We start from the raw sequence: 57,671 nt of genomic DNA, 5'->3' as shown, positions 1-57,671 counted from the left end.
GCGTGGTGCGGTCGCGACCGCTCTGGTCGGCAAGCGTGGTACGGATCACCAGCCGCGCGCCAGGGGCCACGCGTGTGGCGGCAGCGTGGAGCAACTGCGTCTGTGCGGCTGCGGGCAGGTACTGCAGCACGTCGAGCAGGGCGACGTTGCCATGGTGGGCGGGCAGGGTGGCGCTGGCATCCAGGCAGGAGAAGGTAGCCTGCGGCAACCCGGCGCGTGTGCTGGCGCGCTCGGCCCGCGCGATCTTGTCGGCGTCGATGTCCAGCCCGTGGTAGGCCAGTGCGCTGCCGTGCTGGCGCAGCACGTGGGCCAGCAGGCCCAGGCCGCAGCCGATATCCAGCAACGGGAGGGCAGGCGCCTCGTCCAGCGCGGCGAGCACGCCGGGATACAGCGGATCGCTGCCGAGTTTGCCGCGGCTGTAGTAATAGTCGCGACGGTTGCCGAGCCGCTGCGCCGGCAGGAACGCCGTGGCGATCCGGCGGGCCTGCTCCCTGGCCAGCGGCAGCGTGGCCTCGCTCAGCGGGTCGGCTCCGCCCACAGCACGCGCGTCACTTCGAACGCGCGCTGGTGCCACAGCGTGTACATCGCCGCGGACGGATGCAGGCCATCCTCGGCCAGCATGACGGTCTCACCGCCCCATTGGCGGCTCAGGTCGGTGATGTCGACGAAGGCCACGTCATGCTCGGCGCAGATTGCCGCGGCGGCGGCATTGTAGGCATCCAGCTCATGACCGATCTGCACGCGGTCGCGGCCGGACGCCACGGCGTACGGGGTCACGCCCCAATCCGGGATCGACAGCACCAGCACGCGTGGTGCACGGTCGCCGGCGAAGGCCAGCGCGCGCTGCAGCAGGGCGGTGAAGCGCGGGCGGTACTCGTCCACGCTGCGCCCACGGTATTGATCGTTGACCCCGATCAGCAGGCTCACCAGGTCGAACGGACCCTGTGGTGCGTCCGCATCGATGCCGGCCTCGAGCTCATCGGTGGTCCAGCCGGTGGTGGCGATGATCGTTGGATCGTCCAGCGCCACGCCGATATCGCGCAGGGCCGCGGCCAGCTGCATCGGCCAGCGCCCGGCGGGGTCAACGCCTTCGCCGATCGTGTAGGAATCGCCCAGGGCCAGATACGGCAGGCCCATCAGGCCACCGCGCTGCGCGGCTTGATCGGGACCACCTTGGTATTGGCTTCGGCGCGGCGTGCCAGGGCACGGTCGATGCGCGCGAACACATCGCGCATGACCTCCGGCTCGGGCAGCAGGGTCACGCGGAAGTGGTGGCGGTAAGGCACGTTGAAGCTCGAGCCCGGCACGACCAGCACGCCTTCCTCGTTCATCAGCTCCAGCGCGAAATCATGGTCATCGAAGCTGCGCGCAGCGGCCCCGACCACCGCCGGGAACGCGTACAGCGCGCCGGCCGGTGCCACCAGCGACAGATGCTCGCTGGCGTTGCAGGCCTCGATCACCGCGCGGCGGGTTTCATACAGGCGGCCACCGGGTGCGCACAGCGGCGAGATGGTGTCCGGCCCGTTCACGGCGGCATCGATGGCGTACTGGCCCGGCACGTTGGCGCACAGGCGCAGCGCGCTGAGCAGGTCCATCGCCGCGCGGAACTCGCCCAGCCGCTCGCCCGCGCCGGACAGCATCGCCCAGCCCACGCGCCAGCCGCAGGCGCGATGCACCTTGCTCAGGCCGCTGAAGGTGATGCACGGATGCTCGCCGGCCAGCGGCGCGACGGCATGGAACTGCGCGTCGTCGTAGAGGATCTGGTCGTAGATCTCATCGACCATCAGCAGCAGGTTGTGCTTGGCCGCGATGGCGACGATCCGCTCCAGCAGCTCGCGCGAGTAGCTGGCGCCGCTGGGATTGTTCGGGTTGATCAGCACGATCGCGCGGGTGCGCGAGGAGACCAGGGCCTCGATCTCGACCGGGTCGGGCTGGAAGCCGTTTTCCGGTGCGCAGCGGTAATACACCGGGCGACCGTCGTTGAGGATGGTCGCGGCGGACCACAGCGGGTAGTCCGGCGAAGGCACCAGCACTTCGTCGCCCGGGTTGAGCAGGGCACGCAGCGACAGGTCGATCAGCTCGCTCACGCCATTGCCGATGAATACCCGGTCCGGGTGCGCATCGGGTGCGCCGCGCCGGGCGTAGGCGGCGGCGATGGCTTCGCGCGCCTCCGGCAGGCCCTGCTGGTGGGTATAGGGATCGGTGCGGCCCATGTCGTCGGCGATCGCGCGCTGCAGGTGCTCGGGCGCACGGAACCCGAAGTTGCCCGGGTTGCCGATGTTGAGCTTGATCAGCTTGCGGCCCTGGGCCTCCAGCTCCCGCGCTCGTCGCGCCAGTTCGCCCCGGATCTCGTAGCGGACTTCGGACAGGCGCTCACGGGTGGCGAGCGGCTTCAGCGGGGGCGTGGACATGAACGGGCCGTCATTCAGGCATGGAAACCGCATGGTAGCGGAATTGTTGCGTTGCAGGGCAAGCGTTTCCGGCCCCATGCCCGGCCCTGCAAGGCAGTTGCAGATGAAAGGATTTCCGCGGGTCCCGGCCCGTGCCGCGCCCTTGCGGCGACGGCCGGTCGCCACACCCTTTAGAATGGGCACGATGAGCGAACCCACTGATTACCTTGCCCTGCAGACCATTGGCTGGCCCTGGCCGGGCGGCCCGGAGCTGCCGGCGTGGCAGGCCCTGTTCGAACAGTTCCCGCAGGCGCGCCCCGGCCGGGTGATCGAGCAGCATCGCACCGGGTACATCGTCTCCGATGCGCCGGAAGCGGCGATCAAGACCGAATCCCCGCCGGAGTGGCAGCGCCCGCGCTTCCCCAGCCACGAGCGCGCGGCGGTCGGCGACTGGGTGCTGCTGGACGGCATCAAGATCGTCGCCCTGCTGCCGCGGCGCACCGCGATCAAACGCGGCGCCGCCGGCGAGCATTACCACCAGCAGGTGATCGCGGCCAACATCGATACGGTGTTCATCGTGTGTGGCCTGGACGCCGACTTCAATCCGCGCCGGATCGAGCGCTACCTGCTGCTGGTCGGCGGGGGCGGTGCACAGCCGGTGGTGGTGCTGACCAAGGCCGACCAGACCGAGTACAGCCAGGATGCCCTGGATGTGCTGGAAGAGCTGGCCGCGCAGAACATCCCGCTGCTGGCCATCAACGGCAAGGACCCGGCCAGCGCCTCGGCCCTGCTGCCGTGGCTCGCCGCCGGCCAGACCGTGGTGCTGGTCGGCTCGTCCGGTGCCGGCAAGTCGACCCTGACCAATACGCTGCTCGGCCACGAGCGCATGAAGACCGCCGATGTGCGCGTCAACGACTCGCGCGGCCGCCACACCACCACCCATCGTGCCTTGATTCCGCTGCCGGCCGGCGCCTGCCTGATCGACACCCCCGGCATGCGCGAGCTGAAGCCGACCGGTGAAGAGGCCCTGAGCGAAGGCGGCTTCTCCGACGTGGAGGCGCTGTCGGCGCAATGCCGTTTCCGCGACTGCGCCCACCAGCGTGAGCCGGGCTGTGCGATCCGCGCAGCCATCGACGACGGCACGCTGGATGAAGAGCGCCTGCTCAACTACTTCAAGCTGAAGGAAGAAGTCGCCGCCGCCGCCGCCAAGCTGGCCGTGCGCCAGGCGCAGCAGGCGATCGAGCGCAAGCACGTCGGCAAGGGCGCCCAGTGGCGCCCGGGCGGCAAGGGCGGCCGGCGCTAGTCCGTTAATGGGGACCGTTAATGGGGACGGAGGTAGTTAATCGGGGCGATTAACCACCTCCGTCCCTGTTAACTTTTGCTACTGTCCGTCCATGGACACGCCGATGACCGTGGATCGTGACGTTGCCCACCACACCGCGCTCGATGCCCAACTGGTCGAGGCGGTGGGCGGGATCAAGCTGCTGGGGCTGACCAGTTGGCCGGCCGCGTTGCAGGCGCCGTTCCTGGCCAGCGTCGCCCGGGGCCAGCCGGTCCTGCCGCAGGTCGACTACCCCCGGCTCGATTTCGCCGATACCCGCCATCGACTGGCCGCGATCAGCGCCCAATGCGATCCGGACCATCCCATCGGCCTGTATGTGCAGCGCTCGGCGCACAGCTGGGACCAGGCCGCCGGTCTGCTCGAATCGCTGGGAACGGCCGACGTGGACCGCTACTCGGTGGAGCTGTTCGGCGCGCCCGAGCAGCCGCTGCCCGGCAATGGCCCCAGCACCCGCGATGCGGCCCGCCACTTCATCCAGATCGCGCAGGAGCTGGACCACGAACTGCTCGCGCCCGAAGAACAGGTGCCGGTCTCGGCCACGGCCCTGCAGCTGCAGCTGCAGAGCGATCTGGATGCCTTCTTCGAGTCGCGCATCATCACCGTGCAGCTGGATCCGGAGCTGATCTCCAAGGCCGCTGCCGGCCCCAACCGGATCCGCCTGCGCACCAGCGCCCGCTTCAGCGCCTACGATCGCGCGCAGCTGTTCCACCACGAGGCGCTGGTCCACTCACTGACCGCACTCAACGGCCGCGAACAGCCCCACCTGCCCAGCCTGGCGCTGTCGTCGCCGCGGGTCACCGCGACCCAGGAAGGGCTGGCCACGTTCGCCGAACAGATCACGGGCAGCATCGACATCGAGCGCCTCAAGCGCATCAGCCTGCGCACCGAAGCGATCGCGATGGCACGCGAGGGTGCCGATTTCATCGCGGTGTTCCGCTATTTCTGCGAAGCCGGGCAGAACAACGAAGAGAGCTTCGCCTCCACCCAGCGCGTGTTCCGCGGCGTACCCCCGAGCGGCGGCGCCGCCTTCACCAAGGACACCGTGTATCTGCGCGGGCTGGTCTCGGTGCACACCTTCTTCCGGCACATGCTGGCCGAAGACCGCCTGCAGGTCTGCCGCTGGCTGTTCGCCGGCAAGATGTCGTTGACCGATGCGATCGCCTTCGCGCCCCTGTTCGAAGAGGGCATCCTGCGGCCACCGCGCTGGCTGCCGCACTGGGTCAGCCGCGCGAATGGGTTGGCCGGCATGCTGGCGTTCTCGCTGTTCGCCAACCGCATCCGCATGGATCAGCTCGCCCCCGAGTAGCGCCGGCCGCTGGCCGGCTGCCTCGCGCACCTTCCGCGCGCATCCCACGCGTTCGTGAGCCCTGCATCGCAATTCATCTGCGATCACTCTTACCGTCAACATCCTTTCATGTTCCGCTCGCATGCTGGTCATGCACCTGCATTGCGCAGGTCATTTTCCCCCATGTAACGGACGACCATGCTTACCCGACCCCTGACGATCGCGGTGGCGCTCGCGCTGTGCGCCGCCAACGCCCACGCCGCCGATGTAGATGCCACCGCCGCTGCCAATGTCGCGCTCAGCGCGCAGACACTCGATACCGTTTCGGTGATCGGCCAGGGCGAGACCCGCCAGGTGCAGCGCATCACGGCAGTGGACAAGGAGGTGCTGCCGCCGGGTACCAGCGGCCAGAAGATTCTTGATCGCCTGCCCGGCGTCTCCGTGCAGTCCAACGATGCCTTCGGCGCCAATGAAGAATCGCAGACGATCAGCCTGCGCGGCTTCGACAAGAGCCGCCTGGGCTATACGCTGGACGGCATCCCGCTGGGCGACAACAGCTACGGCAACTACAACGGCCTGAGCATCGCCCGCGCGCTGATCGCCGAGAACCTGGCCGGTGCGGAACTGTCCCAGGGCATCGGCTCGCTCGGCGTGGCGTCCACCAGCAACCTCGGCGGCACCATCCAGTACTTTTCGCAGGACCCGTCCACCGAGTTCGGCGGCAAGGCCAGCGTCACCGTCGGCGATGACAACCAGCGCCGCGGCTACCTGCGGGTGGACACCGGCGACCTCAACGGCTTCTCGGCCTATGTCTCCGGCGTGCACCAGGATTCGGACATGTGGGCCGAGCCGAACCAGAACCAGACCACCCGCCAGTTCAATGCCAAAGCGATCTGGAACGTCGGCGACAATCGTTTCGGTGCCTTTGCCGCCACCTCGCGCGTGAGCCAGGCCAACTACGCCTATCTCTCCAAGAGCATGCTCGCACGTGGCCTGGGCTGGGACTGGAACATCTACGCGCCGGACTGGGACCGCGCGGTCGCCGCCGCCTACTGTGCACCAGGCACCTACAACGCGCAGAAGTGTGCGTTCACCGGTGGCGTCAACAGCATCGACGATGCGTACTACCAGAGCCGCGCACTGCGCGACGACAACCTCTACTCGCTGGATGCCGACCTCGCGCTGGGCGACAACGCCCGCCTGAAGCTGCTCGGCTACCATCACGAGAACCGTGGCCAGGGCCACTGGTGGGCACCGGGCCAGCCGTCCAACCCCGGCACCCCGGAGATGCTGCCGATCTCGATCCGCAGCACCAACTACACCATCAACCGCCAGGGCATCACCGCCGCGCTGAGCTGGCAGTGGGGCATCCATTCGCTGGAAGCCGGCCTGTGGTACGAGCGCAACGACCACAATGTCGAGCGCAACTTCTACTACATCACCGGCCCGTTCCTGGATGACGGCTACCTCAACCATCCGGACCGTCGCCTGTTCGATCAGGACTTCGACATCCGCACGCGCCAGTTCTACGTGCAGGACCGCATGCGCTTCCTGGACGACCGCCTGACCGTGGACGTGGGCATCAAGAGCCCGAACACCCGCATGACCGCCAACGCCAAGCCGGGTACCGAAGCCAGCTACGCCTCGGGCACGCTGACCGCCAAGGAATCGGTGCTGCCGCAGGCAGGCATCGGCTTCAAGCTGAGCCCGAACCAGGAAGTGTTCGCCTCGTACTCGGAGAACATCGCTGCCTTCGTCGGCGGCGGCAGCGGCGGCCCGCTGCAGGTCTCGCCGGAATCCTTCGCGGCCAGCGCCGGGCTGGAGCCGGAGAAGTCGAAGACGCTGGAAGCCGGCTTCCGCACCTTCGGCGAGAAATACCAGGCGTCCATCGCGGCCTACCATGTGACGTTCGACAACCGCCTGCTCTCGCTCAATCCCTGCACCAGCATTGAAGTGGGCACGCGCCCGGAGTGCATCACGCGCTTCATCAACGTGGGTTCGGTGAAGAGCCGTGGTGCAGAGCTGACCTTCATCCTCAAGCCGATCGATGGCCTGCAGTGGTACAACGCGCTCTCCTGGAACAAGACCACCTACGAGGACAACTACACCTCGGGCGGTGCGATCGTGCCGGTGGCCGGCAAGATCACGGTGGACACGCCCGAGCGCATGGCCTCCAGTGAGATCAGCTGGAACCGCGATGGCTTCTTCGCCAGCCTGCGCGCGAAGTACACGGGCAAGCGTTACTACACCTACACCAACGACCAGTCGGTGCCGGGCGTGACGACGTTCGATGCGGGCATGGCGTATTCGTTCGGGCCGGGCATGGGCCTGCGCGACATCAAGGTGTCGCTCAACGCGACCAACCTGACCAACAAGCGCTACGCCGGCCAGCTCAGTTCGTTCGCCCCGACCGATCCGACCGGCACCCGCTACGCGATCCACGCCAGCGCGCCGCGCCAGCTGTTCATGACGGTCGCTGCGGAGTTCTGATTTCCGCCTACTAGGGCAGGGTAGCCACCGACCGTTGGTCGGTGGCTTTGCCGTGTGCACTAGCGCACTGCCAAGAGCGCACTGCCAAGAGCGCACTGCCAAGAGCGCACTGCCAAGAGCGCAAGGCCTGAAGCGCAACGCCTCCCAGATGGCTTGGCCAGGCGCGGGGTGTGTGGGTTCGCGGGACGCGCCGTAAACCCATCCATGGGGGCTCGTGAGCCGCATCCATGCGGCACAACGGTCCCGCCAACCCACACACCCCACGCCTCTGACAGTTGGCTGGTGGCCATGGAAATGAAGAGCCGGTGCCGAGCGGAGCGGATCCCTGCTGGGCTGAACGCTCTAAGCCGAGCAAGCCACGCACGCCAAGCGAGCCTGGCGAAGCAGGCAAGGCACGCCAGAGCAGGCGAGGCAAGCAGGCAAGTCAAAGCAAGCGAAGCAAACCGGCAAACAAGCACGCTAAAGCACGCCAGAGCACGCCAAACCACCGGCTTCACCATGAGCCTGATCTTTCGTTGCGCACCCCCCCCCTTAAAAAGGGGGGGCAGGGGGGGGTTGGCGGGACCATGTGTTGCCATGGATGGCAACACATGAGCTTACATGGACGTACTTGCAGCGGGTCCCGCCAACCCACCCGTGCCTGCCCAGCGCGACACGAACCTGCCCACCAGCTTTTGACCTGCTGTCGCCGTTGCTGTTGCGCTAAAAAAGCCAAAAAAAAGCCGCGACGCCAACCAGCATCGCGGCTCACCCCGTGGGGGAGGTCACGCATCAAACGGGATGCGCAAAAACATCAGAACATGTGCAGACCCCCATTCACCGCATAATCCGCACCCGTCACATACGCCGCATCGTCCGACGCCAACCACGCACACAGACTCGCCACCTCCTCCGGCTTGCCCAGACGACGGATCGGCACCGACCCCGCCAGACGATCCAGCACATCCGGCGGAAAACTGCTGATCGACTGACTCGCGATATACCCCGGCGAAATCGTATTCACCGTCACGCCCCGCGTCGCCACCTCATTGGCCAACGCCCGGCTGAAGCCATGCATCGCCGCCTTCGCCGTCGCGAAGTTCACCTGGCCGATCTGGCCCTTGTGCGCACTGACCGAACCGATGTTCACGATCCGGCCCCAGCCGCGCGTGCTCATCCCATCGATCACCTGCTTGGTGATGTTGAACAGCGCATGCAGATTCGAGCCCATCACCGCGTTCCAGTCGTCCGGACTCATCTGCCGGAACAATACATCGCGGCTGCCGCCGGCATTGTTCACCAGCACATCGATCTCGCCGACCTCGGCCTTCACTTTGGCGAAGGCGGCCACCGTCGAGGACCAGTCCGCGGCATTGCCTTCCGATGCGATGAAATCAAAGCCGAGCTCGCGCTGCTCGCGCAGCCAGGCGGCCTTGCGCGGCGAATTCGGGGCGCAGCCGGCGACCACGGTATGGCCGTTGCGGGCCAGCTTCTGGCAGATGGCAGTGCCGACACTGCCCATGGCGCTGGTGACGTAAGCGATGCGAAGAGTCATGGCGGAAGGCTCCTTGGTAGGCGGATCAGGACGCAAGCGGATACAGGCCGAACAGCAGCCCACCGAACATCAGCAGCATCGAAATGGCGATGGCCCACTTCAGGGTGAACTTCTGGTGATCGGCGAACTCCACCTTGGCCAGGCCGACCAGCAGGTAGGTCGAGGGCACCAGCGGGCTGAGCAGATGCACCGGCTGGCCGGCCAGCGAGGCACGCGCCATCTCCACCGGCGTGATGCCGTAGTTGCCGGCCGCTTCGGACAGGATCGGCAGCACGCCGAAGTAGAAGGCGTCGTTGGACATGAAGAAGGTGAACGGCATCGAGGCCAGCGCGGTGATCACCGCCAGGTAGGGGCCCCAGCTGTCGGGAATGATCGCCAGGAAACTGTGCGACATCGCCTCGACCATGCCGGTGTTGTTGAGGATGCCGGTGAAGATGCCCGCCGCGAAGATCAGCGAGACCACCGACAGCACGTTGCCGGCATGGTTGACCACGCGGCGGCGCTGCTCGGCCAGGTTCGGGTAGTTGATCACCAGGGCGATCGCGAAGCCGACCATGAACAGGACCGGCATCGGCAGCACGCCCAGGATCAGCGCGGTCATCAGCGCGATGGTCAGGCCCAGATTGACCCACAGCAGCTTCGGGCGCTTGGTGTCCTCGGCGTCTTCCACCGTCGGCAGCGTGTTGCCATCATCGGAGACGCTGTTGTCCATCCAGCTCCCGCCCTGCGGCAGGGTCACCACGCCCAGGCGACGGCGTTCCTTCATGCCCAGGTACCAGGCCAGCACCAGCACGCCGGCGCAGGCGATCACCATCGAGGGAATCAGCGGCACAAAGACGTCGGCCGGGTCCACGTGCAGCGCGGTGGCGGCACGGGCGGTCGGCCCGCCCCACGGGGTCAGGTTCATCACGCCACCGGCGAGGATGGTCACGCAGGTCATGTTCAACGCGTTCATGCCCAGGCGCTGATACAACGGCAGCATCGCCGACACGGTGATCATGTAGGTGGTCGAGCCATCGCCGTCGAGCGAGATCAGCATCGCCAGGATGGCGGTGCCGAGCACGATCTTCATCGGGTCGCCCTTGACGAAGCGCAGGATGATCCGCACCAGCGGATCGAACAGGCCCGCATCGATCATCACCCCGAAGTACAGGATGGCGAACATCAGCATCACGCCGGTCGGCGCGATCTTCTTGATGCCTTCCAGCATCATGTCGTCGATGCCGGCCGCGAAGCCGCCGATCAGCGCGAACAGGATCGGAATGGTGATGAGGGCGACCAGCGGCGAGAGCCGCTTGCTCATGATCAAATACATGAATGTAATGACCATGCCAAAGCCGAGGATGCTCAGCATCATCTGCATTCTCCAGAAGAAACGGTGCGGAAAGTAGGCATCAGAAGTCGTACTGCAGGCGGCCGGTGACCGCGCGCGTGCGATCCACGGTGGCGTCGGCCAGACGGTCGCGGTTGCGGCTTTCGATCAGGTTGAGCATGAAGCGCAGGTTCGGGCGCATGTACCAGTTGCCGCCGAGCGTCCACGCCTCGGTCTGGCCATCGCGCAGATCGGGCTGGCCGATCAGGTGCTGGTCGCCGCGCATCTGGTCATAGCGCAGCGCCAGTTCGAACGCGCCGGCCCTGTGCTGGACATCCTTGACCCGGCCGAAGCGTCCGGTCTTGCGGTCGTACACGCGCGATTCGCCGGTGACGAACCAGCTGACCAGGCCGTAGCCGGCCAGCACCTTGCCGCGCTGGCTGCCGTCGTCGAACGTGGCGCCACTGAATTCACCCTGCCAGGACAGCGGGCCGCGCACCTGCGCGTACTCCAGCGACCACTTGTTGACGTCGGTATCGCGGCCGGCCGAGAAATCGACCAGGGTCAGGCGGCTGTTGTCGGAGAGGTGACCGGCCGGGCGCGGGCGGATGCGCAGGGCAGGCACGCCATCGGCGCCCGGGTTGTCGTAGCGCTCATGCGCCAGCGACAGGCCCAGGTGCAATACGTCGCCGGCGGTGGCGCCCGGGGCCCAGGTCGCGCGGCCACCGGCGGCGCGGCCCTTGACCTGCCACGCGTCGATGCTTTCCAGGCTGTAGGCGCTGGCCGCCCAGGTCATGTCACCGCGTGCAGCCTGCCAGGAGGCGCCGAGGCGGTACAGCGGAGCCAGGGTGGTGCCGGCGTTGCCGCGCTCCAGGAAGCTGCCGTAGTTGGAACTGGTGCGGTCATCCAGCGAGAAGAACTGCTTGAACTGGCCCACGGTCAGCTTGCCGGCCTCGCCGAAGCTGCGGCTGACGAAGACATCCTTGGCTTCGACGCGGTCACCGGAAAAATCCGCTTCCAGCTTGTAGTCGACCGCAAAGAACTTGCCGGACACGTCAAGCCACGCGCGGCGGATCTCGGTGTCGTCCTTGTTCGGGGTGCCACGGCTGTCGTTGTTGAAATCGGCGAAGTCCAGATGCAGGCGGCCGCCGAGGCTGGCCGTGACCGGGCGGTCGTCATCGCGGTCGTCGGCGGCCCAGGCCGGCGTGGCCAACAACAGGGTGCAGGCAGCGGGCATGCACCAGCGCAAGGCGTTCAATTCCATGGACCCTCCCAGGTACCGGATGTTCGGGGGTGATGCGATGGCGCAGCCTAGTGCCGGGATGCTGTCATCCACCTGTCAGCCATTGCTGCGCCGCAGCGAAACGCACGGATGCGGCTGCGCGCGCTAGCATTCCCCCCACCTTTCCCGATCCCGACCGATGCGCATCCTGCTGGTGGAAGACAACCCGGACCTGGCCGACGCGATCGTCCGTCGCATGCGCCGCAGCGGCCACGCCGTGGACTGGCAGAGCGACGGGCTGGCCGCGGCGAGCGTGCTGCGTTACCAGAGCTTCGATCTGGTCGTGCTCGATATCGGCCTGCCCAAACTGGATGGGCTGCGCGTGCTGGCCGGCATGCGCGAGCGCGGTGACAGCACCCCGGTACTGATGCTGACCGCGCGCGACGGGATCGAGGACCGCGTGCAGGCGCTGGACGTCGGCGCCGACGACTACCTGGGAAAACCATTCGATTTCCGCGAATTCGAAGCGCGCTGCCGCGTGCTGCTGCGGCGTACCCGGGGCCAGGCCAGCGAGGTGGTGCAGATCGGTGGCTTCCAGTTCGACAACGCCGCGCACCGGGTCAGCCTGGATGGCCAGCCGATCGAACTGCCCAACCGTGAGTACCGCCTGCTGGAGATCCTGATGGGACGGCTGGGGCAGGTGGTCGGCAAGGACGAGATCGGCAATGGCCTGTTCGGCTTCGATGACGAGGCCGGTCCCAACGCGATCGAACTCTATGTCGGCCGTCTGCGCCGCAAGCTGGCCGAGGCGCCGCTGCGGATCGTCACCGTGCGTGGCAGCGGCTATCTGCTCGAAGCGCATGACGCCACGCCCGACGGCGGCGCCGATGGCGGCTGAGGCCCGCGCGCCGACGTCGATCCGGCGCACGCTGTGGCTGTACCTGGGCGGCCTGATGGCGCTGTTCGCCGTGGCGTTGTTCTTCGGTGCGCGCGATTACGGCCAGCGCGCCGCCAACCGTTCCTACGATCACCTGCTGGTGTCCTCGGCACTGTCGATCATCGATTCGGTGGCACTGGTGGATGCGCAGTGGCAGGTCGATCTGCCGTACGCCTCGCTGGACCTGCTGGCGATGGCGCCGGAGGACCGCGTGTTCTATCGCGTCTCCGATGCACGCAACCAGACCGTGACCGGCTACGGCGATCTGCCCGCGCCGCCGCGCGCGCCGACCGATCGCCCGCAGTTGTTCGACGCGCCCTACAGCGGGGAGACGGTGCGCTTCGTGGTGGTGTCGCGCCGGGTCTCCTCGCCGTCTGCACAGGGCGAAGTACGCGTGCAGGTGGGGCAGACGCGACGGGCACGCGAGGCGCTGGCGCAGGATATGGTGACCCGCGCGCTGGTCGCGATCGTGGTGCTCTCTCTGTTGTCGCTGGCACTGGTCGCGCTCGGCGTGCACCGCGCGCTGCGGCCGCTGGTGCGGGTCGAACGCGAGCTGTCCCGGCGCGAACCGTCCGACCTGCGTCCACTGGACGCCGCCACGCCGCAGGAGATGGACCAGATGGTCGGCGCGCTGAACCACTTCATGGGCCGGCTTTCGAGCAGCAATGAAACCCTGCGTGCCTTCATGGCCGAGGCCGCGCACCAGATGCGCACTCCCCTGGCGGCACTGCGTGCGCAGGCACAGCTCGCGCTGGACGATGAAGATCCGGAGGACATGCGGCGCAGCCTGCAGGCGATCGAGCGCAATGCCACCCACATGAGCCGCCTGCTCAACCAGCTGCTCAGCGATGCCAGCGTGATCCATCGCGCCAACCTGCAGCGTTTCGCCCTGGTCGACCTGGCCGAGATCGTGCACCAGGCCCTGCACGAGGCCTTGCCGCAGGCATTGCCCGCACCTCGCGTGCAGCTGGCGGTGACCAGCGATCCGGCGTGGGTCAACGGCGATGCACTGCTGCTGCGCGAAGCGATCAAGAACCTGATCGACAATGCGCTGAAATATGGCGGCGACGGCGTACTGCAGCTGGCGCTGACCACCGATGACACCCACTGCGTGCTGACCATCGCCGACCACGGCCCGGGCATCGCACCGGCCGATGCCGAACGCGTGTTCGAACGCTTCGCTCGTGGCGAAGGCGCCGCGGCCGGCGGTGCCGGACTGGGTCTGGCGATCGTCAAGCGCGTGGTCGACAGTCATAGCGGCCACATCGATCTGGCCAACCGTGTGGGTGGCGGGCTGGTCGCCACCATCCGGCTGCCGAGGAGGCACGCATGAAACGCTGGCATGGCCTGTTGATGTTGCTGTTCACCACCACGGTCTTCGCTGATCCGGGCGATGTGCAGCGCTTCCCGGCGCAGGGCGCGCCCACCGCGCAGCTGCGCATCCACGGTTCGACCGATATCGAAGTCTTCGCTACCGTGATCGCCGATTACCAGCGGCTGCATCCGGGCACGGAGATCCTGTACGAGGACGTGATCACCCAGGATATCTACGCCCGCTACCTTGGTCAGCGCGAGGGCACGCAGGCACCGGACATGCTGATCAGCAGCGGCATGGACCTGCAGACCAAGCTGGTCAACGATGGCCACGCGCTGCCGCACCGCTCGGCGCAGACCGATGCGTTGCCGGCGTGGGCGCAGTGGCGGCATGAAGCCTTCGGGATCAGCTACGAGCCGGTCGCGATGGTCTACAACACGAATGCACTGCCGGCGGCGCGGGTGCCGCGCACGCGCCGCCAGCTGCTTGAACTGCTGCGTGCGCCGGACGCGCCGCTGCAGGGCAAGGTGGGCACCTACGATGTGGAGCGCAGCAGCGTCGGCTACCTGCTGGCCACCCAGGACGGCCAGCGCGGCAGCATGGCCGGTGCGTTGCTGGGCGCGCTGGGCGACAACGGCGTGCACCTGGAAGAGCGTACCGGCGTCCTGTTGGACCAGGTGAGCAGCGGCAAGCTGTCGCTGGTCTACAACGTGCTGGGCTCCTATGCGCAGGCCCGCATCGAGGCCGGCGCACCGCTGGGCATCGTGGAACCGGAGGACTACACACTGGTCGTGCTGCGCACCGCGGTGATTCCGCGCGGTGGCCGGCATCCGGAAGAAGCCCGCCGCTTCCTCGACTATCTGCTGTCACCGCGCGGGCAGCAGGTGCTCTCCCGCGAGGCGCGGCTGATGCCGATCCTGCCGGCGGCGGGCGAGCGCCGTGGCGCTTCGCCGGAGCGGAGCTACCGTCCGATCCAGCTCGGCCCGGGCCTGCTGGTGTACCTGGACGGACTCAAGCGCCGCCAGTTCCTGGAAGCGTGGCGCGGCAGCATGCAGCAGGAGCGGTGAGGCCGCCAGCGGGCGGCCCGCGCATTCCATCTGCGCGGGAAGCAGCAGTGACGGCCGCTGGCCGTCAACCTCATTACAATCGACCCCATGAGTGACATCACCGTTCTGGTCGCCGACGACCATCCCCTGCTGCGTGCCGCTGTCGTGCATTCGCTGCGCCAGGCGCTGCCGCAGGTCAATGTGATCGAAGTGGCCAGTGCCGCGACGCTGGAAAGCGCGCTGGGCCAGCACCCGGAGATCGAGCTGGTCCTGCTGGACCTGACCATGCCCGGCGCGCGCGGGTTTTCCTCGCTGCTGCATGTGCGCGGATCGCACCCGGACATCCCGGTCGTGATCGTCTCGTCCAACGACCACCCGCGCGTGATCCGCCGCGCGCAGCAGTTCGGCGCCGCCGGCTTCATCCCCAAATCGGCGCCCGCCGAGACCATCGGCCAGGCGGTGGCCGCCGTGCTTGACGGCGGCGTGTGGTTCCCGGCCATGGCCGCCGAACGCTCCGAGTCCGATGCCCTGCTGGCCGCGCGCCTGGCCCAGCTCACCCCGCAGCAGTTCCGCGTGCTGCTGAGCCTGGCCGACGGCCTGCTCAACAAGCAGATCGCCTACGAGCTGGGCCTGGCCGAGAACACGGTCAAGGTGCACGTCACCGCGATCCTGAAGAAGCTCGAGTGCCACAGCCGGACACAGGCGGCGGTGCTGGTGAAAGCGCTGGAGCCGGAAGGGGATGCCGGCGCCGGACTGTAGAGGCTCAACCTCAGCTGCGATGCCGCACCAGCAGTTGTGTCATCAGCGCCCGCAACGCCGGTGGGCGTACCGGCTTGGACAGGAAGCCCCAGCCATTCTCCATCGCCTGCGCCTTCAACGCATCGTCGCGCTCGGCGGTGACCAGGATCACCGGTGGGCGTGCCTGCCACAGCGTGCACAGTGCTTCGTACAGGTCCGGGCCGTGCCACTGGCCCATGCGCACGTCCAGCAGCAGCAACTGCGGCGGGTTGAAGGCCGAGGCGATCTCCAGCGCCGGCTGCGGGCCATCGGCCAGCGCCACCGTGCATCCCCAGCGTTCCAGCAGCGCGCGGGTAGCCGCGCATACGCGCGGGTCGTCGTCGATGCTCCAAACCCGGCAGCCGCGCAGCGGGCTGTCGTCGCCCGGCTCGGCGTTCGGCACCGGGGCGGCGGCGGGAAGGGGTACGTCGGCGGCGGCGCCCAGCGGTACGTCCACCGCGAACACGCTGCCGCTGCCCAGGGTGGAACGCAGGTGGATGCGGTGCCCCAGCAGGCGGCCGATGCGCTCGACAATCGCCAGGCCCAGCCCGGCGCCGCGCTCCTGGTCCACGCCGTCATCCAGGCGGCGGAACTCTTCGAAGATCTCGCGCTGCAGGCTCTCGGGAATGCCGGGGCCCTGATCGTGCACTTCGATACGCAGCTGATCGCCGGCGCGCCGGCAGCCAATGAGCACGCGGCCGCGCGGGGTATATCGCAGCGCGTTGGAGAGGAAGTTCTGCAGGATGCGGCGCAGCAGGGCTTCGTCGCTCACCACCACCGCGCAGGTGTCCACCCAGTCCAGCTGCAGACCACGGCCTTCGGCGGCAATGCCGAATTCGCGCGCCAGCGTTTCCAGCAGCGGCGACAGCGCGAAGGCATGCACGTGGGTCTGCAACGTGCCGGACTCCAGCCGCGAGATGTCCAGCAGGCTGTTGAGGATGGAATCCTGCGCGGCCAGTGCAGCGTCGACATGCTCGCTCAATTCCCGCGCATCGCCGCCCAGCTTGCCGCGCAACACCGAGACGAACATGCGCGCCGCGTTGAGCGGCTGCAGCAGATCGTGCACCGCCGAGGCCACGAATCGTGATTTGTAGCGGTTGGCGCGCTCGGCCTCGCGCCGTGCTTCGTCCAGATCGCGGGTGCGCTCGGCCACGCGATGCTCCAGGGCATCGGCCAGCGAGCGCAGCTCGCGCGCGGTGTTCTTGTAGCTGGTGATGTCTGCATAGCTGGTCACGAAGCCGCCGTCGGGCAGGGGATTACCGCGTATTTCCAGCACGGTGCCGTCGTCCTTCTCGCTCTCGCGCATGTGCGGGCGGCCGCTGCGCAGATGGTTGAGGCGACGCTCGATCGCTTCTTCGATCGGCCCGGGCCCGAGCAGGCCACGGCGTGCGTTGAAGCGGAAAATCTCTTCGATCGGCCGCCCGACCTGGATCAGGCCGGACGGAAACCGGAACAGCTCCAGATAGCGCGCGTTCCACGCCACCAGCTTCTGCTCGTTGTCGATCACCACCACGCCCTGCGGCAGGTGCGCCAGGCTGCGGCTGAGACCGCTGTCGGCCTGTTGGGCGGCCTGCAGCACGCCGTCCTGCGCGGTACGCAGCTCTTGCGCATGCTGTTTGAGCACGCTTTCCAGTTCGCGCCGGCTGCGCTGGCGATGGGCGGCCAGGCGCCGCCGCTGCTGGATGAACAACATCAGGAAGCCCAGTGCCAGCCATGCCGCACCGCCGCCGATGGCGGCACTGCGCCCGGCGCTGGTGGCAGCGCCGGCATCGTGCAGCAGGTGCAGGTTCCACTGCTCCTCGGGCAGCGCCAGGGTCTGCCAGAGCATCTCGCCCGGCAGCACCGGATCGAGCAGGTGGACCATGCGGCCGCCATCGTCGAGCACGCTGCCGGTGCGTACCCGCAGCGGTTGCAGTGAGCGGTCGGCGTACTGGCGGCTGTCGAGCATCTCGCTGCGTTCGGCGGCGCCCAGCGGCCGCAGCAGCCGGTAGCGCCAGGCGTCGCGGTTGGCCAGGAACACCACATCGTGCTCGTCGCTGGCCAGCACCACGTCCGGGCTGGTCAGCCATTCCTGCTCCAGCGCGGCCAGTTCGATCTTGATCACCACCACGCCGATGCGCGCGCCGTCTTCCTCGATCGCCTGCGACAGGTAGTAGCCGGGCACGCCGGTGGTCATGCCGATGCCGTAGAAGCGGCCGTGGCCGGTGGCCAGCGCCTGGCGGTAGTAGGGACGGTAGCTGTAGTCCTCGCCGACGTTGCTGCTGGGCTGGTCCCAGTTGCTGGCGGCCACGGCCACGCCGTCACGCCCGACCAGGGTCAGGGTGGAGGCGCGGGTGACCTGGTTGGCGCGCTGCAGTTTCAGGTTCAGCCGCTGGCGGGCGGCGGCATCGGGGCGCCGCTGCAGCGCCCCGCGCAGGTCCGGGTCCAGCGCCAGCACCTGCGGCAGCGTGCCAAAGCGGTCGATGCGCTGCTGCAGGCCCTGGGCGTACAGCTCCAGCTGACGCTGCACCTGGCCGCTCTCGGTGGCCAGCGCGCGGCGCCAGGCGTAGTGGCCGGCCGCGGCCGCGCACAGCACGGTGCCGCCGATCATCACCAGCAGGGTCAACAGCAGGGTGCGGTGGCGGCCGAGCCAGTACATGGGCGGCAGTCTACGATCGCGCGGCGGGGGTGGTGTGCACGCCCGCCGCGCCGGTTGCGGTCGGCGGCGCAGGGCTCAGAAGTGCATCTGCGCGCGCAGTTCGAAGATTTCCGGCTGGCTGCGCACGCCACGACGGCTGGCATCGACCTTGACGTAGTTCGCCTGGAACTTGAAGTGCGAGGTCAGGTACCAGTTGGCGCCGAGGGTCCAGTCGTGCTGGCGACCGCCGAACACGTCGGCATCATCCAGATCGATGCGGCTGTAGCGGGTGACCAGCTCGACCGCACCGTAGTCGTGGGCCGGCTTGACGTTGGCCACGGCGCCGGCGTTGTACGGGCGCGATTCCCCGGTCAGGATCCAGCTGGCCATCGCGTACTGGCCGTTGCCGGTGTAGTCCGGCTTGCCGTCACGGCTGACCGTGGTCTGCAGCGCTTCGCCCTGCAGCGAGAACGGGCCGCGGATCCAGATGCCTTCCAGGCCGGTACGCACGATCTTGTCGGCGGTGGTCAGCGCACCGGAGTCGACCAGGCGGATGTCGGTCAGGCCGGCTTCCGGACGTGCGCGCAGGCGGGCGCTGGCCGGGTGCGAGACATCGCGGCCATCGCGGTACCCGCGCGGATTTTCCTGCGAATAGGCCAGGCCCAGGTGGATCACGTCGCCTGCGGCCTTGACCGGGGTCCACACGGCACGCCCGGCCTGGGTGGTGCCGGGGTTGTCGCCCTGCAGGTCCTTGCCGCCATAGGCGCCGGCCTGCAGCAGGTACTGCGGGCGCTCCAGCACCCATTCGGCACCGGTGCGGCGGCCTTCGTAGAACGCCTGCACGGGCAGCGCGGTCTCCAGGAAGCTGCCGGCGCGCGAGGAGGTGCCCGCGTCCAGGCCGACCGGGGTCTTCATGTAGCCGAAGCGGAAGCGGCCGATGTCGCTGCCGAAGAAGGCCTTGCTTTCGAAGCGGACGAACACGTCCAGCCAGGTGTCGGCCTGGAAGTCGTAATAGACCATGGCGTCGTACACGCCCTTCTTCTTCAGGGTGGCGCCGAATTCCTTGCGGCGCACGGCGTCGGCATCTTCGATGCCGCTGTTGCCGGAGAAGTCGTTGAGGTCGTAGGCGATGTTGGCAGTGGCTGCCAGCTCGGTACCGTCACTGAAGGTGGTCTTGGTCGGCCAGTTGTCCCAGTCGGCCGCGGTGGCGGCGAGCGGGGCGGTGGTCAGGGCCAGGGCGATGAACAGGGGCGTAGGGCGCATGGGCGGTAGCTGCTAGATAAGGGTAGGGCAGAACAACAACGGCCGCGGACGGCAAATCTGTGGGGCTGTCGCCCCTGATCCGCAGCCGGGCCACCCGCCGCCGTGGGGGCGCGGTGCCGGGGCAGTGTAGGCAGTCCGGCCAGCTGAACCGGGGGGCTAGTACCAATAGGTTATCTGCGTTGGCGAGATGCGGGCGTAAAAAGGCCACGCCAGATGCCGCCCCGCGCGGCCGGCATCCATCGTGACACTGCCGGAGCTTCCCATGCACGTTCCCACCACCGCCCCGCTGGCGGCCAAGCCGCTGCCGTTCTACCGCCAACTGTATTTCCAGGTGGTGGTGGCGATCGTCCTCGGTGCCATCCTCGGCCATTACGAGCCGGCCTTCGCCGAATCGCTCAAGCCGCTGGGCGACGCCTTCATCAAGCTGGTGAAGATGATCATCGCCCCGGTGATCTTCCTGACCATCGTCACCGGCATCGCCGGCATGACCCACCTGCGCACCGTGGGCCGGGTCTTCGCCAAGTCGATGGCCTACTTCCTGTTCTTCTCCACGCTGGCCCTGGTGGTCGGCATGGTGGTGGCGCACGTGGTGCAGCCGGGCGCGGGCATGAACATCAACCCGGCCGACCTGGACCAGACCGCGGTCAACGGCTACGTGCAGAAATCGCATGAGCTGACCCTGGTCGGCTTCGCGATGGACATCATTCCGGCCACCCTGATCAGTGCCTTCGTCGAGGGCAACATCCTGCAGGTGCTGTTCGTGGCGGTGCTGTTCGGCGTCGCGCTGGCCCTGACCGGCGAGAAGGGCCGCCCGGTGCTGACCTTCCTGGAGGCGCTGACCGCGCCGGTGTTCCGCCTGGTCCACCTCCTGATGAAGGCCGCCCCGATCGGTGCGTTCGGCGCGATCGCCTTCACCATCGGCAAGTACGGGGTCGGCTCGCTGGTCAACCTGGCCTGGCTGGTCGGCTCGTTCTACCTGACCGCCTTCCTGTTCGTGGCGGTGATCCTGGGCGTGGTCTGCCGCCTGTGCGGGTTCTCGGTGTTCAAGCTGGCCCGCTACCTCAAGGCCGAGCTGCTGCTGGTACTGGGCACCTCGTCTTCCGAATCGGCGCTGCCCTCGCTGATGGAGAAGATGGAAAAGGCCGGCTGCAGCAAGTCCGTGGTGGGCCTGGTGGTCCCGACCGGCTACTCGTTCAACCTGGACGGCACCAACATCTACATGACCCTGGCGGCGCTGTTCATCGCCCAGGCGACCAATACCGAGCTGACCCTCGGCCACCAGATCGCCCTGCTGCTGGTGGCGATGCTCAGCTCCAAGGGCGCGGCCGGCGTCACCGGGGCCGGCTTCATCACCCTGGCCGCCACCCTGGCCGTGGTGCCGGAAGTGCCGGTGGCCGGCATGGCACTGATCCTGGGCGTGGACCGCTTCATGAGCGAATGCCGCTCGCTGACCAACTTCATCGGCAATGCCGTGGCCACCGTGGTGGTCTCGCGCTGGGAAAACGCGCTGGATCGCGACCGCCTGGCGATGGTGCTCGACGGCCGCGAAGCCGAGCTGCCGCCGCTGGTCGTCGACGACCTGCCGTCGAGCCTGCCGACCCCGGCGCACTGAGCCCGATGGCCTGATTGTGTGGTGCATGGTCGTGCCGTTCCTGCCGGGGCGGGACGGCCATGTTTTGTTTTGAAGGCCCGGTACGCGGTGCTGGATTATGTGCGGTTGCAGCATGACCGCGACAGCGTAGCGACAGGTCCGTCCACGCCAACGGGGGTATGATCCCCTGTTCCTCTCGCCCATTCATCTGCAGAAAGCGATGTCCAACGAAGATTTCAAACAGGCAGCCCTCGACTATCACCGGCTCTCGCCGCCCGGCAAGATCAAGGTCACCGCGACCAAGCCGATGTTGACCCAGCGCGATCTGTCGTTGGCGTACTCCCCGGGCGTGGCACACGCCTGCGAGGCGATCATGGCCGACCCGCAGCAGGCCAGTGAACTGACCGCCCGCGGCAACCTGGTCGCCGTGATCTCCAACGGCACCGCCGTGCTGGGCCTGGGCAACATCGGCCCGCTGGCCGGCAAGCCGGTGATGGAAGGCAAGGGCGTGCTGTTCCAGAAGTTCGCCGGCATCGATGTGTTCGACATCGAGATCGATGAGAACGACCCGGACAAGCTGGTCGACATCATCGCCTCGCTGGAACCGACCTTCGGTGGCATCAACCTGGAAGACATCAAGGCACCGGAGTGCTTCATCGTCGAGCGCAAGCTGCGCGAGCGGATGAACATCCCGGTGTTCCATGACGACCAGCACGGCACCGCGATCATCGTCGGCGCGGCCGTGCTCAACGCCATGCTGGTCACCGGCAAGAAGATCGAAGACGTGAAGCTGGCCACCACCGGCATGGGCGCGGCGGGTATTTCCTGCGTCAACATGCTGGTCTCGCTGGGCCTGAAGAAAGAGAACATCCTCGCCTTCGACCGCGATGGTGTGATCCACACCGGCCGCACCGACCTGGACCCGGAGAAGGCGCGTTACGCGCGTGATACCGACAAGCGCACGCTGGCCGAGATCGTCGACGGCGCGGACATCTTCCTGGGCCTGTCGGCACCGGGCATCCTGACCGCGGACATGGTCAAGACCATGGCCAAGGATCCGGTGATCTTCGCGCTGGCCAACCCGACCCCGGAAATCATGCCGGAAGTGGCCCGTTCGGTCCGCCCGGACGCGCTGATCGGTACTGGTCGTTCGGACTACCCGAACCAAATCAACAACGTGCTGTGCTTCCCGTACCTGTTCCGTGGTGCGCTGGACGTCGGTGCGACCGCGATCAACGAAGAAATGAAGATCGCCTGCGTGCACGCGATCGCCGCGATGGCGCGCCGCGAAGCCAGCGACCTGGGCTCGGCCTATGGCGATGAGACCCCGAGCTTCGGCCGCGATTACCTGATTCCGCGTCCGTTCGATCGCCGCCTGCTGGTGGAGCTGTCGGCCGCCGTGGCGCAGGCCGCGATGGATTCCGGCGTGGCCACCCGCCCGGTCGCCGACATGGGCGCCTACCGCGAGAAGCTGGCCCAGTTCGTCTACCGCACCAGCCTGATGATGAAGCCGGTCTACGACCGCGCGCGTTCGGACAAGCAGCGCGTGGTGTACGCCGAAGGCGAGGAAGAAGTGGTGCTGCGCGCGGTGCAGAACGTGGTCGATGAGGGCCTGGCGCAGCCGATCCTGATCGGCCGCCCGGACGTGATCGAATCGCGTATCGAGCGGCTGGGCCTGCGTATGAAGGCCGGTGTCGACTTCGACATCACCAACATCAACGACGACCCGCGCTTCAACGAGTACTGGCAGTACTACCACAACCTCACCGGCCGCCGCGGTGTGACCGTGGCCGCCGCCAAGAACCTGATGCGCTCGCGCCCGACGCTGATCGCGGCGGTGATGGTGGCGCGCGGCGAAGCCGACGCCATGCTGACCGGCGTGGTCGGGCGCTTCCACAAGAAGCTCGGCTACGTGCGCAGCGTGCTGCCGCTGGAAGCGAAGGTGACCTCCACCTCGGCGATGACCGGCGTGATCAACCAGCAGGGTGTGTTCTTCTTCGTGGATACCCACGTGCAGGAAGACCCGAGCGCCGAGCAGATCACCGAAGCCACGCTGCAGGCGGCGTACCGCATGAAGCTGTTCGGCATCGAGCCGAAGGTGGCCCTGCTGTCGCACTCCAACTTCGGCAGCCACGATTCCCGCGACGCGCTGAAGATGCGTGCGGTCCGCGAAATGCTGCTCAAGCGCAACCCGCGCCTGAACGTGGATGGCGAGATGCAGGGTGATACCGCATGGGATGAAGCCCTGCGCCAGAAGCTGCTGCCCAACAGCACGCTGAAGGGCCGCGCCAACCTGTTCGTGCTGCCGAACCTGGAAGCGGCCAACATCGCCTACAACCTGGTGCGCGTGTTCACCGACGGCGTGGCGATCGGTCCGATCCTGATGGGCGTGGCCAAGCCCGTGCACATCCTGACCACCAGCGCGACCTCGCGCCGCGTGCTCAACATGACCGCCATCGCGGCCGTGGATGCGCAGATCCGCAAGCAACTGGAGGCTGAGAAGAACGCGTAAGACGTTCTTTCCAGCGTCAGTTGCCAGAACGCGCCCTCCGGGGCGCGTTCTGGTTTCGCGCAGCGAAACGGGTAGCTGCCGACCGTTGGTCGGCAGGCATCAGTGAAAGGGACCGGCGCGACGCGACGGTCCCTTTTTGCCTTTGGCCTGCGGTCGTTGTTGCACCTGCATCTGCCACACGCGCGCCGCGCAGCCGTCACCCTCCTGCAACCTCCCAAGCGCCCAATACCCCCACGCGGCCCGGCCGTGGTGGCGCTCCGGTGGGGGCGTCGCCACCCTGGGCCCGACCAGATCCTCCACGGTCAGCCACGGGAACGGTGTCATGCGCCATCGACGGACGAAGCGGTATTTCCAACAGCTGTTCGCGCTCTACGCCGGGTTGGTCGGCGCGCGCTGACCCACGAAAGCGTACCGACCCACGATCGGTACCTGCCATCGCCCCGTGGGCACCGATGGCACCGATGGCCCCGATGGCACCGATGGCACCGATGGCACCGGTAGTGCCGGCCGCTGGCCGGCTCCTCCCGGATGCCGGACCACCACCTGCAATCAGCGTGTCCGCACGTACTGTTCCCACAACGCCGGCAACGCCACGCCGCTGAGTGTTTCCCACAGCGCCGGCGTATAGCGCCCCTCGCGCAGCGCGCCATCAAGCGCCTTCACCAACCCTGGATGCTGCGCCTCGCTCCAGGCCAGGAACGCACCGGTCACTCGATAGCCGGTATCGAAGTTCTGGTCCGGCTTGACCTGCGTCGGCAACGCCCAGCCCGCCCCGGCGTTGTCCCTGCCGTAGCGGTCGCGCGCGTAATCGGCGATGCCTTCGACCAGCCAACCCGGCACGCGCGCGTTGGCGTACTCCGGGTAGCCCTGCACGATGTGCATTGCCTCATGGGTGACCAGATCGATGTCGCCCGGGTGCGTGTGCAACCAGGCCGGGTTGATCGTGATCGTCGCCGCCTGCGCCTTCTCACCGACAAAGGCGATGCCGTCGTAAGCCGGATCGATGACGATGCCGACCTGCGTCGGCGCGGCCGGATGGAAGTCGGCACGTTCGCGCAGATACGCACCGAAGAAGGTCTCGATGATGCGCCCGCGCACCGGCGCGGCCAGCGCATCGCCGGCGTCGCGGTAGTGCAGGGTCACGCCGTCGCGGGTCTGCGTGGTTTCGAACGCATGCACATCGGCGACCCCGGCGGTGACGAGCAGGGCGGCCAGCAGGCCACGGGTGATCGGCAGGGCAGTCCTCATCGCGCCGCCGCCGGCGCGAGCAGCTCGACTTCCGCCAGTTGCAGACGGCCGGGTGCACCGATGCGCAGCCGGTACTCGGCGTAGCGCCCCGGCTGGGCAATGCGGAACGGGCGGGTCTGCATCGCCCACGCGAACGCCTCGCCCCGGCGCTGGTCGACCTGCACCCAGCGGCCACCGGCGGTGCGCGCCTCCAGGGTCCATTCACCGCCGCGGATCGGGCCATTGCCGCTGGTCAGCGTGTACATCGATGGGGTGCCCGCGGCGACGTTGCTGAAGGTGATCGTGCTTGCTCCGCCCAGCGGCAGCGCCGTGGCGGCATCGTCATCGATCAGGGCCTCCGCCGCGCGGCCATCGCCGAGCTGGGCGGTGGCACCACTGCCCAGCAGATCATGCAGCAGGGCCGGCTGCTGGCCGCGCGCGGTGAGCGAGCGCGGCGCATCGTCGGGACCGGTGCCCCAACGCGAGGGTTCCGGGCCCATGACGAAGTCCAGCGTGGCGCCCTTGGCGAGCAGGTCGTGCGGCAGCCAGGTCCTGGTCCACGGTTTACCGTTGACCTTCAGCGACTGCACGTAGATGTTGCGGTCCGAGTTCTCCGGTGCGTTCACGGTCAACACCGCGCCACCCTGCAGCTCGACGCGGGCGTGGCGGAACAGCGGCGAACCGATCACGTACTCCGGCGCGCCCATGCGCAGCGGGTAGATACCCAGCGAAGCGAACAGATACCACGCCGAGGTCTCGCCGTTGTCCTCATCGCCCGGGTAGCCTTGGCCGATCTCGCTGCCCAGGTACAGGCGCGACAGGATCTCGCGCACGTGCTGCTGGGTCTTCCACGGCTGCCCGGCATACAGGTACATCCACGGGATGTGGTGCGCCGGCTGGTTGCTGTGTGCGTACATGCCCATGCGCACATCGCGCGCTTCGGTCATTTCATGGATGGTTCCGCCGTAGGAGCCGGAGAACGCGGCGTCGGCGGTTTCCGGCGTAGCGAAGAACGTGTCCAGCTTGGCCGCCAGCTGATCGCGGCCGCCGTACAGCGCCGCCAGGCCTTCGCCGTCGTGCGCGGCGGTGAAGGCGAACGTCCAGCCGTTCGATTCGGTGTAGTCATGGCCCCACACGCGCGGGTCGTAGTCCTTGGCTGCCAGCCGCCAGCTGCCATCCGGCTTGCGGCCCTGGAAGAACCCGGCGGCGGGATCGAACAGCGTGGCATAGGTGCCGGCGCGGTGACGGAAGTAATCCGCCTCGGTGGCATAGCGCTCGCGCGCGGCCGGCGTATCGGCCTGCTTGGCCAGCGCCTCGGCCATGTTGGCCACGCCGAAATCGTTGAGCGCGCCTTCCATCGTCCACGACATGCCTTCATGCACATCGGCGGTGGCGTAGCCGCGGAACGTGGAGCGGTCCATGCCCTTGCGCCCGACATGGCGATCCGGCGGGACCACGGTCGCGTTCTTCAGTGCGGCCGCATAGGCCTCCTGCGCGTCGAAGCCGCCGATGCCCTTCAACCACGCATCGGCGAAGGCCACGTCCGAACTGGTGCCCACCATCAGGTCGGCATAGCCGGGCGAAGACCAGCGGGCAACCCAGCCGCCGGCGCGGTACTGCTCCAGGAAACCCTGCACCAGTGCGCCGGCATCGTCCTTGGTGAACAGTGCATAGGCCGGCCAGGTGGTGCGGAAGGTATCCCAGAAGCCGTTGTTGACGTAGACCTTGCCATCGCGCACCGGCGCGAAGCTGCGCGTGGCGCTGCCGTCGGTGTTCTCATCCGAGGCGCTGGCTTGGCTGGCGTAGCGCCAGTCCGGCGCGGCCGCGGTACCGGCGTTCTCGTGCCCGGAGTTCGGGTAGAGGTAGAGGCGGTACAGGTTGGAGTACAGGGTGGTTTTCTGGTCGTCGCTGGCATCGCCCACGTCGAAGCGGGCCAGGCGCTGATCCCAGGCATCCTGCGCGCGCGCCGCCACGCGATCCACATCGTCGGTGGCGGCCAGTTCCAGCGCGAGGTTGTGGCGGGCCTGCTCGACCGAGATCAGCGAGGTGGCGATGCGCATCGCGACGCGGCGGTCGGTGCCGGCGTCGAACTTGATGTAGCCGGTCGGGCGGCCGGTCTTCACCGTCCCGCTGCTGCGCCACGGGCGGTCGAAGCTGGCCACCACGTACATGCGGGTGGCGCCGGTGGACAGGCCGCTGCGCGTGTCGGTGTAGCCGGAGAGCGTCTGTGTCGCGGCATCGAGGGTCAGCCCGCCGCGCGCGTCGACGTTGTCGAACAGCAGGTTGGCATCACCGCCTTCGGGGAACTCGAAGCGGAAGATCGCGGCGTGGTCGGTCGGTGCGATCGCGGCGGCGATGCCGTTGTCGAAGCGCACGTCATAGCGGTACGGGCGGGCCTGCTCGTTGTCGCGGGAGAACGTGAGGGCGCGCTTGCTGCGGTCGGCTTCGGGCACGCCCCGGCTCGCCGACGGCATCACCTGGAAGGTCTGGCGGTCGCCCATCCACGGGCTGGGCTGGTGGCTCAGCGCCAGCGCCTGCAGGCGGGGCCGGTTGGCGGCATCGTTCTGTTCGTTCCAGCGGTACAGCCAGGTCAGCGAGCCGGCATCGGTCACCGGCGTCCAGAAATTGAAGCCGTGCGGCACGGCCGTGGCCGGGAAGTTGTTGCCGCGCGAGAAGGTGCCGTTGGCCTGGGTACCGCGGGTGGTCAGCACCCAGTCCGAGGGGCGCTGCGGGGTGCTGCGCGGCTGTGCCTCCAGGCGGACATCGTCGATCCAGCCGGCCACCGGTGCGCCGTCGGCACTGGCGACCTCCAGCTCCAGCGCGACCACGCGGCGACCGCGCAGGGCCGGGACATCGCCCAGACGGACGGCTTTGCGTGCCCATTGCTGCGGGTACAGCGTCTTCGAGTCGCCCTGTGCCCGCGCACCCAGCGCGACGCCGTGGTGATCGCGCGCGCCACTGGCCGAGACGTGGGTGCCGTCATCGAGCACCAGGTCGAGCGAGACGTAGGTGGAAGCCACGGTGTCCTTGCCGACGATCTCGGGCAGCACCAGCCAGGAGAGGGTGGTATCGGCGTCGATGGTCAGGTCGGTCTGGAACAGCGGGCGCCGCGCCGCGCCCCCGGCACTGGCGTAGTGCAGCGCGTGCAGCCCGCTGTAACCGACGCCGGGCTTGGCGGCGTAGGGGGAGGTGGGGCCATTGCCGATCCGCACCTGCAGCGCGCCGTCGCTGGCGGCCGGCGCCGGTTGGCCCGGCTCGAAGGAGGTCTGCAGGCCCTGCGCGGCGGCCGGCAGGGCGATCGATGCGCAGGCCAGCGCCAGGGCGAGGGGAAGGGCGCGGCGGGCGGGGCGCAGGTCGGACAGGGTCATGCAAGGGTCTCCCGGGAAGGGCAGGCGGCAGGCAGGACCCGCATCGATGGCCACGGCGGACGGCGTCGCCCCAGCCATCGGCAGACGGCAGGAAAGAGGCGATGCATGTCCGGTGGGGGTCGGGCAGGCGATCGGGTCGATGATCGGTACCCGGCTGATCCTGCATCACGACAACTGGCCCTGACAAGTGCAATTAGTTCGATCTAAATCCGGTAAATTCGTTTCATATCGAATTGTTGACAACGGATTTGGATCGATTTAAAAGCAACGGTGGTTCGTGTTGGCACTGCGTCCGGTCCTGCACCGGGGCATGCCGGGCACTGCGGCCCTCCCCGGCCGCCAGATGCTAGAATCGGCGGTCTCGCAACCCCCTTTGTGTGTCCACGCCATGAGCCATACCGCCACCGCGCCCGCCAATGCCGAGAAGCGTTACACCGTGCACCGCAGCGACCTGCCGCTGAGCTGCCCGACGCCGGAAATGGCGCTGTGGAACTCGCACCCGCGCGTGTACCTGCCGATCGAAGACGAGCCGAACTGCGAGGCCGCGTGCCCGTACTGCGGCGCCGTGTTCGTGCTCGCCGACTGATCTGCGGACCACACTGTGCGCCGACTGACCGTGGTGCAGCTGCTGCCGGCGCTGCACTCCGGCGGGGTCGAACGCTCCACCCTTGAGATCGCCTCCGCCCTGGTTGCCGCCGGCCACCGGGCCATTGTCGTGTCCGCCGGTGGGCGCCTGGTCGAGCCCCTGCTCGCCAGTGGCGCCGAGCACCTGACCCTGGACATCGGCCGCAAATCGCTGCTGACGCTGCGTCACGTGCTGACCCTGCGCAACCTGTTCAACGAGGTGGGCGCGGACATCGTGCATGCACGCTCGCGGCTGCCGGCCTGGCTGGGGCTGTATGCCGTACGCAACCTGCCGGCCGCCACCCGCCCGCACTGGGTCACCACCGTGCACGGGCTCAACTCGCCCGGCCGCTACAGCGCGGTGATGACCAGCGGCGAGCGCGTGATCTGCGTGTCCAACAGCGTGCGTGAGTTCGTGCAGACGCATTACCCCGGCGTTCCGGCCGAGCGCCTGCAGGTGATACCGCGCGGTGTCGATGTCGCGCAGTTCCCGCGCGTGGGTCGGCAGGATCGGCGTGCGCGCCTGGCCGTGGCCGAGCAGCACCCCGCACTGGCCGGCGACGCACCGTTGCTGTTGTTGCCTGGCCGTGGCACCCGGCTGAAAGGGCATCGCCACGCGCTGACGCTGCTCGCCGGGCTGCACGCTGCCGGTGTGCCGGCCAGGCTGTGGATGCCGGGCACGCGCGAGCCGGGCCGCGAAGCGTATGTCACCGAACTGGAAACGCAGGCGCGCAGCCTCGGGGTGTTCGATGCGGTGCTGATGACCGCACCGACTTCGCGCATCGCGCAGGCCTATGCGGCCAGTGATCTGGTGCTGCAGCTCTCGGACAAGGCCGAAGCCTTCGGCCGCACCGTGGTCGAAGCGCTGTCGGTGGGCCGCCCCGTGCTGGGCTGGAACCATGGCGGCGTCGGCGAGTTGTTGACTCAGCTGCAACCCTCCGGCGCGGTACCCTTGGGCGACGCCGATGCACTGCTGGCGCGCGCGCAGCAGTTGCTGCTGCAGCCGCCCTCACTGCCGACGCGGATCCCGTTTACCTTGCAGGCAATGCAGCGTGACACGCTCCAGCTCTATACCTCCCTCATCGGCTGAGCCCACCCTCGTACCGGGTTCGCCGGCCTCCCGCGCGGGCCGCTGGGCGCCGTGGTGGGTGATTGCGTTTGTCGCGTTGTGGCCGCTGCCCGGCATCGCCGAAGGCGTCCTCGTGCTTGGCGCGCTGTACGCGGCGGTACGCATGGTGCAGCTGCGCCTGGAGGGGAAACAGCGTCTGCTCAGCAGCCCCGCGTGGGCCCTGACCAGCATCCTGTTCCTGGGCTACTGGCTGCCGCAGGCATTCTCCGCCTTCGATGCGATCGATCCCGGCACCGCGTGGCGCAAAGCCGCCGCCGGCCTGCGCTATCTGCCCTTCATGTGGCTGGTCGCGATTGCCGTGGCGACGCCACAGCGACGTGCGCTGACCCTCGGTGGCCTGGCGCTGATCACCGGGCTGTGGACAGTGGATGCACTGGCCCAGGCAATCGTCGGCACCAGCCCCTTGTTCTGGTCGATGGACCAGCTCAAGTGGGCGTTCAGCGGGCACGGCCTGTGCGCGCCCGAAGAGATGGCGTTGGTGGATCGCCTCAGCGGCGTCCTCGGCCCGTGCAATCTCAAGTTCGGCCAGGTCCTGGCCAGTCTGTCGCCGTTCCTGCTGTTCGCCGCTTCACGTCGTGCCGGCATCCTCGGCTGGTCGCTGGTGGCGGCCGCGGTCGGTGTGGTGCTGGTGTTGGCCGGCTCACGCGCGGCGTGGCTGACCTATGCGCTGGTGCTGGTGTTCTCCGGTTGGCGCCTGATCGGCGTGCGCGGGCTGCTGGCCTGCCTCGCCGTCGGTGCGGTGGCGGCGGTCGTGCTGACCGTGAGCGTGCCGCAGGTCGGGGACCGCGTGGCGCGTACCGCCATGGCCTGGGAAGGCGAGAGTGATGGCGTCAACCAGGCGCTGTCCGGTCGTGCGCAGATCTGGTCGGCGGCCACCTGCATGATCGAAGCGCACCCGATCAACGGTGTCGGCGCGCGTGGGTTCCGCGATGCTTACCCGGGCTGCAACCCGGACCCGGCCGCGCAGGAAGTCTGGGGCGCGGGGCCGGCATTGCATGCGCACCAGATCCTGCTCGAGATCCTCTCCGAAACCGGCATCCTCGGCCTGCTGCTGTGGCTGGCGGCGGTCGCCCAGGCCTGGCGCGCGTGGCGCTTCGCACCGCCCGAGGCCCGCGAACGTGCGCGCCCGGCGATGCTCGCGCTGGCGGTGACCGTGTTCCCGCTCAATACCCATCTGGCGTTCTACTCCACCTTCTGGGGCGGCCTCACGCTGCTGCTGGCCGCGCTGTACGCGGGCAGTCTGTTGGCACGCGACGACGGGTAGAGCCACGCCATGCGTGGCTGCTTGTGGTCTGGCACCCTGCAGCCACCCATGGGGTGGCTTTACCGGTAGTAATCGCTCCGCCCACCGGGCTGGCGCTTGAACCGGCGGTGGATCCACAGGTACTGGTCCGGCGCCTCGCGCACCATCGCTTCGATGGCCTGGTTGACGCGCGCGGTATCGGCCTCGACATCCTCGCTGGGGAAATTCTCCAGCGGTGCGCCGATCTTCAGGAAATACTTCCCGCCTTCGCGACGGTGGAAAAACGGGATCACCGCACAGCCGGTCATTCGGGCCAGCTGGTGCGTGGCCGTGATGGTCGAAGCGGTGTGGCCGAAGAACGGCACGAACACGGTGTCCTTGCCGCGCATGTCCTGGTCCGGCGCATACCAGAGGAAGCCGCCCTTCTTCAGGTGCCGCACCGTCGCGCGGATGTCCTCGTTGGCGTACATCGCCTTGGCATAGCGCAGGCGGCCGAACTTCACCGCCCACTCGTACACCGGGTTGCGGTGCTTGCGGTACATGCCGGACAGCTCGACGTGGTCGCACAGCAGGCGGCCACACATCTCCAGCGTCATGAAGTGGCCGGACACCAGCAGGACGCCGCGGCCCTCGGCCTGCATGCGGCGCAGGTGCTCCAGCCCTTCGATCTGCACCTGCGGGCGGATGCTGTCGATGCTGCCCCACCAGGCCCGCGCGAACTCGAAGATGCCCACGCCCAGGGCGTCGAAGCTGTCGCGCAGCAGGCGCTGGCGCCAGGCGTCGTCCTTCTCCGGGAAGCACAGCTTCAGGTTGACCTCGGCGGCGCGCCGGCGGCTGCTGGCCAGCCGGTAGGCGACCGTGCCGACACCCCGGCCGAGCGCGCGCTGCAGCATCCACGGCAGGCGGGCGATCGCGAAGGCGAACAGCATGAAGGCGAAGGTCGGCCAGTGGCGCGGGTTGCGCAGGGACGGCCGGGTGGCGGTGGAAGCATTATCGGACATGCCTCGATTCTAATGGATGCGCCCGGATGCGTCCCGGCGGGGCCCTCACGGCGGCGCGGCGTGTCTTCCCCGCGCCGCTCCCGTATCCTTTGTGCATGCGTAAAAGCCCTGTCGAATGGATCCTGCGCGGCCTGTACTCGGCCGTGCTTTACCTGCTGTTGCCGATCACCGTGTACCACCTGGTCTGGCGGGGCTTCCGGGTGCGCGAGTACTTCCAGCGCTGGGATGAGCGCTATGCCTCCTATCCGCACTCCAGCGGCCAGCCGCGGGTATGGCTGCACGCGGTCTCGGTGGGCGAGGTGAACGCCGCCGCGCCACTGGTGAACGCCCTGCGTGCGCTGCGTCCGGACATCCGCTGGGTGATCACCACCATCACCCCGACCGGCTCCGAGCGCGTCCGCGCGCTGTGGGGCGATGCGGTCGACCACGTGTATCTGCCTTACGACGTGCCGGGCAGCGTCGGTCGTTTCCTGGGCCACTTCAAGCCCAGCCTGGCCCTGATCCTGGAAACCGAACTGTGGCCGAACCTGCTGTTCGGCTGCCGCGACCGCCGGATTCCGGTCTACATCCTCAACGCCCGGCTGTCGGCGCGTTCGCTGCGCGGCTATCGCCTGCTGCGGCCGTTGATCGGTCGCGCGCTGCGCACCGTGACCTGCGTGGCCGCGCAGTCGGCCGACGATGCCGATCGCTTCATCCAGCTCGGCGCCCGTCCGGATCAGGTGCAGCCGCTGGGCAATCTGAAATTCGATATCGCCACGCCGAACGTGCAGGAGTTCATCGCGCGCTTCCACGACCTGGTGCCCGCCGAGCGCCCGGTCTGGATCGCCGCCAGCACGCACGAGGGTGAGGAGCAGGCCACCATCGATCTGCATCGCCGCCTGCGCGAGGCGGTGCCGGGGCTGCTGCTGTTGTGGGCGCCACGGCATCCCGAGCGCTTCCCGCGGGTGGAGGCGCTGGCCCGCGAGCAGGGCTGGAAGGTCGCCACGCGCCGCCAGCAGCAGTGGCCGCAGGCCGATACCGATGTGTTCGTGATCGATACCCTCGGTGAGCTGATGTCGTTCTATGGCTGCGCACAGGTGGCCTTCGTCGGTGGCAGCCTGCAGGCCATCGGCGGGCACAACCTGCTGGAACCGGCGGCGATGGGCACCGCTGCGGTCACCGGGCCGCACCTGCACAACTTCGCCGAGATTTCCCGGCGCATGCGCGAAGCAGGGGCCGTGGTGATCGCGGAGGATGCCAACGGTGTCGGCGACGCGTTGCTGACCCTGCTGCGCGATCCCCAGGCGCGGGAAGACATGGCCCGCGCCGGCTGTGCCCTGGTGAGCAACGGCCGTGGCGCGTTGAAGCGCACCGTGGCCCTGATCGCGCCGCAGCTGCCGCCACCGGTGGCGTGATCAGTGCAGGTCCAGTCGCCCTGCCGGGCGACCACACCTGACCACGCCTCAGCCTGCCGCGACCAGCAGGTCGCCCAGGAAGGCATACGCAAACCCGAAGTAGATGAACACCCCGATCAGATCCATGACCGAGGTGATCATCGGTGCCGACAGCGTGGCCGGGTCCGCGCCGATGCGGCGTGCGGCGAATGGCAGCAGCGCGCCGATGATGCCGCCCAGCGCGGTGCACACCAGCATGCTCGAGCCCACCACCAGCAGAACGTCCATGCCCACGCCTTTGCTGAAGTACGCCAGGATCGCTTCGAGCAGGGCGATGGTGATGCCCAGCGCCGCGGCCACCGGCAGTTCGCGCTTGATGACGAAGGCCACATCGCGCCAGCGCAGTTTCAGCTCGCCCAGCGCCATGCTGCGGATCACCAGCGTGGCCGACTGGCTGCCGGTGTTGCCGCCCATGTCCACGATCGGGGCGATGAAGGCGGCCAGCACGATCACCTGCGACAGCAGTTCCTCCTGCGCGGCGACAAACGTGCTGGTGACGATGCCGAAGCAGGTCAGGATCGCCAGCCAGAACACACGCACGCGGAACATCTGCTTCAGCGGCGTGCTGCGCACGTCCAGATCGTTGCCATGCGCACTCACCGTGCCACCGAAGCGGGCCAGCTGCGAAGCATCCTGTTCCTTCTCGATGTCCATCGCATCGTCGACGGTGACGATGCCGATCATGCGATCGCCGCCGTTGGTCACCGGCAGGGCGAGCAGATCGTAGCGACGGATCAGCTCGGCGGCCTGCAGCCGTGGCCAGTGCGCCTGCGCGGACACCGGCTGCCCCTGCATGATCGAGGTGACCGTACTCTTCTCGTTGGCCAGCACCAGGTCGCGCAGCGCCACGGTGCCGCGCAGCCGCAGCAGGTTGTCGAGCACGAACAGGATGTTCACCGTTTCGCTGTACAGCGCAGTGGCGCGGATGTGCGCGAGTGCCTGCGCCACGGTCATGTCTGGAGACACCCAGACATAGTCCGAAGAGGTCGCCGAGCCAACCGTGCCCTCGGGATAGGACGCCATCTTGAGGATGTCGTCGCGTTCGACTTTGGTCAGTGCCGGTAGCAGTTTCTGCTTGGCCTCATCGCCGAGGCGGTTGTACAGATCGGCGCGGTCATCCGAGGGCAGGTGCTCGAACAACTGCACCACCGCCTCGCGCGGCATTGCGGCCAGCAGTGCATCCTGACGGATCTCGGCGAAGTGCGCGAACAGATCGGCGCGCGGCTGCGGGTCGAGCAGCATCAGCAATGGCAGTGTCTTCTCCACGCTCAGTGCATCGAATGCATCGACCAGATCGGAGGGGTGGGTGGTCGCGGCGATGCTGACAAAGCCAGCCGCGTCGAGCGACAGCGAGAGGGTGCGGATCGAGAACAGGAGGTCTTCGCGGTTCATGGTGGTGCTCCAACAGGCGGCGCAGTGCAGTAGCGGTGCGCGGTAAACACGGATGCGGGTGTGTCAGTCGATGAGGTCAGCCGGCAGGCACGGCGTCACGGCGCAGCAGCGAGATTGATGCCGAGCGTGATCCAGTGGCCGTCGCGCTGGTGATGGACGCGTCCAGCGAGCAGGTCCACGCTGGCACCCCGCCAGAGCGCATGGCGCACGCCGAACTGACTGCTGCGCAGGCGCGTGGCATCGCGCGCGGTTTCAGCCAGCAGCGACCACTGCGGGGCGGTAATGATTTCCATGCCGATGCCCTCGGTGCGACCGCGTGCCGCGGCCGTGCGCGCCCAGCCCAGGTTGAGGTGCAGCAGGGTGCGATCCGACGCGCCGAGCATCACCGTCAGCGGCGCATTGATGCCCCAGTCGTCGCCACGCAGGCGGTGCCAGTCGCTGCCGACACCGGCACTGAGCGCCATGCCCCAGCGGCGCTGGTCGATGTCGCGCAGCACGCGCTTGGCACCCAGCGCCCAGTGCGTGTCGGAAGCAGCGCGTTGATGGCTGACACCGAGCGACCACTCCGTGTCGGCGAAGGTGCAGGCCGGTACGGCGGTCCACTCGGCCCCGGCATGGGTATGGCGGCCCCAGCTTTCCAGCTGGCAACGACCGGCGTCGGTGATGGAGGCGTCGTCCACCATCAGGCTGGCGGCGGCGCGGGTGTCGAACGGAAGCATCGCCACGGCCACGAGCGGCAGGGCGAACAGACGGGAAGCGTGCATGGGCAATCTCCAGGCAATCGGAAACGCCAGCGGCACCCCTCTCTTGGGGTCGGATGGAACTGCGGTGCGGATGATGCGAGGCGGGCGAGCGTGTCAGCTGCGCCGGAAGGCCCCGTCCTGTGCGGACGGAACCGACCTTGGGGTCAGTGGGTCCGTCGGCTCAGGAGCAGCAACGAGATCGACTATGACTGTCCAAGGAGGGCGCCTCTGGAGGGAAGGGAAGGTGGTGCGGGGCGGACCATAGTCGTCCCCCGCCGAAGGGTCAAGCCATTTTCCACGACAGGTGCCGGACGGTGGACCGGTTCACGGCGGAGAGTGTGGGCGGGCAGGCGTTGCACGCGGCGTCCTGCGTGGCAGTGACCGCGTGTGCGCCGCGTGCAGTGTGTCGCGATCGGCATGTTGCACGCAAAAAAAACCACCCGCGGGCGGGTGGTTTTTCTGTCTCGCCGTGCGCCGTCGATCAGTTGACGGTGGTGCTCGGCGTGGCCGCCTTCTGCGTCAGCAGGCGGTTGATGTCCTGTAGTTCGGCGATGTCCAGCGTGCCGACAGCCTGGCCCAGCTGCAGGCGGTTCTGCAGGAAGGTGTAGCGGGCGTTGGCGTAGTCCAGCTGCGCGGAGAACAGGATGCGCTGGTTCTGGATCACGTCGAGCACGGTACGCGTACCGACTTCCAGGCCGACCTGCGAAGCGTCATAGGCGCTCTGCGCCGAGACCACCGCCAGGCGACGCGCTTCCACTTCGCTGATGCCCGCGACCAGGGTCTGGTAGGCATTGCGGGTGTTGCGGTCCAGGGCACGCTTCTGCTGCTCGTAACCGTCCTGGGCGATGTCGCGCTGGGCCAGGGCCTGGCGCACGCCGGACTGGGTGGCGCCGCCGGAGAAGATCGGCACGTTCAGGGTCAGGCCGACGCTGTTGGTGCGACGGTCCGGGCTGAAGCTGCCGCTGTCGCCGACCACATCACCCCAGCTGGCCGACTTGCCGGCGGTGGCACCGAGCGACAGGGTCGGGTAGTGCGCGCCGCGGGCGGCCGAGACGCCGGATTCGGCGGCGTTGACCTTCAGTTCCTGCGCCTTCAGCGCCGGGTTCTGCGCGACGGCTTCGGACACCAGCGTATCGATGGTGGCGTACTTGGCCGGCAGCTCCGGACGGAAATCGGCGGGCAGGGCGCGCAGGTCGGTGACCGGCTGGCCGGTCAGCTCGGTCAGCGCCTGGTAGGCGTCGGCCAGCGTGTTCTGCGCGATGATCGTGTTGGCGCGTGCCTGGTCGTACTGGGCGCGGGCTTCATGCACGTCGGTGATCGGGGCCAGGCCCACTTCCAGGCGCTTGTCGGCGAAGTCGAACTGCTTCTTCGCCGCCGCTTCGTTGGTCTGCGCGGCCGACAGCGATTCGATGCCCACCAGCACGTTGAAGTACGCCGCCGAGGTGCGCACGATCAGGTCGTCGTTGGCCGAATCCAGGGTGAAGTCTGCCGCCTTGCTCAGCTCGCGCTGCGAACGCAGGTTGGCGAACTGGGTGAAGTTGAAGACCGTCTGGCTGCCGTTGATCGTGTAGTTCCGGCTCTTGGTGGTGAATGAGCTGGAGGTCAGATCATGGTTCGGGTTGGTGCGGCTGCGGTTGAGCGAGGCCTCGCCGTTGAGCTGCGGCAGCAGGGCCGCACGCGCCTGCACGGCGCCTTCCTTGTCGTACAGGCGGGTCGACTCGGCAGCCGAGAGCTGCGGATCGCCATTGCGCGCCATTTCGTAGACCTGCAGCAGGTCGGCGGCAGAGGCGGTCATCGGCAGCAGGGCGGCGGCCAGCGCAAGGGCGAGGGATCGGCGGATCATTGCGGCTTCCTTGGACTCAGAGTTGGAACTGGGGTGCCGGGGCGGCACCGCGCAGGTAATCGATATCGGTTTCGAACAGCGATTCAGTGGTGCCGTCCGCCTTGACCAGCACCGCTTCCATGACCGGCGACAGGCCACGGATCACGAACAGTCGACCGCCGGGACGCAGCCACTGGGTGAAACGTGACGGGATGACATCCACCGCGCCGGTGACGCAGATCGCATCGAAGCGTCGCTCGGTGTCCCAGGTCAGGGCGTCGGCGGTTTCGATGCGGACGTTGTTGCCCAGGCCGGCCGCGTCCAGGCGCGCGCGCGCGGTCGTGGCCAGGTCGGCGTCGATTTCCAGGCTCAGCACTTCGCGGGCCAGCTCGCCCATGCAGGCGCTCAGGTAGCCACTGCCGGTGCCGATTTCCAGCACTTCATCACCCGGCTGCAGATCCAGCGCCTGCAGGGTGCGGCCTTCGATGACCGGCTTCATCATCTTCTGGCCGTTGCCCAGCGGCAGCTCGATATCGGCGTAGGCCAGGGCCCGGTGCGATTCAGCGACGAACGCCTCCCGCGGCAAGCGTGCCAGTACATCGAGCACGCGGATTTCCAGCACATCCCAGGGGCGGATCTGCTGTTCGACCATCAGTTCGCGGGCGTGGGAGTAATCGATCGTCATGAGGTTCTATATCCAGCGCAGTGGGCCGGCCATTTTACCGGTGCCGGGAGCCGGCGGCGCGCTGAGAGCATCGCTGCCGTCGCGCCGGGGTCGCAGTGCCGGAAGTCACCGCGACCTCCGGTCCATTCAGTTTAGTGCCGCCGGGCATACGCCCGCAGGAAAAAGTCGACGCTGGCGCTCACGTGGGCGTCGGCGTCGCACTCGGCCGGGGCCGGCCGCAACCCGCACATCATATGCGTATGCAGCTCGCCCTTGATCAAGGTCAGGAACTGGATCGCGGCGGTCGGGAAGTCGGTGATCTCCAGCTCGCCGCGGGCGGTACGGGCACGCAGGAAATCGGCCAGCGCATCGGTGGTCCGCTGCGGGCCGGCCAGCCAGAACATCTCGCGGATCCGGTCGTCGGTATCGGGCGACATCATCACCCGCTGCACGGCCACCGCCGCATCGGAGGTGATCAGGCCGAAAAAGGCGTGGCCGATGCCCATCAGCTGGTCGCGCAGCGGGCCTTCGATGTCGGTGACGAACAGCTCGTCAGGCAGCATCTCGGCGCACTTGGACTGCACAGCTTCGGTGAACAAGGTCTCTTTGTCGCCGAAATGGCTGTAAACGGTCAGTTTGGAGACGCCAGCCTGGGCCGCGATGCTGTCCATGCTCACGCCGTTGTAGCCTTGGTCGACGAACAGGGATTTCGCCGCCTCGAGGATGGCCGCACGCTTGCCCAGATCCTTCGGGCGCCCCGGTCCAGCGGCCTTGGCGGCCGGCTTGGAGGGCGATGTGGAGGAGGTCGGATCAGTCATCCAATCAATACTAGACCAATCGGTTCGATATTTATACTATACCGGCTGGTTCAATATTGAAGCGTTTGGAACAGAGCGTTTCCAGCCGCTTTTCCCGGGTTACTTTTCAGGTCCAGGACCTCATGAACAACATGCGATGGATGGGTGGTGGGTTGCTGGCGATCGCGCTGGCAGCATGTGGCAAGCAGGACGCCGAGCCGGTGGCGCCGATCCCGGTGCTGGTGGTCCACCCCGGGACCGTGGCCGGGCAGGAACTGGCCGCGTATCCCGGTGAGATCCGGGCCCGCCAGGAGAGCCCGCTGTCGTTCCGGGTCGGGGGCAACCTGATCAAGCGCCATGTCGATGCCGGCCAGCGCGTGCGCAAGGGCCAGCTGCTGGCCGAGCTGGATGCCGCCGACTACGCCTCCCAGGCCAGTGCCTCGCAGGCCCAGCTCGCTGCCGCCGAAGCCGATCTGATCCGCGCCCGCGATGATCAGAAGCGTTACGCGACACTTGCCGAGCAGCAGCTGGTCAGCCAGTCCGCGCTGGACAGCCAGACCGCCGCGTTCAAGGCCGCGCAGGGCCAGGCCAATGCCGCCCGCGCGAATCTGGCCGTGGCCCGCAACCAGGCCGAGTACGCGCAGCTGCGTGCGCCGGCCGACGGCGTGATCGCCAGCCGCCAGGCCGAAGCCGGGCAGGTGGTCAGCGCCGGGCAGACCGTGTTCACCCTGGCCGCTGATGGCGGCCGTGAAGTCGTGATCGCGCTGCCGGAAAGCACCATCCGCGATTACCAGGTCGGCCAGCCGGTGCAGGTGGAACTGTGGAACCGCCCGGGCCAGCTGCTGGCCGGCACGATCCGTGAGATCGCCCCGGCCGCCGATGCGCAGGCGCGGACCTACGCCACCCGCGTCAGCCTGGCGCCGGAAGCCTTGACCGAAGTAGAGCTGGGCCAGAGCGCACGCGTGTTCGCCGCGGCCGGCCGCCAGGGCACGCTGCAGCTGCCGCTGGCGGCAGTACAGCGCGGCGCCGATGGACGCAGCAGTGTGTGGGTGGTCGATCCGGCCAAGCGCACATTGAAAGCCACGCCGGTGACGGTCGGTGCGTACGCCGTGGAATCCGTTCCGGTGCTGAGCGGGGTGAACGCGAACGATTGGGTGGTTGCCGCCGGCGGCCACCTGCTGCGCGAGGGCCAGCCGGTGACGGCGGTGGACCGTCAGAACCGCCCGGTGCTGGCACCGGCCGCCAAGCCTGCCGCGCCTGCCGCGCCTGCCGCCGGCAAGGGGAACTGATCCCGTGCGCCGCTTCAATCTCTCCGAATGGGCGCTGGGCAACCGGCCACTGGTGCTGTTTGCGATGCTGGCCTTCGCGATCATCGGCGCGTGGTCGTACAAGCACCTGGGCCAGTCCGAGGATCCACCGTTCACCTTCAAAGTGATGGTGGTGCGGACGAATTGGCCCGGCGCGACCGCCGAACAGGTCTCACGCCAGGTCACCGAGCCGATCGAAAAAGCGCTGCTGAACACCGGGCAGTACGAGTTCATCCGCTCCTACTCGCGCCCGGGCGAATCGCAGGTGATCTTCGTGGCGCGCGACAGCCTGCGTTCCAAGGCGATTCCCGACCTGTGGTACCAGGTGCGCAAACGCGTGGGCGACATCAAGCCGACCCTGCCGCGCGAAATCGTCGGACCGTTCTTCAACGACGAGTTCGGCGACACCTTCGGCAACATCTACGCGTTGACCGGGCAGGGCTTCGACTACGCGGTGATGCGCGACTACGCCGATCGCATCCAGCTGGAACTGCAGCGCGTGCCCGACGTGGGCAAGATCGAGCTGGAAGGCCTGCAGGACGAGAAGGTCTGGATCGAGCTGTCCAACACCAAGCTGGCCACCCTGGGTGTGTCGCTGCAGCAGGTGCAGCAGGCATTGGCCGACCAGAATGCCATTGCCGCCACCAGCTTCTTTGAAACCCCGACCGACCGGGTGCAGCTGCGCGTCACCGGCCAGTTCCAGAGCGTGGAGGACATCCGCAGCTTCCCGATCCAGGCCGGCGACCGTACCGTGCACCTGGGCGACATCGCCGAGATCAAACGCGGTTTCGCCGATCCGGCGTCGCCGAAGATGCGCTTCATGGGCGAAGACGCGATCGGCATCGCCGTGGCGATGAAGGACGGCGGCGACATCCTCAAACTGGGCAGTACCCTGGATGCCGAGTTCGAACGACTGCAGAAGACACTGCCGGCCGGCATGCAGCTGCGCAAGGTCTCCGACCAGCCGCATGCGGTGGAGGAGTCCGTCGGCGAGTTCGTGCAGGTGCTGACCGAAGCGGTGGTGATCGTGCTGCTGGTGAGCTTCTTCTCGCTCGGCCTGCGCACCGGCCTGGTGGTGGGCGTGACCATTCCGCTGGTGCTGGCGATGACGTTCTTCGTCATGCATTACTTCGGCATCGGCCTGCACAAGATTTCCCTCGGCGCGCTGGTGCTGGCGCTGGGCCTGCTGGTGGACGATGCGATCATCGCGGTGGAGATGATGGCCACCAAGATGGAGCAGGGCTACGACCGCCTGCGTGCGGCCAGCTTCGCGTGGGAGTCGACCGCGTTCCCGATGCTGACCGGCACGCTGATCACTGCGGCCGGCTTCCTGCCGATCGCCACGGCCGCCTCCAGCACGGGCGAATACACCCGCTCGCTGTTCCAGGTGGTGACCATCGCGCTGGTGGTGTCGTGGATCGCCGCGGTGTTGTTCATCCCGTACCTGGGCGACAAGATGTTGCCGGACCTGTTCAATCCGCAGCCGCCCAAGCCGGACAGCCTGGCGGGGCGCTGGCATGCCCGTCGCCTGCGGTGGGCCGACCGCCATCCCGCGTTCGCGCGCTGGATCGCGCCGAAGGTGCATGCGCACGACCACGATCCTTACCAGCGTCCGTTCTATGTGCGCTTCCGCAGGTTCCTCGATGTGTGCCTGCGCCATCGCTGGTGGGTGATCGCCGCCACGGCCGCCCTGTTCGTGTTCTCGCTGCTGATCTTCCGCTTCGTGCCCCAGCAGTTCTTCCCGGATTCGACCCGCCCGGAACTGATGGTGGACATCGAACTGGCCGAGGGTGCCTCGTTGCAGGCGACCCAGGCCCAGGCGGCCAAGCTGGAAAAGCTGCTCAAGGACCGCGCGGGCATCAGCAACTATGTGGCCTACGTCGGCACCGGCTCGCCGCGTTTCTACCTGCCGTTGGACCAGCAGTTGCCGGCCACCAACTTCTCGCAGTTCGTGGTGCTGACTGAAAATGCAACAGCACGTGAGGCGACCCGCGACTGGCTGCTCAAGGACGTGATTCCGCAGTTCCCGGACGTGCAGATGCGCGTGACCCGTCTGGAGAACGGCCCTCCGGTCGGCTACCCGGTGCAGATGCGCATCTCCGGCGAGCATATCGCGCAGGTGCAGGCCATTGCCCGCCAGGTGGAAGCCAAGGTGCGCGCAAACCCGCACGTGATGAACGTCAACCTGGACTGGAGCGAGCCGAGCAAAGTAGTACGGCTGGTGATCGACCAGGACCGTGCACGCGCACTGGGTGTGAGCAGCGCGCAGGTGAGCCAGCTGCTGGGCACCTCGTTGTCGGGCATGAGCGTGAGCACCTACCGGGAGGGCAACCGCCTGATCGAGATGCTGCTGCGTGGCCCGGACAACGAACGCGTGCGGCTGGACATGCTGGGCAGCCTGGCCATTCCGACCGCCAGCGGCACCTCGGTGACGCTGTCCCAGGTGGCACGCCTGGAGTATGTGTTCGAGGACGGCATCATCTGGCACCGCAACCGCTTGCCGACGGTGACCGTGCGTGCCGACATTGCCGACGCGAAGCAGCCGCTGGACGTGGTGCAGCAGATCCTGCCGACGCTGGAGGACATCCGTGCCCAGCTGCCGTCCGGCTACCTGCTTGAAACCGGCGGCACGGTGGAGGATTCCACCCGCGGCCAGGATTCGATCAAGGCCGGCATGCCGCTGTTCCTGATCGTGGTGGCGACCTTGCTGATGCTGCAGCTGCGCAGCTTCTCGCGTGCGGCGATGGTGCTGGTCACCGCGCCGCTGGGCATCATCGGCGCGACCCTGTTCCTGCTGCTGTTCCGCGCGCCGTTCGGCTTCGTGGCGCTGCTGGGGACGATCGCGCTGGCCGGCATGATCATGCGCAACTCGGTGATCCTGATCGATCAGATCCAGCAGGACATCGATGCCGGCCACGACCGCTGGCACGCGATCATCGATGCCACCGTGCGCCGCTTCCGCCCGATCGTGCTGACCGCGCTCGCCGCGGTGCTGGCGATGATCCCGCTGTCGCGCAGTGCGTTCTACGGCTCGATGGCGATCTCGATCATGGGCGGTCTGATCGTCGGCACCGTGCTGACCCTGGTGTTCCTGCCGGCGCTGTATGCGGCGTGGTTCCGGGTGAAGCCGGACGAGGCGAAGACCAGCGAAGGCTAAGGGATGATGAAGCCGGCCGATGGCCGGCTTCATTCTTTCGGCGCAACGTGACTGCCTGCCGTCTTCGCGATAGTGGCAAGCGTAAAATGCACATCGGATTTCCTTCGGTCGCGCATGATGCCGCTACGTTTTTTCTCTCCGCTCGCTGCTGCCGCGGCCGTCGCCGTGTCGATGGCCGGTGCGCCGCCAGTGCAGGCGAACACCGCTGCCAGCTTCCAGCGCGATCTCGTCGCGCTCCTGGAATGCCGTGCCTCACCGGCGGCAATGCAGGCGGTGACGACGGCGCTGCGTGGCGCACGGTACGGCACGCCGCTGGAGCGTCCGGCCCATCTGCAGGGCTGGGGCTTCACGCGCAGCGGTGACGGGGACGACACGACGACGTTCATCGACATGCCGGACGCGTTGACGGTGCACGGCATCACAACGCACCGCGTGGTGGCCGATGACATGGGCTTCTCGATTCCCGTCGATGCCGGGCAGCGCGCCCGCATCGTCAGCGGGAACGGGCTGCGGCTGCGGTCGAGCAACCTGCGTGAGCCGTTCCAGGTCTGGTCGGCACCAGAGGCATCGGGCGATGCGTCATTGCCTGCCGCACTCGTGGTGCGCAGCGATGGGGAGGGCTATCGGGTGGGATGTGACTATCCCGGTCCGATGCGCGAGGCGCGTGTTCCACCCCGACTGCGCGAGACGGCCTCGGTCAGTGATATTGGCGCGGCGCTCGAATGTCGGGCGGACGACGCTGCCATGCAGCGCATCGCGAACATGTGGGAGCGTGTTTCCGAACTGTCGCCGCTGGCGTGGCCGGCCAATGTCAGCGCGGTGGCCTCGCGTGACTACGCTGTCGGCGGGCAGACGATGTCTCTCCTAGCCGTCATGCTGGACCACCCTGTGATGCTGCAGGGGCTGCCCGTGCAGTCGCTCGGCATCGCCCAAGGGGGTTATTTCGCGGACATGGGCGATGCGCCGCTGAAGGCGGTGCTCGGTGCCACTGGCCTGGGCGCGGCGGATCGTCAGGCGGAAGGGTACTGGATGCGCGAAGGAACGCGGGAGGCATCCTCCGGATACACGCGCGTGCGGGGATTCAGCGTGATACCCACCGACAGCGGTGCCGTGCTGGCCGGCTGTATGACGAGCGAGGTCCGCTCGGCGGACTGATCGCTGCGCCCGTTCATCGGTCTGCCCTCAGTACACGCCCTGGGCCAGCATCGCATCGGCCACTTTGACGAAACCCGCGATGTTGGCGCCATCCACATAGTTCACGCTGCCGTCGGCGCGCTTGCCGTGGCGCACGCAGTGGGCGTGGATGTCCTTCATGATCCCGTGCAGGCGCTCGTCGACATCGGCGTGATGCCAGGACAGGCGCTGCGCGTTCTGGCTCATTTCCAGCCCCGAGGTGGCCACGCCGCCGGCATTGCTGGCCTTGCCCGGTGCGTACAGGGTGCCGGACGCGAGGAAGACGTCCACCGCCTCCAGCGTGGAGGGCATGTTGGCGCCTTCGGCCACGCACAGCACACCGTTGTCGACCAGGGCGCGGGCATCATCTTCGTCCAGTTCATTCTGGGTGGCGCAGGGCAGGGCGATCTCGGCTGGGATGTGCCAGGGACGCTTGCCCTCCAGGTACTCGAAGCGTTTGTCGTCGGCCAGCTCGGCCAAGCAACCACGGCGCTCGTTGCGCAGTTCCACCACCTCCTGCAGCGCCGCGTCATCGAAGCCATCGCGGGCGTACAGCGTGCCGCCGGAATCGGAGAGCGTGAGCACTGTCGCGCCCAGCTCGATGGCCTTGATCGCGGCATGCTGGGCGACGTTGCCGGCGCCGGAAATCAACACCTTCGCACCATCGGTATCGCGACGGGCATGGTGCAGCATCTGCTCGACGAAGTAGACCGTGCCGAAGCCGGTCGCTTCCGGACGCATCAGGCTGCCACCGTAGGAGAGGCCCTTGCCGGTGAACACGCAGGAGGCATCGTTGGTGATCTTCTTCATCATGCCGGTCATGTAGCCGACCTCGCGCGGGCCGACGCCGATGTCGCCGGCCGGCACGTCAGTATCGGCACCGAGGTGGCGGTGCAGTTCCAGCATCAAGGCCTGGCAGAAGCGCATCACTTCGGCATCGCTGCGGCCTTTCGGATTGAAATCCGCGCCACCCTTGCCACCGCCCATCGGCAGAGTCGTCAGCGCGTTCTTCAGGGTCTGCTCGAAGGCAAGGAACTTCAGGATCGACTGGTTGACCGACGGATGGAAGCGCATGCCGCCCTTGAACGGGCCGATCGCCGAACTGTGCTGCACGCGCCAGCCGCGATTCACATGGGTCCTGCCAGCGTCATCGGCCCAGGCCACGCGGAACTGGATCACCCGCTCCGGCTCCACCAGCCGCTCCAGCAGGCCGTGTTCCAGGTAGCGGGGATGACGCTCCAGGAACGGCCACAGGCTCTGGATCACTTCTTTCACGGCCTGCAGGAATTCCGGCTGATGCGGATCGCGCTGGGCCACGTGGTTGAGAAAATCGGCAGCGGAACGAGAGTTCAAAGGCTTTCCTTGTTGGGGGCCAGCCGCTGGCAGCGACGTGGCCGACGGGACAGGGAGGCCTTGCGGGATGTACAGACAGGAACGCGGCCTCAGGCCGCGTTCGTACGGTCATTGCAGCTTGGCAAGGACCGCGTCGGTGGCTGCGGCGGTACTCACCGCAAAACCCTTGGCGGCGAGATCGGCGGTGAATACGCCGTCATCCAGCACGGCATATACCGCTGCCTCGACCGTAGCAGCCTCGTCTTCCAGCCCCAGTGAATGCCGCAGCAGCATCGCAGCGCTGAAGATCGTGGCATACGGATTGGCGATGCCCTTGCCGGCGATGTCCGGCGCCGAGCCGTGGATCGGTTCGTAGATGCCGACCGCACCGGGCTCGCCCAGCGAGGCCGAGGGCAGCAGACCGAGCGAGCCGGCCAGCATCGAGGCTTCATCGGTGAGGATGTCGCCGAACATGTTCTCGGTCACGATCACGTCGTACTCGCGCGGCTTGGCCAGCAGGTGCATGGCCATCGAATCGACCAGCTGGTGCTCCAGCGCGATCTCCGGGAATTCTTCGCGGCCGATCCGCGCGGCGACGTCGCGCCACAGGCGCGAGGTTTCCAGCACGTTGGCCTTGTCCACCGAGGTAAGCTTGCCGCGTCGGGTCTGTGCCAGCCGGAACGCGGTGCGCATGACGCGCTCGATCTCGCCCACGCTGTAGCTGCACAGGTCGCTGGCGGTGTCGGCGGTGCGGGTCTTCTCACCGAAATAGATGCCGCCGGTCAGTTCGCGCACGACGACGAAGTCCACGCCTTCCAGCAGTTCGGCCTTGATCGGCGAGGCGCCGAGCGCGGCCGCGTGCGTGCGCACCGGGCGCAGGTTGGCGTACAGCCCCAGTGCCTTGCGGATCGCCAGCAGGCCTTGTTCCGGGCGCACCTTGGCATTGGGATCGGACCACTTCGGACCGCCCACCGCACCGAGCAGGATGGCGTCCGCCTTGCGGCACGCCTCCAGCGTGGTGGCCGGCAGCGGCTCGCCGTGGCGATCGATGGCGATGCCACCGATGTCGTGTTCCTGGAACCCGAAGGTGTGCCCGAAACGGGTGGCGACGGCCTCCAGCACCGCCACGGCGGCGGCGGCGACTTCCGGACCGATGCCGTCACCCGGCAATACGACAATCTCAGCGTGCATGTTCACTCTCGTAACGTTCAATGTCAGGGGTACGACCCAACAGATACCCCAATTGGTCCACGCCTTCCAGCAGGCAGGTCTGCGAGAAGCCGTCCAGCGGGAAGGCATACACGCGTCCATCGGGCGTGCGCAGTTCGCGCGCGGCCACGTCGATGGTCAGTGCGTCATCCGGGCGCTGCATCAGCGTCTGCACATCGGCCTCGTCCAGCACGATCGGCAGTAGGCCGTTCTTCAGCGAATTGCCGCGGAAGATATCGGCGATCTCGCTGCTGACGATGGCGCGCAGGCCCAGGTCGGTCAGTGCCCACGGCGCATGCTCACGCGAGGAGCCGCAGCCGAAGTTGCGGCCGGCCAGCAGGATGCTGCGGCCGGCGTTGTGCGGCTGGTTGAAGGCGAACGCCGGGTTCGGCACGCCCTCGCTCTGCCAGCGCCAATCATTGAAGGCGTACTTGCCCAGGCCGACGCGCTCGGTGGTGGACAGAAAGCGCGCCGGAATGATCTGGTCGGTATCGATGTTGGTCTCGCGCAGCACCACGCTGGTCGAGGTCAGGGTACGGAAGCCGCTCATCAGGCCACCTCCAGCGTGGCATACAGTTCGCGTGGGTCGGCCACGCGGCCGTTCACCGCGGCCCAGGCGGCCGTCATCGGCGAGGCCAGCAGGGTGCGCGAGCCGGGCCCTTGGCGGCCTTCGAAATTGCGGTTGCTGGTGCTGACCGCCAGTTGGCCCGGCGCGACGAGATCGCCGTTCATGGCGATGCACATCGAACAGCCCGGCTCGCGCCATTCGGCACCGGCCGCGCGCACGATCACATCGATGCCTTCGGCTTCGGCCTGGCGCTTGACGATTTCCGAGCCCGGCACCACCAGCATGCGTACGCTCGGGGCGACGCGGCGGCCCTGCAGCACCTGCGCCACTTCGCGCATGTCGCTCAGGCGGCCGTTGGTGCAGGAACCGACGAAGACCACATCCACCGGCGTGCCGGCCAGGGTCTGCCCGGCGTGGAAGTGCATGTAGTCCAGACCCTTCTGCGCGGCAGCGTCGTTGGCCGCCGGGATCGGCTGGTCCACGGCGATGGCGGTGCCGGGGTGGGTGCCCCAGGTCAGGGTCGGGCGGATGTCGGCGGCATCGATGTGGACCTCCACGTCGAAGCGCGCACCGGCATCGCTGCGCAGCTGCGACCACGCGTTGACGGCGGCATCGAAGTCGGCGCCCTTGGGGCCACGCGGGGTGGCGGCCACCCAGTCGAAGGTGATCTGGTCGGGGGCGACCATGCCGGCACGCGCGCCAGCTTCGATGGACATGTTGCACAACGTCATGCGCTGCTCCATGTCCATCGCTTCGATCGCGCTGCCGCGGAACTCCAGCACATGACCGGTGCCACCGTTGACGCCGATCACGCCGATGATGTGCAGCACCACGTCCTTGGCGCCGACGCCCTGGGCCAGCACGCCATCGACCGTGATCGCCATGGTCCTGGCTTTGCGTTGCAGCAGGCACTGGGTGGCCAGCACATGGCCGACCTCGCTGGTGCCGATACCGAAGGCCAGCGCGCCGAACGCTCCATGCGTGGAGGTGTGGCTGTCGCCGCAGACGATGGTCATGCCCGGCTGGGTGAAGCCCTGCTCGGGGGCGATCACGTGCACGATGCCGCGGCTGGCCGACTGCAGGTCGAACAGTTCGATGCCATGTTCCGCGCAGTTGGCGGCCAGCATCGCCACCTGTGCTTCGGAGGCGGCGCTGGCGTAGGGCAGCTTACCGTCGGCACCGGCCGGCAGGGTCGGGGTGGAGTGGTCCATCGTCGCCTTGGTCCGGTCCGGCCGGCGCGGGGAGAGGCCGCGCTCGCGCAGTTCGGTGAAGGCCTGCGGGGAGGTCACTTCATGGATCAGGTGCAGGTCGATGTACAGCACGGCGGGCGCGCTGTCGGTCTCGGGAACGACGACGTGGGCATCCCACAGTTTGTCGTACAGGGTGCGGGGAGCTGGGGTCATGGACTGGCCTTGCTGCGGTTCGGGGTGCTTCATGGGTGCTCAGGCCGCGGCGGTCGCCGCGGGCTGTTCGGTCGTCGCGTTGCGCTGGCGCAGCAGGCGGTTGGCCACTTCCAGCCACGCCAGCGCGGAGGCTTCGATGATGTCGCGGCTGGTGCCGGTGCCTTCGTACTCCACGCCCTCGTGGCGCACGCTCAGGTTGGCTTCGCCGCGCGCATCGGCGCCGATGCCCACACTGTGCACGTGGTAGCTGTCCAGCATCAACTGCACGCCGGTGGCGGCCGACAGTGCACCGAACAACGCATCGACCGGACCATCGCCCTGCGCCGTCTCGGCAACGCGGTTGCCCTCCGGGTCGGACAGCTCGACCAGCGCATTGGCGCGGCTGCCGACATCGCTGATCGTCATCGAGGCCAGGCGGTAGCCGTTCTGGGTGGCGTTGCCCTGCATCAGGGTCTGCAGGTCGGCATCGGTCACCACGCGCTGCTGCTCGCACAGCGCCTTGAACTGCTCGAAGACCACCTTCAGTTCTTCCTCTTCCAGCCAGAAACCCAGCGCACGCAGGCGCTGGTCGACCGCGGCGCGGCCACTGTGGCGGCCCAGCACCATCTGCGAGGACTCCCAGCCCACGTCTTCCGGACGCATGATTTCGTAGGTGCCACGGTGGCGCAGCATGCCGTGCTGGTGGATGCCCGACTCATGCGCGAAGGCGTTGGCGCCGACGATCGCCTTGTTGCGCTGGACCGGCATGCCGACCAGGCGCTGCAGCAGCTGCGAGGTGCCGACGATGCGCGGCGTATGGATCCGCGTGTCTTCTTCGTAGAAGGCGTTGCGTACCTTCAGCACCATGGCGATCTCTTCCAGCGAGCAGTTGCCGGCGCGTTCGCCGATGCCGTTGATGGTGCATTCGACCTGGCGCGCGCCGCCTTCGATGGCGGCCAGTGAGTTGGCCACGGCCAGGCCCAGATCGTTGTGGCAGTGCGCGCTGAAGATGATGCGGTCGCTGTCCGCCACGCCGGCGATCACGCGCTGGAACATCCCGCGGATTTCTTCCGGTGTGGTGAAGCCGACGGTGTCGGGCAGGTTGATGGTGGTCGCACCGGCAGCCACGGCCACGCGGGCGACCTCGATCAGGAAGTCCTCCTCGGTGCGCGTGGCGTCTTCCGCGGAAAACTCGACGTCATCCACATAGCCACGGGCCAGGCTGACGTGCTTGTGGACCGATTCCAGCACCTGCTCGCGGGTCATGCGCAGCTTGTGCTCGCGATGCAGCGGGCTGGTCGACAGGAAGACATGCAGGCGCGCGTTCGCTGCGGCCTCCAGCGCCTTGGCCGAGGTTTCGATATCGGCAGCCAGGCAGCGTGACAGCACGGCCAGGGTCGGGCGGCGCACTTCGCGGGCGATCATCGCCATGGCTTCGCGGTCGGACTGGGAGCTGGCCGGGAAGCCGGTTTCCATGACGTCCACGCCCAGTTCGTCCAGTGCGCGGGCCATCACCAGCTTCTGCTGCGGGCTCATGCTGCAGCCGGGCGATTGCTCGCCATCGCGCAGGGTGGTGTCGAAAATTCTAATGCGGGGGGAGTTGGGCATGGTCACCAGGAGGTCTCCTCGACAGCAATGTCGGATGGAATGGCAGAGGTAGGAATCGAAACGGATATCGGGGGTGTCGCGAGCACGGTTGGTAGGGGCGGGCGTGTTCGCTCGCTGGCGCGGCGGCGCGGTTTGCGCGGGGGACGGGGACGGATGTCGGCCAGCAGCTGGGCCAGTACCAGCGCATCGATGTTGCCGCCGGAGACCACGGCGCACTTGCGCTTGCCGGCGACACGGCGGCCGGCAGCCAGCGCCAGCGCACCAGCCCCTTCGGCGATCACGTGTTCTTCCAGCGCCAGCCGCACCAGGGTTTCGCGCAGCTCGGCTTCACGCACGATCACCACGTCGTCCAGCAGCGCGCTGCACAGCCGGCGGGTCAGGAAGCCGGGGATCTTTACCTTGACGCCGTCGGCCAGGGTGGCGACCGGGGCGATCTCGCGTACGTCGCCGCGCATGGCGCGGGCCATCGAATCGACGCCCTCGACCTGCGCACCGACGATGCGCACGCCCTGTGATTTCAGCGCCAGCGCCACGCCGGACGCCAATCCACCGCCGCCGATCGGCACGATCACCACGTCCGGGGCGTGCGGCGCCAGCTCGATGCCCAGGGTGCCCTGGCCGGCGATCACGTCGGGGTCGTCGAAGGCGGACAGGAAGCGGTAACCGTGCTGGTCGGCCAGCGCGCGGGCGAAGGCGTAGGCCTCGTCGTAGCTCTCCCCGTGCTGGCGGACAGTCGCGCCCCAATGCGCCACGCCGGCGATCTTCGTGGCCGGTGCGCCGTGCGGCATCACCGTGATCGCCGGAATGTTCAAGCGGTAGGCGGCCCAGGCCACGCCCTGGGCGTGGTTGCCGGCTGAGGCACAGATGACCGGGCGGTCATCGCCGCGTTCGCGGCCGGCCAGCAGGGCGTTCAGTGCACCGCGCACCTTGTAGGAGCCGGTGCGCTGCAGGTTCTCCAGCTTCAGCCAGACGCCGAAGCGCTCGGCGTAATGCAGCGGCGTGGGCGGCAGGAAGCGGCGCAGCCGCGCCTGCGCGGCCAGCACATCGGCGACGCTTACGTCGCCTACATCCGGTTCCTGCGGGGTACGGCTAGCCGGCATCACGCACCCGGCCATGGTCATCGTCGCGGAGCGACGCGCGCTGCCACGGCGCACGGTGCGACGTCGTGCCTCCTGCAGCGCGGTGCGACGTTGTGCATCCTGCACGCGCACCATTTGCACATCCATGTGCTGCAAGAAGACACCTCCGTACCGGCACCGATGCAACGGTGCGGGCGTTCATGCGGATACTCCCGGTTCCAGCGCGCTGATGCGCACCGAAACACAGTCGTAGATCTTCTCGATCTGGCGGCGCAGCGTTTCCGGCGGACGCGTGCTGTCCACTACCAGCTGCAGGTGCCAGCGGCCATCATCGGCGGCGTTGGGCGCACCGGCGATCGCGCGCGGCGCGAAGCCGCGGCGTTCGGCCATGCCGATCACGCGCAGCAGCGCGCCTTCGGCGGGGGTCAGCACCAGGTCAAGCCGGTATTGCATTGGGGAACTCCTGGGACTGATGGGCGGGGTTGCTTTCCAGCATCGTGCTGTTGGCGTTGTTGGGCGGCACCAGCGGCCACACGTTGGCACGCGCATCGATGGCGACATGCAGCAGCGCCGGGCCGGGCTGGGCCAGCATCGCGGCCAGGCCACCTTCGACATCGTCACGCGCGTCGATGCGCGTGGCCGGAATGCCGAACACCTGGGCCAGCGCGGCGAAGTCCGGGTTGTCGGACAGATCGATCTCGCTGTAGCGCTCGGCGAAGAACAGCTCCTGCCACTGGCGGACCATACCCAGCGAGCTGTTGTCCAGCAGCACGATCTTCACCGGCAGGCGGCAGCGGGCGATGGTGACCAGCTCCTGGACGTTCATCATGAAACTGCCGTCGCCGGAGACCAGCACCACGGTGCGGTCGGGGCAGGCGAACTGCGCGCCCATCGCCGCCGGCAGGCCGAAGCCCATGGTGCCCAGCGCGCCGCTGGTCAGGTGGTTGCGCGGGTGGTTGAAGCGGCAATGCTGGGCGACCCACATCTGATGCTGGCCGACATCGCAGGCGATGATGGCGTCGCTCGGCGCCAGTTCGCTCAGGCGCTTCAGCAGCGCCGGGGCGTAGATGTGCTTGCCCGGCGCGTCGTAGCGCGGGGCGAAGCGTTCACGATGGCCCTGGCAGCGCTGGCGCCAGGCGTCCTGCGCAGCCGGTACCGTGGCGGCGGCGGTCAGCGCACGCAATGCCGTGCCGACATTGCCTGGCACCGCGATGTCGGCGGTGCGCAGCTTGGAGATCTCGTACGCATCGGCATCGATGTGCACGACGCGCGCAAACGGCGCGAACTCGTTCAACTTGCCGGTGGCGCGGTCATCGAAGCGTGCGCCGACCACGACCAGCAGATCGCTTTCCTGCACGGCCATGTTGGCCGCGCGGGTGCCATGCATGCCCAGCATGCCCAGGTAATGCGGATGCTGCGGCGGCAGCGCACCCAGCCCACGCAGGGTCAGCACGGTCGGGATACGGGTCGCCTCGACGAAGGCGCGGAAGTCCTCCACCGCATCGCCCAGCGCCACCCCGCCACCGGCATAGATCACCGGCTTCTCTGCCCCGGCGATCGCGGCGATGGTCTGCGCGATGGCCTCGTCCTGCGGCGCCGGCGGTGCGACCACGGTGGACGGCACGTGGTCGGGCAGGTGCGAAGCATCGGCCACCTGCACGTCCTTGGGCAGATCGATCAGCACCGGACCGGGACGGCCCTCGCGGGCGATCCGGAACGCATCGGCGACCACCTGTGGCAGGTCTTCGACCCGGCGCACCAGCCAGCTGTGCTTGACGATCGGCAGGGTCAGCCCGAACACGTCCAGTTCCTGGAACGCGTCGGTGCCCAGCAGCGGGGTGGCGACCTGGCCGGTGATGCAGACCATCGGCACCGAATCCAGCATCGCGTCGGCGATGCCGGTGACCAGGTTGGAGGCGCCCGGGCCGGAGGTGGCGACGCAGACGCCGACCCGGCCGCTGGCACGGGCGAAGCCGTTGGCGGCCAGGGCCGCGCCCTGCTCGTGGCGGACCAGGATGTGCTTCAGCCCGGAATCCACCAGGGCGTCATAGAACGGCATGATGGTGCCGCCCGGATAGCCGAACAGCGTATGCACGCCCTCGGCTTCCAGGGCCTGCGTCAACCAGCGTGCGCCGTTGCGGGGCGCGGTGCTGTGTGCGGAGGTATTCATGCGGTGACCTTTACGAAAGCGGGTGGGGGAGCCGCGCGTTTTACGCGGCTTGACTTTGCAACCAGACCATCTTGGCGCGCAGTTCCTTGCCTACCTTCTCGATCGGGTGCTCCAGGTCGGCCTGCTTGAATTTGTTGTAGTTCGGCAGGCCCGCTTCGTACTCGGCTACCCAGTTCTTGGTGAAGGTGCCGTTCTGGATATCGGTCAGCACGTCCTTCATGCGCGCCTTGGTGCCGGCGTCGATCACGCGCGGGCCGCTGACGTAGTCGCCGTACTGCGCGGTCTCGGAGATGAATTCCAGCATGCGGGTGATGCCGCCTTCGTAGAACAGGTCCACGATCAGCTTCAGTTCGTGCAGCACTTCGTAGTAGGCGATCTCCGGCTGGTAGCCCGCTTCGACCAGGGTTTCGAAACCGGCCTGCACCAGGGCCGACGCGCCGCCGCACAGCACCGCCTGTTCGCCGAACAGATCGGTTTCGGTCTCTTCCTTGAAGGTGGTCTGGATCAGGTTGGCGCGGGCGCCACCCAGGCCACCGGCGTAGGCCAGGGCGAACTCGGCGGCCTTGCCGCTCTTGTCCTGGTAGACCGCCCAGATGCACGGCACGCCGCGGCCGATCTCGTACTCGCGACGGACCAGCGCACCCGGGCCCTTCGGCGCGACCAGCACCACGTCCAGATCCTCGCGCGGTTTGATCATGTCGAAATGCACGTTCAGGCCATGCGCGAACAGCAGCACCGCCCCCTGTTTCATGTTCGGCGCGAGCACGTCTTCGTAGAGCTTCTTCTGCACCATGTCCGGGGTCAGCACGGCGACCAGGTCTGCGTCCTTGACCGCTTCGGCCGGGGCTTTGACGGTGAAACCGTCGGCCTGGGCCTTGACCTCGGTCGGACCGCCCGGGCGCAGCCCGACGACGACATCGAAGCCGGATTCACGCAGATTCAGCGCGTGCGCGCGGCCCTGGCTGCCGTAGCCGACAACAGCGATCTTGATCTGGGGCAGGTCGTTGGTGCTCATGGGGGAGGTCCTTTGGAGGCAAGAAAAAAGAGGGCCGACGGTCAGCGACGCGTCGGCCCATCAGGGGAAGGGGTGGCGCCGGCCCGGCCGCGACCACACGCGAACGCACCCGCCGTGGGGGCGGTGGGCATCGGCTGGCTTGAGGTGGGCTGGCGGGTCATGGTGGAAGGCAACTCGGAGGGGAGGATGGAAATCAAAGGGTTCTGAAACGAAAAAACCCGCACCTGGTCGGGTGCGGGTTTTGATGGATACCTGGCAGTCTTGCTTACACGCCGGTCCGTCCCGCACCTGTTGGTTGGGTAATAAGTACGAGGACGAGAAGCGAATGGACGGAGGCCGCGCCGTGGTCGGCGTGCTCGGTGGATTCGCGGGTGGCTGTGCGCTGCAACATGAGATCGAGAAAACCACACGGGTTTTGGCGGTGTCAACCCTGGGGACGCAATTTCCATCGGTTTCGCCTGCATCCACTGCAAGCCCCCGCCCTGCAAGGATGGTTGCGGTTGAAAACGTTCGGGTGAACCGGAATTCAGCATTTTGACGCGCCGTACTGCGCGGATTCGAGGCCTGGTTCCCTCGGTGCATGACCATGGTGGGATGTCATCCGGAGGCATCTGCCGCCACCATCGGGGGGCTACCACCCATCAGGAACCACCCCGTGTCCTCACGCCTTGCCCGCGGCCTGCTCGCCGCCGCCATCCTGTGTACGCTGCCCGCCGCCGTGAACGCCGCCGACCGGATCACCGGCCACACCTTCGCCACCCGCTCGGAGGTGATCGCCCCGCACGCGATGGCCGCCACCTCCCAGCCCCTGGCCACCCAGATCGCGCTGGACGTGATGAAGTCCGGCGGCTCGGCGGTCGATGCCGCGATCGCCGCCAATGCCGCCCTCGGCTTGATGGAGCCGACCGGCAACGGCGTCGGCGGTGACCTGTTCGCGATCGTGTGGGACCCCGGGACGCAGAAGCTCTACGGTTACAACGGCTCGGGCCGCTCGCCGAAGTCGCTGACCCTGGCCGAGTTCCAGCGCCGCGGGCTCAAGGAGATCCCGGCCACGGGTCCGCTGCCGGTCTCGGTGCCCGGCGCGGTCGACGGCTGGTTCGCCCTGCACGAACGCTTCGGCCGCAAGCCGATGGCCGACAACCTCGCCCCGGCGATCCGCTACGCCCGCGAAGGCCACCCGGTCGCCGAGGTCATCGCCTACTACTGGGGCCGCTCGGTCCCGCGGCTGTCCAAGTATCCCGGCTTCACCGAGCAGTTCACGATCGATGGCCATGCCCCGCGCAAGGGCGAGCTGTGGAAGAACCCGAACCTGGCGCACACCCTCGAGCAGATCGCCCAGGGCGGCCGCGACGCCTTCTACAAGGGTGACATCGCCCGCACCATCGGTACCTACTTCAAGGCCAACGGCGGCTACCTGAGCTACGACGACCTGGCCAGCCATCACGGCGAGTGGGTCGAGCCGGTGAGCAGCAATTACCGCGGCTACGATGTGTGGGAGCTGCCGCCGAACAGCCAGGGCATCGCCGCGCTGCAGATCCTCAACGTGCTGGAAGGCTACGACTTCTCGACGATTCCCTTCGGTTCACCGGAACATGTGCATCTGTTCGTGGAGGCCAAGAAGCTGGCCTTCGCCGACCGTGCGCGCTTCTACACCGACCCGGCCTTCCATCCGGCGCCGGTCGAAAGACTGATTTCCAAGGGCTACGCCGACGAGCGCCGCAAACTGATTTCGATGGACAAGGCCCTGGGCGAAGTGCAGCCGGGCACGCCGAAGCAGCTCAAGGAGGGCGACACGATCTACCTGACGGTCGCCGATGCGGACGGCATGATGGTCTCGCTGATCCAGTCCAATTACCGCGGCATGGGTAGCGGCATGGCGCCCCCGGGCCTGGGCTTCATCCTGCAGGACCGCGGCGAGATGTTCGTGCTGCAGAAGGATCACCCGAATGGCTATGCCCCGGGCAAGCGGCCGTTCCAGACGATCATCCCGGGTTTCGTCACCAAGGATGGCAAGCCGTGGATGAGCTTCGGGGTGATGGGCGGTGCGATGCAGCCGCAGGGCCATGCGCAGATCGTGATGAACATGGTCGACTTCGGGATGAATCTGCAGGAAGCCGGTGATGCGCCGCGCATCCAGCACGAGGGGTCGACGGAGCCGACCGGGCAGGCGACGGCGATGAGCGACGGGGGCGAGGTGAATCTGGAAACCGGCTTCCCGTATGAGACGGTGCGCGCGCTGATGCGCAAGGGCCACCGGGTGGTGTTCGCGGATGGTCCGTACGGTGGGTATCAGGCGATCCTGCGTGATCCGGAGACCGGGGTGTACTACGGCGCTTCGGAGAGCCGCAAGGATGGGCAGGCGGCGGGGTACTGATTCTCTCGCGCTCTGTAGCGCCGACGGCTGGTCGGTAGAAGCGCAGGGCAGAGCGCAGGGCAGAGCGCAGGGCAGAAGCGTAGAGCAGGGCGCGTTCGGGGTGCGGGTAGTGGCCGGCCTGGGTGGGTTGGCGGGGTTAACCGCCGGTGCCCCCCCCCCCCCCCGCCCCGCCCCCCCCCCCCAAGCCCCCGGAGCCGGCCCCCACAACACCCCCAAACGAC

At 67.7% G+C, this 57,671-nt stretch carries 42 protein-coding genes (1 of these 42 running past the window's edge); 17 read left to right on the top strand and 25 right to left on the bottom strand.

All coding sequences use genetic code 11. The annotated features are described in order from the left end of the window. The 3 genes in view from ABE473_RS12130 to ABE473_RS12120 are tightly spaced (at most 17 nt apart) and all read right to left on the bottom strand, a layout consistent with a single transcriptional unit that may run on beyond the window. Window positions 1-499 carry the 5' portion of a class I SAM-dependent methyltransferase gene (locus tag ABE473_RS12130; RefSeq protein ID WP_346489671.1) on the bottom strand. 185 nt of this gene lie to the left of the window's left edge, so 499 of the gene's 684 nt are visible here — the first part of the coding sequence; the start codon lies at window positions 497-499; the stop codon falls past the left edge of the window. A 17-nt stretch (window positions 500-516) separates the two neighbouring features. Continuing rightward, the gene (locus tag ABE473_RS12125; protein WP_346489649.1) at window positions 517-1,137 is read right to left on the bottom strand and encodes a GDSL-type esterase/lipase family protein; all 621 of its coding nucleotides are present in this window, start codon (window positions 1,135-1,137) and stop codon (window positions 517-519) included. After that, window positions 1,137-2,411, bottom strand: a complete 1,275-nt coding sequence (locus ABE473_RS12120; RefSeq protein ID WP_346478876.1) for a pyridoxal phosphate-dependent aminotransferase — start codon at window positions 2,409-2,411, stop codon at window positions 1,137-1,139. Before ABE473_RS12120 ends, ABE473_RS12125 begins: the two co-directional genes overlap by 1 nt. A gap of 175 nt (window positions 2,412-2,586) precedes the next feature. Between ABE473_RS12120 and rsgA the strand changes: the two genes are divergently transcribed. The 3 genes from rsgA (at window position 2,587) to ABE473_RS12105 (ending at window position 7,507) form a co-directional block, all read left to right on the top strand. Further along, a complete protein-coding gene (gene rsgA, locus ABE473_RS12115) occupies window positions 2,587-3,693 on the top strand; it encodes a ribosome small subunit-dependent GTPase A (RefSeq protein WP_176988242.1) in 1,107 nt (368 codons plus the stop codon). 91 nt (window positions 3,694-3,784) lie between these two features. After that, a complete protein-coding gene (locus ABE473_RS12110) occupies window positions 3,785-5,038 on the top strand; it encodes a flavohemoglobin expression-modulating QEGLA motif protein (protein ID WP_346489648.1) in 1,254 nt (417 codons plus the stop codon). A gap of 177 nt (window positions 5,039-5,215) precedes the next feature. Beyond that, window positions 5,216-7,507 carry a TonB-dependent receptor gene (locus ABE473_RS12105; protein ID WP_346489647.1) on the top strand — a complete coding sequence of 764 codons (2,292 nt, stop codon included), beginning with the start codon at window positions 5,216-5,218 and terminating at the stop codon, window positions 7,505-7,507. A 793-nt stretch (window positions 7,508-8,300) separates the two neighbouring features. Here ABE473_RS12105 and phbB read toward each other — a convergent pair. Genes phbB through ABE473_RS12090 form a run of 3 tightly spaced genes read right to left on the bottom strand, consistent with a single transcriptional unit; the run spans window position 8,301 to window position 11,617 of the window. Beyond that, the gene (gene phbB, locus ABE473_RS12100) at window positions 8,301-9,041 is read right to left on the bottom strand and encodes an acetoacetyl-CoA reductase (protein WP_088432597.1); all 741 of its coding nucleotides are present in this window, start codon (window positions 9,039-9,041) and stop codon (window positions 8,301-8,303) included. A 25-nt stretch (window positions 9,042-9,066) separates the two neighbouring features. Further along, complete coding sequence (locus tag ABE473_RS12095) at window positions 9,067-10,395, bottom strand: CitMHS family transporter (protein ID WP_070473693.1); 1,329 nt, start codon at window positions 10,393-10,395, stop codon at window positions 9,067-9,069. Between the two features lie 40 nt (window positions 10,396-10,435). Beyond that, window positions 10,436-11,617 (bottom strand): porin, encoded by a 1,182-nt coding sequence (locus ABE473_RS12090; RefSeq protein WP_346489646.1) that lies wholly within the window; start codon window positions 11,615-11,617, stop codon window positions 10,436-10,438. Window positions 11,618-11,774: 157 nt separating this feature from the next. Here ABE473_RS12090 and ABE473_RS12085 point away from each other — a divergent pair, with 157 nt between their 5' ends. The 4 genes from ABE473_RS12085 to ABE473_RS12070 all read left to right on the top strand — a co-directional run bounded on the left by ABE473_RS12085 (window position 11,775) and on the right by ABE473_RS12070 (window position 15,632). Continuing rightward, window positions 11,775-12,473: a response regulator transcription factor gene (locus ABE473_RS12085; protein WP_346489645.1), complete on the top strand. Its 699-nt coding sequence runs from the start codon at window positions 11,775-11,777 to the stop codon at window positions 12,471-12,473. Next, window positions 12,463-13,845: a sensor histidine kinase gene (locus ABE473_RS12080; protein ID WP_346489670.1), complete on the top strand. Its 1,383-nt coding sequence runs from the start codon at window positions 12,463-12,465 to the stop codon at window positions 13,843-13,845. The genes ABE473_RS12085 and ABE473_RS12080 overlap by 11 nt, the downstream gene beginning before the upstream one ends. Next, entirely contained in the window at window positions 13,842-14,894 is a 1,053-nt protein-coding gene (locus ABE473_RS12075; protein ID WP_346489644.1) for an ABC transporter substrate-binding protein, read from the top strand. The genes ABE473_RS12080 and ABE473_RS12075 overlap by 4 nt, the downstream gene beginning before the upstream one ends. A gap of 87 nt (window positions 14,895-14,981) precedes the next feature. After that, window positions 14,982-15,632: a response regulator transcription factor gene (locus tag ABE473_RS12070; RefSeq protein WP_176988249.1), complete on the top strand. Its 651-nt coding sequence runs from the start codon at window positions 14,982-14,984 to the stop codon at window positions 15,630-15,632. A 10-nt stretch (window positions 15,633-15,642) separates the two neighbouring features. Here ABE473_RS12070 and ABE473_RS12065 read toward each other — a convergent pair whose 3' ends face one another. Beyond that, a complete protein-coding gene (locus tag ABE473_RS12065) occupies window positions 15,643-18,288 on the bottom strand; it encodes a PAS-domain containing protein (protein ID WP_346489643.1) in 2,646 nt (881 codons plus the stop codon). Window positions 18,289-18,363: 75 nt separating this feature from the next. Beyond that, the gene (locus ABE473_RS12060) at window positions 18,364-19,530 is read right to left on the bottom strand and encodes a porin (RefSeq protein WP_346489642.1); all 1,167 of its coding nucleotides are present in this window, start codon (window positions 19,528-19,530) and stop codon (window positions 18,364-18,366) included. Window positions 19,531-19,792: 262 nt separating this feature from the next. Here ABE473_RS12060 and ABE473_RS12055 point away from each other — a divergent pair, with 262 nt between their 5' ends. Both ABE473_RS12055 and ABE473_RS12050 read left to right on the top strand, forming a co-directional pair. Next, window positions 19,793-21,142 carry a dicarboxylate/amino acid:cation symporter gene (locus ABE473_RS12055; protein WP_346489641.1) on the top strand — a complete coding sequence of 450 codons (1,350 nt, stop codon included), beginning with the start codon at window positions 19,793-19,795 and terminating at the stop codon, window positions 21,140-21,142. Between the two features lie 199 nt (window positions 21,143-21,341). Next, complete coding sequence (locus tag ABE473_RS12050) at window positions 21,342-23,633, top strand: NADP-dependent malic enzyme (protein ID WP_346489640.1); 2,292 nt, start codon at window positions 21,342-21,344, stop codon at window positions 23,631-23,633. Between the two features lie 549 nt (window positions 23,634-24,182). Here ABE473_RS12050 and ABE473_RS12045 read toward each other — a convergent pair. Beyond that, window positions 24,183-24,881, bottom strand: coding sequence for a basic secretory protein-like protein (locus ABE473_RS12045; protein WP_346489639.1), 699 nt, complete (start codon window positions 24,879-24,881; stop codon window positions 24,183-24,185). Beyond that, window positions 24,878-28,228, bottom strand: a complete 3,351-nt coding sequence (locus ABE473_RS12040) for a GH92 family glycosyl hydrolase (protein ID WP_346489638.1) — start codon at window positions 28,226-28,228, stop codon at window positions 24,878-24,880. The genes ABE473_RS12045 and ABE473_RS12040 overlap by 4 nt, the downstream gene beginning before the upstream one ends. Window positions 28,229-28,616: 388 nt before the next feature. Here ABE473_RS12040 and ABE473_RS12035 point away from each other — a divergent pair, with 388 nt between their 5' ends. From ABE473_RS12035 to ABE473_RS12025, 3 genes are read left to right on the top strand one after another with little or no spacing between them, the layout of a single operon-like run. Next, window positions 28,617-28,814 carry a zinc-finger domain-containing protein gene (locus ABE473_RS12035; RefSeq protein WP_019183790.1) on the top strand — a complete coding sequence of 66 codons (198 nt, stop codon included), beginning with the start codon at window positions 28,617-28,619 and terminating at the stop codon, window positions 28,812-28,814. A 15-nt stretch (window positions 28,815-28,829) separates the two neighbouring features. After that, the gene (locus tag ABE473_RS12030; protein ID WP_346489637.1) at window positions 28,830-29,942 is read left to right on the top strand and encodes a glycosyltransferase; all 1,113 of its coding nucleotides are present in this window, start codon (window positions 28,830-28,832) and stop codon (window positions 29,940-29,942) included. Window positions 29,943-30,000: 58 nt separating this feature from the next. Next, a complete protein-coding gene (locus ABE473_RS12025) occupies window positions 30,001-31,245 on the top strand; it encodes an O-antigen ligase family protein (RefSeq protein WP_346489636.1) in 1,245 nt (414 codons plus the stop codon). A 59-nt stretch (window positions 31,246-31,304) separates the two neighbouring features. On the opposite strand, the gene ABE473_RS12020 is transcribed toward ABE473_RS12025, so the two are convergent. Continuing rightward, the gene (locus tag ABE473_RS12020) at window positions 31,305-32,225 is read right to left on the bottom strand and encodes an LpxL/LpxP family Kdo(2)-lipid IV(A) lauroyl/palmitoleoyl acyltransferase (protein ID WP_346489635.1); all 921 of its coding nucleotides are present in this window, start codon (window positions 32,223-32,225) and stop codon (window positions 31,305-31,307) included. Between the two features lie 95 nt (window positions 32,226-32,320). Between ABE473_RS12020 and waaA the strand changes: the two genes are divergently transcribed. Further along, complete coding sequence (waaA, locus tag ABE473_RS12015; protein ID WP_346489634.1) at window positions 32,321-33,619, top strand: lipid IV(A) 3-deoxy-D-manno-octulosonic acid transferase; 1,299 nt, start codon at window positions 32,321-32,323, stop codon at window positions 33,617-33,619. 48 nt (window positions 33,620-33,667) lie between these two features. On the opposite strand, the gene mgtE is transcribed toward waaA, so the two are convergent. From mgtE to ABE473_RS11990, 5 genes are all read right to left on the bottom strand, one after another. Then, entirely contained in the window at window positions 33,668-35,050 is a 1,383-nt protein-coding gene (mgtE, locus tag ABE473_RS12010; protein WP_346489633.1) for a magnesium transporter, read from the bottom strand. Window positions 35,051-35,145: 95 nt separating this feature from the next. Beyond that, on the bottom strand, window positions 35,146-35,814 hold the full coding sequence (locus ABE473_RS12005; RefSeq protein WP_346489632.1) for a hypothetical protein: 669 nt from the start codon (window positions 35,812-35,814) through the stop codon (window positions 35,146-35,148). 460 nt (window positions 35,815-36,274) lie between these two features. Next, window positions 36,275-37,636, bottom strand: a complete 1,362-nt coding sequence (locus ABE473_RS12000) for a TolC family outer membrane protein (protein ID WP_346489631.1) — start codon at window positions 37,634-37,636, stop codon at window positions 36,275-36,277. A 16-nt stretch (window positions 37,637-37,652) separates the two neighbouring features. Beyond that, window positions 37,653-38,300 (bottom strand): protein-L-isoaspartate O-methyltransferase, encoded by a 648-nt coding sequence (locus ABE473_RS11995; RefSeq protein WP_179460114.1) that lies wholly within the window; start codon window positions 38,298-38,300, stop codon window positions 37,653-37,655. Window positions 38,301-38,431: 131 nt separating this feature from the next. Further along, window positions 38,432-39,097 (bottom strand): TetR/AcrR family transcriptional regulator, encoded by a 666-nt coding sequence (locus tag ABE473_RS11990; protein ID WP_319208370.1) that lies wholly within the window; start codon window positions 39,095-39,097, stop codon window positions 38,432-38,434. A 122-nt stretch (window positions 39,098-39,219) separates the two neighbouring features. Here ABE473_RS11990 and ABE473_RS11985 point away from each other — a divergent pair, with 122 nt between their 5' ends. From ABE473_RS11985 to ABE473_RS11975, 3 genes are all read left to right on the top strand, one after another. Next, window positions 39,220-40,365, top strand: a complete 1,146-nt coding sequence (locus ABE473_RS11985; protein WP_346489630.1) for an efflux RND transporter periplasmic adaptor subunit — start codon at window positions 39,220-39,222, stop codon at window positions 40,363-40,365. Between the two features lie 4 nt (window positions 40,366-40,369). Continuing rightward, the gene (locus ABE473_RS11980) at window positions 40,370-43,540 is read left to right on the top strand and encodes an efflux RND transporter permease subunit (protein ID WP_346489629.1); all 3,171 of its coding nucleotides are present in this window, start codon (window positions 40,370-40,372) and stop codon (window positions 43,538-43,540) included. A gap of 114 nt (window positions 43,541-43,654) precedes the next feature. Next, window positions 43,655-44,695 carry a hypothetical protein gene (locus tag ABE473_RS11975; protein ID WP_346489628.1) on the top strand — a complete coding sequence of 347 codons (1,041 nt, stop codon included), beginning with the start codon at window positions 43,655-43,657 and terminating at the stop codon, window positions 44,693-44,695. Window positions 44,696-44,722: 27 nt separating this feature from the next. On the opposite strand, the gene gdhA is transcribed toward ABE473_RS11975, so the two are convergent. The 9 genes from gdhA to ilvC all read right to left on the bottom strand — a co-directional run bounded on the left by gdhA (window position 44,723) and on the right by ilvC (window position 55,076). Then, window positions 44,723-46,066 (bottom strand): NADP-specific glutamate dehydrogenase, encoded by a 1,344-nt coding sequence (gene gdhA, locus ABE473_RS11970; RefSeq protein WP_346489627.1) that lies wholly within the window; start codon window positions 46,064-46,066, stop codon window positions 44,723-44,725. A gap of 108 nt (window positions 46,067-46,174) precedes the next feature. Beyond that, the gene (leuB, locus tag ABE473_RS11965; RefSeq protein WP_346489626.1) at window positions 46,175-47,236 is read right to left on the bottom strand and encodes a 3-isopropylmalate dehydrogenase; all 1,062 of its coding nucleotides are present in this window, start codon (window positions 47,234-47,236) and stop codon (window positions 46,175-46,177) included. Next, entirely contained in the window at window positions 47,226-47,804 is a 579-nt protein-coding gene (gene leuD / locus ABE473_RS11960; protein ID WP_346478899.1) for a 3-isopropylmalate dehydratase small subunit, read from the bottom strand. The genes leuB and leuD overlap by 11 nt, the downstream gene beginning before the upstream one ends. Next, entirely contained in the window at window positions 47,804-49,225 is a 1,422-nt protein-coding gene (gene leuC, locus ABE473_RS11955; protein WP_346489625.1) for a 3-isopropylmalate dehydratase large subunit, read from the bottom strand. The genes leuD and leuC overlap by 1 nt, the downstream gene beginning before the upstream one ends. 39 nt (window positions 49,226-49,264) lie before the next feature. After that, window positions 49,265-50,812: a 2-isopropylmalate synthase gene (locus ABE473_RS11950; RefSeq protein WP_346489624.1), complete on the bottom strand. Its 1,548-nt coding sequence runs from the start codon at window positions 50,810-50,812 to the stop codon at window positions 49,265-49,267. 2 nt (window positions 50,813-50,814) lie between these two features. Next, a complete protein-coding gene (locus ABE473_RS11945; RefSeq protein WP_176988490.1) occupies window positions 50,815-51,912 on the bottom strand; it encodes a threonine dehydratase in 1,098 nt (365 codons plus the stop codon). A 177-nt stretch (window positions 51,913-52,089) separates the two neighbouring features. Further along, window positions 52,090-52,344 carry an ACT domain-containing protein gene (locus tag ABE473_RS11940; RefSeq protein WP_019183810.1) on the bottom strand — a complete coding sequence of 85 codons (255 nt, stop codon included), beginning with the start codon at window positions 52,342-52,344 and terminating at the stop codon, window positions 52,090-52,092. Then, complete coding sequence (ilvG, locus tag ABE473_RS11935; RefSeq protein WP_346489623.1) at window positions 52,328-54,061, bottom strand: acetolactate synthase 2 catalytic subunit; 1,734 nt, start codon at window positions 54,059-54,061, stop codon at window positions 52,328-52,330. The genes ABE473_RS11940 and ilvG overlap by 17 nt, the downstream gene beginning before the upstream one ends. Before the next feature lie 40 nt (window positions 54,062-54,101). Further along, window positions 54,102-55,076, bottom strand: a complete 975-nt coding sequence (gene ilvC / locus ABE473_RS11930) for a ketol-acid reductoisomerase (RefSeq protein WP_070473592.1) — start codon at window positions 55,074-55,076, stop codon at window positions 54,102-54,104. A gap of 655 nt (window positions 55,077-55,731) precedes the next feature. Between ilvC and ggt the strand changes: the two genes are divergently transcribed. Further along, a complete protein-coding gene (gene ggt / locus ABE473_RS11925) occupies window positions 55,732-57,450 on the top strand; it encodes a gamma-glutamyltransferase (RefSeq protein WP_346489622.1) in 1,719 nt (572 codons plus the stop codon). Window positions 57,451-57,671: the final 221 nt, after the last annotated feature.

Source organism: Stenotrophomonas sp. TWI700, from assembly GCF_039673645.1.
Taxonomy (GTDB): Bacteria; Pseudomonadota; Gammaproteobacteria; order Xanthomonadales; family Xanthomonadaceae; genus Stenotrophomonas; species Stenotrophomonas maltophilia_AA.
The sequence above is the reverse complement of the archived record's forward strand: the minus strand, read 5'-3'. Positions and strand labels throughout refer to the sequence as shown.

Coding starts and splice junctions, on each gene's coding strand:
- ABE473_RS12075 (WP_346489644.1), top strand. CDS start 13,842: ATGAAACGCTGGCATGGCCTGTTGATGTTGCTGTTCACCACCACGGTC.
- ABE473_RS12105 (WP_346489647.1), top strand. CDS start 5,216: ATGCTTACCCGACCCCTGACGATCGCGGTGGCGCTCGCGCTGTGCGCC.
- ABE473_RS12120 (WP_346478876.1), bottom strand. CDS start 2,411: ATGTCCACGCCCCCGCTGAAGCCGCTCGCCACCCGTGAGCGCCTGTCC.
- ABE473_RS11945 (WP_176988490.1), bottom strand. CDS start 51,912: ATGCCGGCTAGCCGTACCCCGCAGGAACCGGATGTAGGCGACGTAAGC.
- ABE473_RS12095 (WP_070473693.1), bottom strand. CDS start 10,395: ATGCTGAGCATCCTCGGCTTTGGCATGGTCATTACATTCATGTATTTG.
- ABE473_RS11940 (WP_019183810.1), bottom strand. CDS start 52,344: ATGCAATACCGGCTTGACCTGGTGCTGACCCCCGCCGAAGGCGCGCTG.
- leuB (WP_346489626.1), bottom strand. CDS start 47,236: ATGCACGCTGAGATTGTCGTATTGCCGGGTGACGGCATCGGTCCGGAA.
- ABE473_RS12070 (WP_176988249.1), top strand. CDS start 14,982: ATGAGTGACATCACCGTTCTGGTCGCCGACGACCATCCCCTGCTGCGT.
- mgtE (WP_346489633.1), bottom strand. CDS start 35,050: ATGAACCGCGAAGACCTCCTGTTCTCGATCCGCACCCTCTCGCTGTCG.
- rsgA (WP_176988242.1), top strand. CDS start 2,587: ATGGGCACGATGAGCGAACCCACTGATTACCTTGCCCTGCAGACCATT.
- ABE473_RS12090 (WP_346489646.1), bottom strand. CDS start 11,617: ATGGAATTGAACGCCTTGCGCTGGTGCATGCCCGCTGCCTGCACCCTG.
- ABE473_RS12055 (WP_346489641.1), top strand. CDS start 19,793: ATGCACGTTCCCACCACCGCCCCGCTGGCGGCCAAGCCGCTGCCGTTC.
- waaA (WP_346489634.1), top strand. CDS start 32,321: ATGCGTAAAAGCCCTGTCGAATGGATCCTGCGCGGCCTGTACTCGGCC.
- ABE473_RS12000 (WP_346489631.1), bottom strand. CDS start 37,636: ATGATCCGCCGATCCCTCGCCCTTGCGCTGGCCGCCGCCCTGCTGCCG.
- ABE473_RS11995 (WP_179460114.1), bottom strand. CDS start 38,300: ATGACGATCGATTACTCCCACGCCCGCGAACTGATGGTCGAACAGCAG.
- ilvC (WP_070473592.1), bottom strand. CDS start 55,076: ATGAGCACCAACGACCTGCCCCAGATCAAGATCGCTGTTGTCGGCTAC.
- leuC (WP_346489625.1), bottom strand. CDS start 49,225: ATGACCCCAGCTCCCCGCACCCTGTACGACAAACTGTGGGATGCCCAC.
- ABE473_RS12110 (WP_346489648.1), top strand. CDS start 3,785: ATGGACACGCCGATGACCGTGGATCGTGACGTTGCCCACCACACCGCG.
- leuD (WP_346478899.1), bottom strand. CDS start 47,804: ATGAGCGGCTTCCGTACCCTGACCTCGACCAGCGTGGTGCTGCGCGAG.
- ABE473_RS11990 (WP_319208370.1), bottom strand. CDS start 39,097: ATGACTGATCCGACCTCCTCCACATCGCCCTCCAAGCCGGCCGCCAAG.
- ABE473_RS12035 (WP_019183790.1), top strand. CDS start 28,617: ATGAGCCATACCGCCACCGCGCCCGCCAATGCCGAGAAGCGTTACACC.
- ABE473_RS12050 (WP_346489640.1), top strand. CDS start 21,342: ATGTCCAACGAAGATTTCAAACAGGCAGCCCTCGACTATCACCGGCTC.
- ABE473_RS12045 (WP_346489639.1), bottom strand. CDS start 24,881: ATGAGGACTGCCCTGCCGATCACCCGTGGCCTGCTGGCCGCCCTGCTC.
- ABE473_RS12020 (WP_346489635.1), bottom strand. CDS start 32,225: ATGTCCGATAATGCTTCCACCGCCACCCGGCCGTCCCTGCGCAACCCG.
- ABE473_RS12065 (WP_346489643.1), bottom strand. CDS start 18,288: ATGTACTGGCTCGGCCGCCACCGCACCCTGCTGTTGACCCTGCTGGTG.
- ABE473_RS12040 (WP_346489638.1), bottom strand. CDS start 28,228: ATGACCCTGTCCGACCTGCGCCCCGCCCGCCGCGCCCTTCCCCTCGCC.
- ilvG (WP_346489623.1), bottom strand. CDS start 54,061: ATGAATACCTCCGCACACAGCACCGCGCCCCGCAACGGCGCACGCTGG.
- ABE473_RS12060 (WP_346489642.1), bottom strand. CDS start 19,530: ATGCGCCCTACGCCCCTGTTCATCGCCCTGGCCCTGACCACCGCCCCG.
- ABE473_RS11975 (WP_346489628.1), top strand. CDS start 43,655: ATGATGCCGCTACGTTTTTTCTCTCCGCTCGCTGCTGCCGCGGCCGTC.
- ABE473_RS11950 (WP_346489624.1), bottom strand. CDS start 50,812: ATGCCCAACTCCCCCCGCATTAGAATTTTCGACACCACCCTGCGCGAT.
- phbB (WP_088432597.1), bottom strand. CDS start 9,041: ATGACTCTTCGCATCGCTTACGTCACCAGCGCCATGGGCAGTGTCGGC.
- ABE473_RS11985 (WP_346489630.1), top strand. CDS start 39,220: ATGAACAACATGCGATGGATGGGTGGTGGGTTGCTGGCGATCGCGCTG.
- ABE473_RS12005 (WP_346489632.1), bottom strand. CDS start 35,814: ATGCACGCTTCCCGTCTGTTCGCCCTGCCGCTCGTGGCCGTGGCGATG.
- ABE473_RS12080 (WP_346489670.1), top strand. CDS start 12,463: ATGGCGGCTGAGGCCCGCGCGCCGACGTCGATCCGGCGCACGCTGTGG.
- ABE473_RS12085 (WP_346489645.1), top strand. CDS start 11,775: ATGCGCATCCTGCTGGTGGAAGACAACCCGGACCTGGCCGACGCGATC.
- ABE473_RS12125 (WP_346489649.1), bottom strand. CDS start 1,137: ATGGGCCTGCCGTATCTGGCCCTGGGCGATTCCTACACGATCGGCGAA.